This window comes from Ruegeria sp. CE9 (genome assembly GCF_056537425.1).
The window spans coordinates 846,900-892,508 of record NZ_JBQFRO010000001.1 but is presented as its reverse complement, the minus strand read 5'-3'; the positions used below and the strand labels follow the sequence as shown (position 1 = coordinate 892,508).

The window sequence follows — 45,609 nt, the reverse complement described above, 5'->3', positions numbered from 1 at the left end:
ACGCCGGTGCCGCTGCCTTGGACGCATTCAGGTTACGCAGTTTATCCGAGCCATAGGGATCGGTGATTGCCGCTACAAGCGGGTCGCGGTAAAAGCGGTAGCGCTTTTTCGTATGATCAACAGATGGCCTGTCATAACGCAGCTGAAAGCTGGTTTCTTGGTAGTTCTTTTTATCGAGCGAATAGTCGTAGTCATCAAGATCGTAAGTCACCGGCTGTATCGTCGCCCCGTCCTTGTTCCGGTAGCTCGGCTGAGGAAGATCAAGATATCCGTGGAATTCGCCTAGGGTCCCCTTAGTCAGTGACCGCCCTTTCGACGCGTCAAAGAACGCGGATTCTGCATCCTGCAGAGCGTCGCGTGTTTCGTATCTCAGATCCCTTACTTCTTCGCGCAAATCGTCACGTGCTTCTTCATAGGTTTCTGCGTCCCTGAGTTCATTCTCAAGTGCGCTGAGATCGTCATCATAATTCGGATCTGCGGGATCAAGCGCGGCGATATCGTCAGTAATGTCTTCACTACTGCGGCCATCGTAACTCTCGTTCAGCTCGCGCAGTTCACTGCGCGCCTCATAGAGGTCTCCGCGCAAATCATAATAAGCTTCTGCCGCAGCCTGATAGTTCGCTATTTTGCCGACATTACTGTTGGGTGAAGCATTGCGGAACGCCGGTGCCGCTGCCTTGGACGCATTCAGGTTACGCAGTTTATCCGAGCCATAGGGATCGGTGATTGCCGCTACAAGCGGGTCGCGGTAGCGACGCTTGCCAGGCTTCTTATCGTCATAGCGCTTCTTATTGTAATCTGTGCGAGCAACGGGTCGTGGGGAATATTCAACCGGAGCAACCGAAGCCTTGCGGTAGGTTTTCGTTACCCGGTTCGCGCTGGCCTTTGTTTTTACCCGTGAACGTTTGCCAAATAGCTGCTCGACATCGCGTTTGAATTCTCTTCCAATGCCCGCAAGTGTGGTCCTTTGGACTTTGCCTTTCCGCCCCTTGTTTTTACCCGAGGTATTGGTCGACCGGTGGGACTTTGGCTTTTGTTTCTTGTTAAACCCGAATGCTTTCTCCGCACGTCGTGCTTTGGACTTGGCCTTGCCGAAATCTTTGCTAGCGCTCTTGGCACCCTGACCTTTGCCGTATTTCCCTTTGTCGCTGCCTTTGTCGCCGTCGCTGCCTTTTCCGGACTTTCCATTGCCTTTGTTGCCGTCGTTGCCTTTTCCAGAACTACCCTTGCCTCCGCCGCGACCCTTTCCATTCCCATTACTTTTGTCGTTCTTGGCATACGCCGCATCAGGGGCGAGTACCAAAGTTGCGGTGGCGCCCGATGCCACCACCAGCGCCGTAACGATCAAAACGGATGTCAGAATACTGCGAATTTTAGAATTGGTCATCTCAGCCCCCCAGCCTCAACTCACTCGTTGTATATCATGAATTCGAGAGAGGCGGGGAAATTTGCAGGGATTGTTTCCTGTTGGGTGAATTTAAGGCGCTTGCCGCTGCATGTTTGGCTGATTGTTTCCAAATATTGGCGTGGCCAGAGTTCATTCGACCCTTACCGCGTCAGTTCCCGCATCCCTTGTTCCAGCCCGGCCAAGGTCATCGACACCATGCGATCTTCGAATATCTCGCGGATCATTCCGATCGAATGGGTATATTCCCAATACTTCTCGGGTACTGGGTTGATCCACAAATTTGACGTCCATTGCTCTCTTGCACGATCTAACCACACCTGACCGGATTCAGAGTTCCAATGCTCATTTGCGCCACCGGGATAGGCGATCTCGTACGGGCTCATCGAAGCGTCGCCGACGAAGATACATTTGTAGTCCGGCCCGTATGTGCGCAGTACCTCATGTGTGGGCGTTTGCTGATCCCAGCGGCGGCGGTTGTCGCGCCAAACGCCCTCGTACAGGCAATTGTGGAAGTAATAATATTCCAGATGTTTGAACTCGGTCCGCGCGGCAGAGAACAGTTCTTCCACTACTTTTATGTGCGGGTCCATCGAGCCGCCGACATCCAGAAACAACAGCACCTTGACAGCGTTATGCCGCTCGGGGCGGGTTTTGACGTCAAGATAGCCATGCTCGGCCGTGGCGCGGATTGTGCCATCCAGGTCCAACTCTTCCGCCGCACCTTCGCGCGCCCAGCGGCGCAGGCGTTTCAGCGCGACCTTGATATTGCGAGTGCCGAGTTCAACCGTATCGTCGAGATTCTTGAATTCGCGCTTATCCCAGACTTTGACGGCGCGCTGGTGGCGGCTTTCCTTCTGACCGATGCGCGCGCCTTCGGGATTGTAGCCATAAGCCCCGAAGGGAGAGGTCCCGGCGGTTCCGATCCATTTGTTGCCACCCTGATGACGGCCTTGCTGATCCTTGAGCCGTTCGCGCAGCGTGTCCATCAACTTGTCGAACCCGCCCAGCGCTTCGATCTCGGCCTTTTCTTCATCCGAGAGATGATTTTCAGCCATCTTTGCCAACCATTCGGCCGGGATGTCGACAGCCTCGAGCACCTGATCGAAACTGATCTCGCCCAATCCTTCGAAACTGGCGGCAAAGGCGCGATCGAACTTGTCGATGTTGCGTTCGTCTTTCACCATCGAAACGCGGGCGAGATAGTAGAACGCTTCGACATCGTAAGTGGCGAGGCCCTTCTTCATCCCCTCTAGAAAAGTCAGATATTCGCGTAAGGAAACAGGAATACCAGCTTTTCGAAGGTTCTCAAAAAAGGGCAGGAACATCGCGCTAAACCAGTCGGACCAAGACCAGTGAGATCACGAGCCCGACCAGCGCGAAAGCAATCCCGTAACCGGCCGCGTATTGCGCCATATCCGCACCGCTGCCGTTACGTTTGCGCGCCGTCCTGACGCCCAGCAGAGCGCCCAGAAGAGCCATGCCCAAAACCACTACCATAAGTCTTTATCCGCCCGTGTTTGTGGCGGTGGATTGCGCGATATCCTGAGTTACCGAGCGCGCCACCAAATCCGAGCCAAAGCCGTAACGCGCCCATCCGATACTGTCCAGACGAACGCTGCGTGCCTGATCGATTTGGCCTGACTGACGCAGGGCTTCGGATTTCAGCAACAGCAAGGTCGCGAGCAAGGCCGCATTCTCGGATCGGGTCATGACATCAATTGCATTGTTCAACTCGGGCAACGCGTCCGAGCCCTGACCCTGCGCCAACGCAAACGCGGCGGTCTGCGCTGTGATATGCGCACGCTGCACCTCGGTTCCTGGAGTGGCCCTTAGGTATTGCATGGCGATGTCATATTGTCGTTGCGCCGCTTCGGGGTCGTCGAACTGTCCCATCCGACCCATAAGGTAATGCGGATACGCGCGGCGATGGTCTGTCCAGCCTTGTTGTTGCCCGATCCGAGCAGCCTCTTTTGCAGCGTTGAGACGCTTGGCCGATCCCGCGCCTGCCCCCAGCGCCCGCTGAACTGCGTTGATCCACGCGCGTGGCGTCTCGGATACCGGTTCCGGTGCAACCCGATCGCCGCGCGGGTTCAGACGGCTGAGTACACCGGGCAGAACAGCCGCGACCTGTTCGCGGGTCATGCCGTTCTGCAACTCGGGGGCATACGCCGTGCGCAGGATCAACATGTCGAACCCGGTCAGAACCGTGTGAAAATTGTCGTCATTGAAAACTGAATCCGGCAGGCGGTAGAGGTCGTTCAGCGGCCCCAGCGCCTGTGCCAATTCTTCGTGCAGACAATCGCGGATTTCCTGCGGGCTGGCGTCGTAGGGGATGAAAATTCCGATGCGTTCGCGGCTGCGCAACTCGGTCCAGTTGCTTTTGTTTTTACGCCGGTCGCGACGATATTCTTCCAGGCTGGAAGAGTTTGGCACCACGAAACAGGCTGCTTGTGGCAGGATACGGCGGATTTGCTTTTGGCTGACGGCCTCGATGGTGATATTCGCCTGACCTTCCGGAACTTGCCGTATATCGATCCGCGCCTCGCGTTGCAGCCGGGTCAGCAATCGGCTGAGGTCGGTCTGCATCGTTGGAGGGGGCGTTCCGGTCAGACGCACCGTGATCGGTTCGTCAAACCGGGTGAAGACCGGCAGTTCCGCGCCGCTCTCCAGCGCGAAATGCAGCGACAGAAAATCTGCCGCGATGTTCTTGTTAGAGCGGGCAGGCGGGCTAGGACGGGCGGCTCCGAAGGTCTTGGAGGGGGGCAGAGAAGCTTCGATCATCTTGGTTCGGGTCGGAACCTCGACCCGGTCAACGGTGGTGCAGGCGGACAAAGCCGCCAGCGCAATGGCTGCCCCCAAACGCATCATGGGCGCTGATACTTCAGGAATGGCGACAACTTGCCGATGCGATCATAAAGTTTGCGCGCGGTATGGTTGTTTTCCTGTGTCAACCAATAGACCGAAGGGGCCTCTTGTCGGTCCGCTTCGTCATAGACTGCCTGAATCAGAGCACGGCCAACGCCGGTCCCACGTGCGTCAGGACGGGCATAGAGATCTTGCAGATAACAGACCCTCTCAACCTTCCAAGCGTGGCGGTGAAACAGATAATGCGTCAGCCCGATCAGGCGGTCTTCTGTTTCAGCCACAAAGCAAGAAAAGTCATTCGGATCATCACCTAAGAGGCGCGCAAAGGTACTCTCGAAGGTCGAATCCGGCACCTCAGTTTCATAAAATGCCAGATAATCGCACCACATTTCGGCCCATTGATCCCAGTCGTCTGGGCGCAAAGGGCGTATCGCTGGGGCGGTCGTCATGTGGTGGTTTCCTGCTCTTGTTGCCCGATTGATGCGGGGCTTTCATTGACGCAATGCTGACACCCGTTCGATGCGATGGCAAGCAGTGATCAGCGCTTACTGCGCGCCATAAAGGCCAAACGCTCAAACAGATGCACGTCCTGCTCATTTTTGAGCAGCGCGCCGTGCAATTTCGGCAAGGCATTGGCCCCATCGCGCTTGAGGTCCTCGGCGCTCAGATCCTCGGCCAAAAGCAGTTTCAACCAGTCCAGCACCTCAGAGGTCGAAGGCTTTTTCTTCAACCCCTGCGTTTCGCGGATTTCATAGAACTGGGTCAGCGCGGTGGTCAGCAAGGCGTCCTTGATGCCGGGATGATGCACTTCGACGATGCGACGCATCGTGGCCTCATCCGGAAAGCGGATATAGTGGAAGAAACAACGGCGCAAGAACGCGTCGGGCAGTTCTTTTTCGTTGTTTGACGTGATGATCACGATAGGGCGGTGTTTGGCACGGATGGTTTCGCCGGTCTCATAGACATGGAACTCCATCTTATCGAGTTCCTGCAACAGGTCGTTGGGAAACTCGATATCCGCCTTGTCGATTTCATCGATTAGCAGAACGACCTTTTCATCCGCGTCAAACGCCTGCCACAGCTTGCCCTTGCGGATATAGTTAGACACGTCGTGCACGCGCTCATCACCCAGCTGACTGTCACGCAGGCGGCTGACGGCGTCGTATTCATACAGGCCCTGCTGCGCGCGAGTAGTCGATTTCACATTCCACTCGATCATTGTCAGTCCCAACGCGCCTGCGACCTGTTTTGCAAGCTCGGTTTTGCCTGTTCCGGGCTCTCCCTTGACCAGCAGCGGGCGTTCCAGCGTGACGGCGGCGTTCACGGCAATATTCAGATCGTCAGTGGCAACATACTCTGCGGTGCCTTGAAAACGTGCGGTCATGGGACCCCTCATGTGATGTTCGGGCTGGGCTTGCATTGCTCGGGTTACAGAGCGGCAACATTTTTTACAAGCCGGACCGCAGTGTCGCAAAGCAGAGAATTCATGCCAGTGTCTGGTCCATTCGGGCGATTCGCTTAGGTCAGAATACCTTATGGGTTGAACGTGCCTGAAAATCGCCTTGAGTTAACCACAGAAAAACAAGGTTTTGTTGTTATAAGTCTCAATGTTAGAGCAGGCGGAGTGACGCGGCGGCGGGCGACACGTTTGTGTAGTGACAATCTTAGCGCCGTCAGATAAACGCTCCGCAGAAGGGGGTGCCGAATGTCAGGTAATACTACAGCGACCGACGTTTCAGGCCATACCGAGGGAGCAAATATGAAGCAGGAAGTTTTTCTGCCGGAAGATTATCGCCCGGCCGAAGATGAACCTTTCATGAATGATCGTCAGCTTGAATATTTTCGTCGCAAGCTGATGGATTGGAAGACAGAATTACTCGCAGGCAGCCGTGATACGATCGAAGGTCTGCAAGACAACACCCGTAACATTCCCGATGTCGCCGACCGCGCAAGCGAAGAGACCGACCGCGCGTTGGAACTGCGCACCCGGGATCGTCAGCGCAAGCTGGTGGCAAAGATCGACTCGGCCCTGCGCCGGATTGACGAGGGCGAATACGGGTATTGCGAGAAAACCGGTGATCCGATCTCGCTCAAGCGTCTGGATGCGCGCCCTATCGCGACGATGACGTTGGAGGCGCAAGAGCGTCACGAGCGCCGCGAAAAGGTCCACCGCGACGATTGATCGCTGGATTGATTGGAAAAACATAAACGCCGGGGCCTGTCGCCTCGGCGTTTTTGCGTTATGGCTGAGCCATGAAGATCAACGGTCTTAAATTCGGCGTCATTGGTGGGGGCATCGGCGGCATCGCGTCAGCGCTGGCATTGCGGCGGCGTGGGGCCGAAGTAACTGTTTTTGAGCAGGCAAAAGAACTTACCGAAGTCGGCGCTGGCCTGCAGATCAGCGAAAACGGAATGGTTGTGCTGCGCGCTCTGAACGTTGTGGACGAAACGCCGCAAGCGGGTTTGCGCTCCTACGGAACGCTACTACGCGATTATCGGGCAGGCAGGTCTGTCAGCGAGATACCGGCTCCGTCTGCTGGACCGACCTATTATTATCATCGTGCCGATTTACTGGGATTGCTGCACAAAGCAGCGCTACGTGAGGGTGTCGAGTTTCGATTGGGTACGCGAGTTGCACAAGTAAGAAAACACCCGCCCGAAGCCGAGATTGTCCTGAATGACGGAGTCAGAACCCGCGTCGATTGCGTAATTGCCGCAGATGGCGGGCGAAGCGAAATCCGCAGCAGTCTCAGCGGTCCCGAAACGCCAGAGTTCACGCATCAGGTTGCCTGGCGGGCTACGATCCCCTGGGCGCGCCAAGATCAAAAGCCATGTGCGGTTCTGACTATGGGGCCAGGACGGCACGTCGTAACATATCCATTGCGCGACCATACGATGATGAACGTTGTTGCGATCGAAGAGCGGTCTGATTGGCAGGAAGAAGGCTGGCAACGGCGCGGCGACCCCAATGAATTACGAGCGCGATTTTCAGATTTTGGCGGGCTGGTTGGGGACATTCTCGGGCAAGTTCAGGAAACACATGTCTGGGCATTGTTCCTGAGGCCTGTCGCGGACAGTTGGCAAAACGGGCGTGTTGCTTTGCTGGGGGATGCGGCCCATCCGACGTTGCCGTTTATGGCGCAAGGGGCATGCCTCGCGCTGGAAGACGCGTGGATGTTAGCTCGGTCCTTCGATGAGCAGTCCGGTATCCAGCAAGCGCTTGCCGCTTTTGAAACGCGCCGCAAGCCTCGTACCCGGAAGGTTGTTGCTGCCGCCGGAGCCAATGCCCGCAACTTCCACCTGCGCGGGCCTATGCGTTTGGCTGCGCAGGCTGCATTGATGGCGATCGGCCCGCGATTGGCGCGTAAGTATCAGTGGATCTATGGTTACGACGTGACGGCCTGAGGCCTCACAGATCAAGGTCAACCCAGACCGGCACATGGTCTGATGGTTTTTCATGTCCACGGATCTCGGAATCGATGCGACAATCCCGCATCAGATCAGCTGCTTGAGGGGTCAGCAGAAAGTGGTCGATGCGAATACCGTCATTCTTGTTCCAGGCCCCGGCTTGGTAATCCCAAAATGAATAATTCCCGGGTCCTTGCGTGCAGGCGCGGAACGCTTCGGTGAACCCGAGATTCAGGATTTTCCGAAATGCCGCGCGGCTCTCTGGTCGAAACAGCGCGTCCTCGCGCCACGCGTCAGGCCGCTTTGCATCCTCAGCTTGCGGAATGATATTGTAATCCCCGGCCATAAGCGCAGGTTCTTCCGAAGCCATCAGATCACGTGCCCGATCATATAGACGCTCCATCCAGGCAAGCTTGTAGTCATATTTCGGCCCCGGCACCGGATTACCGTTGGGCAGGTACAGACCGCAGATGCGCAGTGCCTTCTTCCCAATGACAGTCGCCTCGATCCAGCGCGCCTGCTCATCACTGTCGTCACCGGGTAGCCCACGAGATACATCTTCAAGCGGCAGTTTTGAGAGGATCGCGACGCCGTTGAAGCTTTTTTGCCCGTGGGTTTCTACATTATACCCGCGCTCTTCAAACATCTCGCGCGGGAAGTTTTCATCGATGGATTTGATTTCCTGAAGCATCACGACATCTGGTTGTGCCTCATCCAACCAGCGCGGCAGCGCCTCGGCCCGAGCCTTGATCCCGTTAATGTTGAACGTGGCGATTTTCATGCGCGATCCTCCGGTGCCTATGGCAACCTATCGCGCAGAATACACGCGACGGCAAGCTGCTGGACATGTTAGCGAGGCTCTGCCTCGCGCTCCGGGATATTTTTGGCCAGATGAAGAATCGGATCGTTAACCAAAAACGGTGAAATTGATTGAGCGGTACAGGCGGGGACGCCGATGACCGCGCCAGGTGAAGCTCTCTGATTTATGTGATCAGAGAGCGGATCCCTCTTCATCTGGCCAAAAAATATCCTGGGGGAGTGGGGGCAAAGCCCCCACTAGAATTACATCGAAAATGAGGTGCCGCATCCGCAAGAAGATGTGGCGTTGGGATTTTCGATCACAAAACGTGCACCGATCAGTTCCTGCGTGAAATCAATCACCGCGTTTTCCAGAAACGGCAATGAAATTGAATCGACAATGACTTTCTGGCCTTTGCCTTCCAAAACCAAATCATCGTCTTTCGGCTCATCCAGCGCGATTTCGTATTGAAATCCGGAACATCCGCCGCCTTCCACCGCAACCCTCAGGGCTTGCCCCTGATCAGCGGCGCCTATTTCGGCCAGACGATCAAAGGCGCGTTCTGTGACTGTTGGGGGCAGATTCATGCCAATCTCCAAAGGTTTATTTCCTTAGCATCGTACAATATATGAAACCTGAAGACAGGCGACAAGGACAAGACCTTTGGACAGAGCGGGTTTTGCCTCGGATCCAAGCCGCGCACGGGGGCGGCTGGTGCCAGAGGAGGAGAGCAGTTTCCGATCATGCTTTCAGCGCGACCGGGACAGGATCATTCACGCCAGCGCGTTTCGGCGGCTCAAACACAAAACCCAAGTGTTTGTGGAGCATGAGGGCGATAGTTATCGAACCCGTCTGACGCATTCGATTGAAGTGGCGCAGGTGGCACGTACGATCGCTGGTGCTTTGGGTCTGAATGCCGAGTTGACCGAGGCCGTTGCGCTGGCACATGACCTTGGTCATACACCGTTTGGACATACGGGCGAAGATGCCCTGCACGCATTGATGAAGCCCTATGGTGGGTTTGACCACAATGCTCAGGCGATCCGGATCGTGACCAAGCTCGAACGTCATTATGCCGAGTTTGATGGCTGCAACCTGACCTGGGAATGTCTCGAAGGCATCGCCAAGCACAACGGGCCGGTAAAGGGTGAACTCCCGTGGGCCTTGGCTGAATGCAACGCCGGTTTCGATCTTGAGCTTCATACCCACGCCAGCGCCGAAGCGCAGGTAGCGGCATTGTCGGATGACATCGCCTATAACAATCATGATTTGTTGGATGGACTGCGCGCGGGTCTTTTCACCGATGATGAAATACAGCGGTTGCCCATTGTGGGTGACTGCTATGCAGAAGTGGATCGTAAGTATCTGGACATTGATTTCTATCGCCGCAGGCATGAGGCGCTAAGGCGCGTGTTTGGAGTGATGGTTTCAGATGTCATCGACACATCGCGCAGTTTGATCACGCATTCTGGGGCACAGTCGGTCGAGGATATTCGCCATCTTGGATATCCGGTGGTACAGTTCTCGGCTGAACTCTGGGCGCAGCTCAGGGATATCAGGGCGTTTCTTTTCAACCAAATGTACCGCGCGCCCAGTGTGATGAAAGTGCGTACCGAGGTCAGTAAGGTGGTCGAAGACTTGTTCCCGATTTATCTGTCTGACCCAAAGCAAATGCCAAAACGGTGGCACTCGGATATTGAGGCTGCAGACAGTGAAACCGCCTTGGCACGTATCGTGTCGGACTATATTGCCGGGATGACCGATCGGTTCGCGTTACAGGATCATGCGCGGCTGACCTGAGATCATTCGATCGCGATATAGGCGATGGCCCAGACCTGTTGACCGGACTGTTCTTGAGCAAGTTCGGGGTCATCGGTGGGCGGGAAAACGATCATAGTGGGGCCATATCCACCGATCCCCATCGGGGCGCCATCTGCATGGGTTGCGATGATCGGCTGATGTGCGGTGATGCTTTGCCACGGGATTTCTGCCTGATATCCATCCATCGCCATGGGCTTGGCGGTCTTACCCTCAGCACCAGTCATCTGCATGACAGCTGACAGGCGCGGGCCCGAAAATCGAATGTCTCGCTGGTTACCCTCGGGGCCATAAGGGATCGTGATCTCGATTTGCTCCATTGCATCCAGCATTGTGGCGTCGAATCCCGCGGCGCCGCTATGTTCGATCTCAAGGTAGCCCAAAAGCCCGCCATCATTCTCGCCACGCGCAGGAAGGTTGGTCTCGGTCACTGCACCGCCGAGAGTTACCAGCACATGCCCGACAGGCGCGGGCATATCCGCCCAGAGTGAAGAAGCGGTGGTCAGACACAGGACAAAAGGCAGGGCAAGGCGCATAGGGGGACTCCGGTAGATCAGTATGGCGACAGTATCCGGATGCGCGCGTAAACCAAGTGCAAACTTTAGGCGTCCATTGACCTTGGCGCTTTGCGTGGTAAACCGCCGGGCAAGCAAAAGGACATCCGAAATGAACCTGTTTTCCGAGATCCGTGGCCTCGTACTGGACGCGCTGGCACAGATGCAGTCCGAAGGCGCTCTGCCTGAGGGGCTGAGCTTTGACAACGTCGCGGTCGAACCGCCGCGCGATGCCGCACATGGTGACATGGCGACAAACGCGGCGATGGTGCTGGCGAAACCGGCCAAGATGAAGCCGCGCGACATCGCGGATGTGCTTGCCGGAAAGTTGGCGGCGGATGACCGGATCACCAGCGCCGAGGTGGCGGGGCCGGGTTTCCTGAACCTGCGGCTGGCTTTGCCGGTTTGGCAGGGCGTAATGGCAGCGGTGTTGGAGAAGGGCACCGATTATGGCCGGTCGACCATGGGGCAGGGGCAAAAGGTGAATGTTGAGTATGTCTCGGCCAACCCGACAGGCCCGCTGCATGTGGGTCACACGCGGGGCGCAGTGTTTGGCGATGCTTTGGCAAGCCTGCTGGCCTATTCGGGCCACGACGTGACCCGTGAATACTATATCAACGATGGCGGTGCGCAGGTGGATGTGCTGGCCCGGTCGGCCTACGAACGCTATCGTGAGGCCAATGGGCTGAGCCCCGAGATTGCCGAAGGCCTCTATCCAGGTGACTATCTGATCCCGATTGGTGAGGCGATCAAAGAGAAATATGGCGACAGCCTGATCGACAAGCCCGAGGCTGAGTGGCTGGAAGAGCTGCGCGAGTTCTCAACGGACGCGATGATGGACCTGATCCGGGCCGATCTGAAGGCGCTGGGCGTCGAGATGGACGTGTTCTTCTCGGAGAAATCGCTCTACGGCACAGGCCGGATCGAGGCGGCACTTCAGTCTTTGACCGACAAGGGCCTGATCTATGAAGGGGTGTTGGAACCGCCGAAAGGCAAAAAGCCCGAGGATTGGGAGCCGCGCGAGCAGACCCTGTTCAAGTCGACCGAGCATGGGGACGATGTTGACCGTCCGGTGAAGAAATCGGATGGCAGCTGGACCTATTTCGCCCCCGATATCGCTTATCACTATGACAAGGTGACCCGCGGCTTTGATGCGCTGATCGATGTGTTCGGTGCAGACCATGGCGGTTACGTCAAACGGATGAAGGCGGCGGTGTCGGCGCTGTCCGATGGCAAAGTGCCGCTGGACATTAAACTGACCCAGTTGGTGAAGCTGTGGAAGAATGGTGAGCCGTTCAAGATGTCCAAGCGGGCAGGGAACTTTGTCACCCTGCGCGATGTGGTCGATCAGGTCGGGCCGGATGTAACCCGTTTTGTGATGCTGACCCGTAAGAACGACGCGCCGCTGGATTTCGATTTCGATAAAGTGCTGGAACAAAGCCGTGAGAACCCGGTGTTCTACGTGCAATACGCCCATGCCCGCGTCATGAGCGTCCTGCGCCGCGCTGCTGAAGCCGGGATTGCAGCGGATGATGCAACGTTGGCCGCGGCAGATCTTGGCAAGAACGACCACGCCTCGGAACTGACAGTCGCCAAGAAACTGGCAGAATGGCCACGTCTGGTTGAGATCGCTGCGCGGACGAATGAGCCTCACCGAGTCGCCTTCTATCTCTATGAATTGGCAGGAGATTTTCACGCGCTTTGGAATAAGGGCAATGACGAAACCCAGTTGCGCTTTATCCAGGATGGCGATGTTGCCACAAGCCAATCGAAAATCGCACTGGCCCGGGCTGTTTCTGTTGTGATTTCAGCGGGCTTGGGTATTCTTGGCGTTACCCCGGCGCAGGAGATGCGGTAACAAATATCGCCCGAACCGCCGGTCTGAGGCAGACAAGAAATGACCCGCGCGCCACTTTTTACGGCGCAATCGGGCGGTGAGGCGGAAATGGCACGTTACGATTACTCGGGGCAGCACAGCCCCGAGCAGATGCATTACTCGAATCAAGCGCATCCTGAGGATGCGTATGACTATCCCGACGAAAGCTATGGCTATGAAGAAGCCCCGCGTTCTGGCGCAGGGTTGGGTCGTATTGTCAACGTGTTAGGGGCGGTTGCGTCCTTGGCGTTGGTCGCCGGTGTTGGTGTCTGGGGTTACCAGTTGATCATGCGAGACGTTAGCGGCGTGCCGGTTGTCCGTGCTGCAGAAGGGCCGATGCGCGTGCAGCCTGATAATCCCGGCGGTACGCCTGCGGATCATCAGGGGCTGGCGGTGAATGCTGTTGCTGCGGTTGGGACTGCGGCACCTCCGGCAGATCGCCTGATTTTGGCTCCGCGTCCCGTTTCGCTGACTGATGAAGATACGCCGATGGCAGCGCTTGAAGCGACGAATGCCGTGCAAGTAGTTGAAGAGCCTTCCACTGACCAAGCCATCGTAAACGCTTTGGCTGAAGGTCTTGCTGCTGACCCTCAGTCCGATCAGACGTCGCAGGAGGGCGTGCAATTGGCCTCATTGGTCACGCCGGAGGAAGAGCCTGCGATTGATCCTGCTGATTATGCGGCGCAGCAACCAGATCCGAAGATCGCCGCGCTGCCCGGTGTGCGTCGGTCGCTGCGGCCGCAGGTGCGTCCGGCCCGCGCTACGCCCAGCTCCATCACGTCTAACAGCGCCACCGAAGCCGCGATAAACGCAGCCATCAAGGCTGCCGTTGGTCTGGATGTGGACCCGGACACATTGGCCAAAGGGACACGGCTGGCGCAGCTTGGGGCCTATGAAAGCGCCGATGTCGCGCAGGCAGAATGGGCGCGATTGAATGGACGTTTTGGCGAGTATATGGATGGAAAACAGCGCGTTATCCAGAAAACCTCAAGCGGTGGTCGGACCTTTTATCGCTTGCGTGTCATGGGGTTCGATGATCTGAGTGACTCGCGCCAGTTCTGCGCCGCATTGGTTGCGCAGGGTGCCGACTGTATCCCGGTCGCCGTTCGGTGAGATTTGGCGCGGTCATCACCGATGCCGAAGGGCTGCGCCTGACGCCGGATGAGAAAGCTCTGTTCAAAGACATGAACCCGTTCGGGTTCATTTTGTTTGCTCGCAACATCGAAACCGCCGATCAGACCCGCGCACTGTGCGATGATTTCCGCGAGGCCGTTGGTCGAAACTGCCTGATCACCGTGGATCAGGAGGGAGGCCGCGTGCAACGCCTGCGCGCACCCTTGGCACGGGAATGGTTGCCGCCGCTAGACCATGTCGCGTGTGCCGGGGATCAGGCTGAGCGTGCGATGTATCTGCGCTATCGCCTAATCGCGGATGAATTGCTGAATCTGGGCATCGACAGCAACTGCGCACCTATGGTCGACCTGGCTCGCGAAGATACGCACAAGTTTCTGAAAAACAGATGCTATGCCTCTGATCCAGAACAAGTTTCTGCAATCGGCCGGGCCGTTGCAAATGGCCATCTGGATGGCGGCGTGCTGCCGGTTGTGAAACACATGCCGGGCCATGGCCTTTCGACGCTCGACAGTCATCACGACCTGCCTCATGTGGACCTTTCGCTGGAAGCATTGGAAGAGGCCGATTTTGCGCCATTCCGTGCGCTCAACGACTTACCAATGGGGATGACGGCGCATCTGGTCTATGACCAGATTGACCCTCGGCCTGCGACGATTTCCGCCGGGATGATGACCCTTATTCGTGAGCGGATTGGGTTTGATGGTCTGATTATGACCGATGATATCACGATGAAGGCCTTGCAAGGCGCGCCTGACGAATTGGCCCGTCAGGCGCTGGACGCCGGATGCGATGTCGCCTTGCACTGTAATGGTGCATTTGAAGAACGCGTTCAGGTGCTTGAAGCTGCGGGCGAGATGTCGGATGCGGCACAAGCCCGCGCAGATCGGGCGTTAGCCCGACGCCAACCGCCGCGGGAACTTGACATCCAAGCCGCCGAAGCGGAACTATCTGCCCTAATGGGCGGGCAGGTATATGCAGGATAACCTTTTTAGCGAAGACCCGGTCTCGGTCGCGGATCGGCTTGCAGCCGAAGCGCTGATCGTTGACGTCGATGGGTTTGAAGGCCCGCTGGACGTGTTGCTGACCCTGTCACGCACGCAAAAGGTGGATTTGCGCAAAATCTCGGTTCTGGCGCTGGCGCAGCAATATCTGACCTTTGTCGAAAAGGCCCGCCAGTTGCGGATCGAACTGGCAGCCGACTATCTGGTGATGGCCGCTTGGCTAGCCTTTCTAAAATCCCGTCTTTTGCTTCCGCCCGACCCGGATGACGAAGGCCCCTCGGGTGAGGAACTGGCCGCACACCTCGCTTTCCAGTTGGAACGTCTGCAAGCCATGCGCGACGCCGCCGCGCGGCTGATGGCGCGCGACCAGCTAGGCAGGGATTTCTTCAAGCGCGGGCAGGGTGAGGACGTAACCCGCATCCGTACTGTGACCTATTCCGCCACGCTGCTGGACCTGATGCAAGGTTATGCGCGTATCCGCACCCGCGACGAATTCCGCCCCTTCGTCATGGACCGCGATGCCGTCTTTACGATGGAACAGGCGCTGGAACGGATGCGCCCGCTGATTGGTTTTGCCGGTGCCTGGACGGATATGGAGACCTATCTGCCCGACGGTTGGGACGCCGATCCGGTGCGCCGCAGGTCGGCCACGGCGGCGACTTTTGCGGCCTCGCTGGAACTGGTGAAAGAAGGACATATGGAGATCAAGCAAAACGAAAATTTTGCTCCAATCCAATTGCGTAAGAGGACCGAAACCCGTGACTGACGCCCCAGAAGAGACCGGCACCCTGTTCGAAGCGCCGCCCCTGGCTGAACAGGAACGGATGGTCGAGGCCGTTCTTTTTGCGAGCGCCGAACCAGTGACCATCGCTGATCTTGAAGCGCGGATGCCTCACGGCAGCAACGCAGCGCAAGCCGTTGAATTGCTGCAGAAACGATACGAAGGGCGCGGTGTGCGCGTGGTGCGTGTGGGTGAGGCCTGGGCGATCCGCACGGCCCCCGATCTTGGCTTCCTAATGCAGAAGGAAACGGTTGAGACCCGCAAGTTAAGCCGGGCCGCCATCGAAACACTGGCAATCGTGGCCTATCACCAGCCCTGCACGCGTGCGGAGATCGAGGAAATCCGGGGCGTGTCCGTTTCACGCGGAACTATCGATCAGCTGTTGGAGATGGAATGGATCCGGCTGGGCCGCCGCCGTATGACGCCGGGCCGTCCTGTAACCTTTGTGGTGACACCCGAGTTTCTGGATCACTTTGGGCTGGAAAATGCCCGAGATTTGCCCGGCCTAAAAGAGCTGCGTGCGGCGGGGTTGCTGGAAAACAGGCCGCCTCCGGGTGCGGTTCCTCTGGGTGAGGGACCGGATCATGACGAAGACGAAGATCAGACCGAGCTGTTCGAGGAAGAGTGATCGAACAGCCCTTTTGTTGCCGCAGAGCGCGCCTATTGTAGGAGCGCAGGAAACGGAGTTGAGCCAATGAATGCCAATCGGATCATAGACATGATCGTGCGACAGGTCATGCGCCGCCTGGTGAACCACGGTGTGGACAAGGGGATTGATATGGCGAGCCGGGTCGGTCGCAAGCCGGGTCAGCCTGAAACCCGAACTGGCCCCGAAGCAGACCGCCAAATGCGCGATACTGCGACGCGCCAAAAACAAAGCGCCAAGCAAATGAAGCAGGTAACCCGGCAGATGCGCCGGTTCATGAAGTTCTGAAACTCAGCTCACAGGCTTGAAATGTTTGGATAGTTTCAGGCCCTGACCCTGATAGTTCGAAGCAATACCAGCGCCATACAGTTGCGTCGGCATCTCGGCCATCTTCTCGTAAACCAAGCGCCCGACCACTTGCCCGTGTTCCAACACAAATGGCGCTTCGTGGCAGCGCACTTCCAGCACGCCGCGTGATCCTGCGCCTCCAGCTTCGGCATGACCGAAACCGGGGTCGAAGAACCCGGCATAGTGCACCCGGAACTCGCCCACCATTGCAAGATAGGGGGCCATCTCGGCGGCATACATCGGCGGGATATGCACTGCCTCACGGCTAACGAGAATATAGAACGCTCCGGGATCAAGGATGATGCGCCCATCCTTGGTGCGCACCTCTTCCCAGTATTCTTGCGGGTCGTATTCACCGATCCGATCCAGATCGATCACCCCGGTGTGGGGTTTGGCGCGATAGCCGACCAGATCAGTATCGGGCAGCTGCAGATCAACTGAAAATCCCAGTCCATCCTGAATGACGGCTGGCCCGTCGACCAAGGGGGTTTGCTCATGTAGCGTAGTCAGCTCGGCATCGCTGAGGACCGCTTGACCTTTGCGGAACCTGATCTGGTTCAGTCGCATACCGGGGCGCACCAGAACCGAGAACGATCGCGGGCAAATCTCTGCATAGAGCGGGCCAGTATAGCCTGCCGGCACCCGATCAAACTCCGTTCCGCCATCGGTTATGGTGCGGGTCAGCAGGTCCAGTCGCCCGGTCGAGCTTTTGGCATTTGCAACGGCGCTCACATCATCGGGCAGGGCGAGCGATTCCATCAGTGGCACAAGATAGACGCAACCTTTTTCCAGAACGGCCCCGTCGGTGATGTTGATTCGGTGCATCTCGAATTCAGTCAAACGTTCCGCGACAGTACGACCTTCTCCCGCCAGAAACGATGCGCGCACCCGGTAAGCAACTGTTCCTAAACGCAGATCAAGGCTGGCCGGTTGGACCTGAGCGGGGATGACATCGGGGCTGGCCGTGATCTCACCACGTGCGATCATCGCTTCCAGTTGCTGGTTCGGGCAAACACCTGTCATCTCGATCCCCTCTGCTGCCAGAGCGGGATCTGGCCTATGTGCCACAAACGTCGGTGTGATTTGGTCGGGCTAGCAGGACTCGAACCTGCGACCTTCCGTCCCCCAGACGGACGCGCTACCAGGCTGCGCCATAGCCCGACGTTGAGGTGTTCATAAAGACTTTCCCGGCGGGGGCAAGAGGAAATCATCGCCTTTTTTGCTATCCCACCGTGTGGTGTTCGACGCGATCCAGCCACCTGCGCAGGTCCTTGGCGATGGGTGCAATCTGGTGCAACAGCTCATCGTCATATTCGTCACGATTCCATGCCAGTGAGGCAATGCCGCCCATCAGCGGGGCTGCATCCAGCTCGGCCGGTATCGGCTTGGGTTCGGGGGCAGCGACAGGTTTCGGTACCTCTGGGGCAGGAGATTGGGCGGGCACGCCCAGATCCATATCGATCTGGTTTGCGGATGGTTCTGGCGTTGCGGCGAACGGCACCTCGGTGTCGTCGATACTGGGCGCAGGAGCATTTTCATCCAGACTGGGCGATAGCGACGCAACATGCGCGACGCCCTGTTCCCGAAGGATGCGCTGAACGCCTTTGATGGTTATACCATCCTCGTGCAGCAGCTTCTTGATACCGCCCAGCAGACGCATGTCATTGGGGCGATAATATCGCCGCCCACCGGCACGTTTTACGGGTTTGACCTGCGTGAACCGGCTTTCCCAAAAGCGCAGGACATGCGCCTGAACTCCGAGCCAGTCCGCAACTTCACTGATGGTGCGAAAGGCATCGGGGGACTTACTCATAACCTTGACGTCCTGAACTTACTTTCGGTTCCCGGCTGCAACGCGATCCTTCATCAGGTGCGATGGGCGGAAGGTCAGCACGCGGCGCGGCTGGATTGGAACCTCTTCACCAGTTTTGGGGTTGCGACCGATACGGGCGGTTTTGTCCCGAACGCTGAAAGTACCGAAAGACGAGATCTTAACCTGCTCGCCACGCACCAGCGCGTCGGACATATGGTTCAGAACGCTTTCGACCAGTTGCGCACTTTCGTTGCGTGACAGGCCAACCTCACGAAAGACGGCCTCGCTCAGATCCATTCGGGTCAGTGTTTTGTCGCCCATGCTTTTTCCCCTGTTGATGATAAAGCATATGGCGATGCGAAATTCGCTGTCAATATCAATGAATTGCAGGCGGCTTTGTAAGCCGGTTTGTGCCGGTCACCAGCGCAGGGCAACTGCACCCCATGCCAGGCCCCCGCCAATTGCTTCGGTCACGATCAGATCGCCCTGTTTGATCTGGCCGTTTTGTTTGCCTACGGACAGGGCCAGGGGGATGGACGCGGCAGAGGTGTTTCCATGGTCCTGTACAGTGACAACGACATTCTCCATCGGCAGGCCCATTTTCTTGGCAGTGCCCTGAATAATACGGATATTGGCCTGATGTGGCACAATCCAGTCGACATCGTCACTGGTCAAGCCCGCACGCTCCAGTGCGACTTCGGCGGTTTTGGCCAGTTTCTCGACAGCATGACGGAAGACCTGATTGCCTTGCATCCGCAGATGGCCGGTGGATTGCGTCGACACTCCGCCATCAACATAGAGCAGGTCTTTATATCGACCGTCCGAGTTCAGATCGGTGGACAGTATCCCACGATCGTCCGAGGTGCCTTGTCCCTCTTGTTCTTCCAGAACCAACGCGCCCGCGCCATCGCCAAATAGCACACAGGTCGACCGGTCGGTCCAATCCATGATTCGCGAAAAGGTCTCGGCCCCGATCACCAGCACGCGCTTAGCTTGGCCCGACAGGATCAGCGCATTGGCGTTGCTCAACGCAAAAACGAATCCGGCGCAGACGGCCTGAACGTCAAAAGCAAAGCCTTTGGTCATGCCTAAACGGGCCTGGACCATGGTGGCCGCCGACGGAAAGGTCAGATCAGCGGTCGAGGTTGCCAGCACAATCGCGTCGATGTCATCAGCGGTGAGCCCGGCATCTGCCAATGCAGCTTCGGCTGCTTTGGTGGCCAGATCGGATGTCGTTTCATCCTCGGCTGCAAAATGCCGCCGTTCGATTCCGGACCGCGTTTGAATCCATTCGTCCGTGGTATCCAGCGTTTTTTCGAACTCGGCATTCGGTACAACGCGTTCTGGCAAATAATGCCCGACACCTACAACAACTGAGCGGCCTGCCATGCTGGGGTACTGCCTTTTTTGTTATTATTCCGATTGAGACACGGAATGCGCCGCATCTTGTGCAAGTGCGGCTGTTGATGCAACCCGTGCCGCCAATTTTTCGGCGAAACCGGATTCAGCCAATGTGAAAGCCAGCTTGACCGCAGCGGAAACACCGGTTGCGTCCGCTCCGCCATGGGATTTCACTACGGTTCCATTGAGCCCGAGGAACACGCCGCCATTGACGCGGCGCGGGTCGATCCGCTTTTTCAGACGGTTTAACGAAGTGATCGCAAGGATCGAGGCCAGACGAGATAGCGGAGAGTATTTGAACGCCTCGCGTAACAAATCCCCGATCAAGTTTGCGGTACCTTCACCGGTTTTGATGGCGACATTGCCAGTAAAGCCGTCGGTTACGATCACATCGGCTTTGTCACCGGGGATATCGCTGCCTTCGACAAAGCCTACGAATTCGAAATTCGCCTGATCAGCAAAGTCCGAAATCATCGCATGGGCTTCTTTCAGCTCGGCGCGGCCCTTGTGTTCTTCGGTGCCGACATTCAGCAACCCGATCCGAGGACGGCTGAGCGCCATACCATTGCGCGCGTAGGACGCGCCCATCAAAGCGTATTGCAGCAGGTCCTTGGCGTCGGCGCGCACATCCGCGCCCACATCCAGCATCACGTTGAACCCGTGGGGGTTACGTGACGGCCACAGAATCGCGATGGCAGGGCGGTTCACGCCGGGCAGCTTACGCAGCCGCAGCATCGACATCGCCATCAGTGCACCGGTGTTGCCACAGGATACCGCGCCGTGCGCTTCGCCTGCGCGCACCGCTTCCAGCGCCGACCACATCGATGTGTTCTTGCCGCTGCGCACAACTTGGCTGGGCTTGTCTTCCATCGTGACGACGTCAGGGCAATCACGAAAAACGACGCGCCCATCAAGGACACGCCGTTTGGCAACCAGCTTGCGCAATTCCTGTTCCTGACCGTGCAGGATGAACCCGATCTTGGGGTTCTTGTCCGCAGATTTGGCAATACCCGCCACAACGACGGCAGGGCCCGAATCTCCGCCCATAGCGTCAACCGAGATGATAATCCGTCCGGTTTGCGTAGGCTGATCCGTCATGCCTTGGCCTGCGTCCAATCAGGCTTAGGCCGCGTCTTCGTCCAGGTCGATTTCGTCGGCCTGAGCGATGACTTCACGATCATCATAGTGGCCGCAGGACGGGCAAACGTGATGCGGGCGACGCAGTTCACCGCAGTTCGGGCATTCGTTCGGGTTTGCAGCAACCAGAGCGTCGTGTGCGCGGCGGTTGTTGCGACGCGACTTGGAAACTTTGTTCTGTTGGACGGCCATGGTCTCAACCTTTGTCTGATATGGGCCCGCAGATTCGCTGCCGGCCGGGTTACGTTCTTTGTTTTCTCGTGGTTTGACGCGCGTTTAAGGGGCTTGCCCCGCAATGTCCAACCCAAAATCCAATGAGCGCGCGAAAATACTGCGATTCTCGTCATGTTCAAGCGGTTTTTCTGACGGCTTGCTATGACAGGAAATCCTATGCCTGTCACTCGTCTTTTTTCATTGCATCCCGCAGCCCGGCCAGCCCTGCGAAGGGTTTCACATCCTCATCAGTCAGCGCCTGTTTTCCCGGTTCGGTATAGTCTGCCTGATCCAGTTCAGCGCCGTCCTTGCGCGGATATTGGGGCAGGGCCAATGAAAGGGCCTCGATCATGATTGGCGCGGGATCAATTTCCGGTCCAAGCGGTTCGGTCTCGTCACCTTCGGGGATCTCGAACTCTGGCTCGTCCGGATCGCTCCAATCAGCCAGATAAATGCGACTCACCGGGACATCAATGCGCGTAGTTACCGGCTCAAGCGTGACAACACAGGGTTGGATCACCGTCGCACCCAGTTTTCCGTTTAGCGCCCAGTCACGCTTGCCTTGTGCCTGCAGTTCGCCAACAAAGCTCAGTTTGCGCAACCCCAGCAAGCCCAACTCGTTTTTGATCGCGTCCAACGCCTCGCCGGTAGGGCGCAGTTCAAACGGGGTCGGAGCGTTCTGCGGCAGATCGGCGACCCGCAAAGATGTCTGGTTGCTCATTCGTGAGGTTTCCTGTGTTGAACCGGAGCCTTGGTTTCTGTAATCGGATAGGGTCCGCAAGGGGCCAAGGCAAGAGGGTGTGCATGTTGAAAGGTCTGAACAGGTTTAAGCCGGCGTCCAAAACGCTAGTATTTATGGCCTGTCTGGTGGTCGCTGGCGCATGTTCACCGATCTTCAAGAATCATGGCTACATCCCGCCGCCAGAGGATCTGGCCAAAATCCAGGTCGGTGTCGACACGCGTGACAGCGTTGAGGAAGCCATCGGCGCACCCACAGCATCGGGCGTCGTGCGGGATTCGGGGTATTACTACGTTGCCTCGCGCGTCCGTCATTATGGGCCGAAACGCCCCGAGGTCGTTTCACGCGAACTGGTCGCGATCAGCTTCGATCAACGCGGCGTTGTGCGGAATATCGAAAGGTTCGGTCTCGAAGATGGCTACGTCATCACGCTGGATCGCCGCGTGACCGATTCCAACGTTGAAGACAAAGGCTTCTTGCGTCAGCTGCTTGGCAATATCGGCAACTTCAACCCCGCGAATATTCCAGGTGCAAGCAACTAACGCGCTTAAACATCTTGCAGTGGTCACAGGACAGTCACACATTCTGTTGTAGTGACCGGTCAGCAACCGCAGGAGGATGCGACCATGGCTGTTTTGTTGAACAAGGGCCGCTATCGGGCTCGCTTGGCAGAGTCTCGGCAAGATGTGGCGGCTGCGCAAGCCTTGCGAACCCTCGCCTTTGGTACAGACGGTCTGGATAGTGATGCCTTCGATGACCGCTGCAGCCACGTATTAATCGAAGATATGAAAGTCGGCGCTGCTTTGGTCTGCTGTTTTCGTATGCTGACAATGCAAGCTGGCACGGAAATCGGGCGCAGCTACTCGGCCCAGTTCTATGATCTGTCCGCGCTGCGTGATTTTGCCGGACCGATGGTTGAGATGGGCCGGTTCTGTATCCACCCGCACTACAATGATCCAGACATCCTGCGGGTCGCCTGGGGGGCGATGACAGCATATGTCGATCAGAACGACGTTAAGATGCTGTTTGGATGTTCGTCCTTTGCTGGAACCGAAACCGCTGACTATCTGGATGCGTTCGCCATGCTCAAACACCGGCATCTTGCGCCAAAGCGCTGGCTGCCGCGGGTAAAGGCGCCCGATGTTTTTCGATTTGCCGCGCGTTTGCGTCGACGCCCCAATGTAAAACAGGCGATGCTGCGGATGCCGCCCTTGCTGCGCACCTATCTGATGATGGGCGGCTGGGTCAGTGATCACGCAGTGGTCGACCGGCATATGAACACGCTGCACGTCTTCACCGGTCTTGAGATCGAAGCGATTCCCGACGAACGCAAACGCCTCTTGCGCGCGGTTGCCGGGTAGAACGCGGCTTATGGGCGTTGACGCGTTGCCCCAGCCGGTTTAGCTGGCGGGCATGGCGAGAATTCCTTTGTTGCAGATGTCCGGTATCTCTCTGACTTTCGGAGGTGATCCGGTGTTTTCTGGTCTGGACCTAGTGGTTCAGCCCGGCGATCGTGTTGCGCTGGTTGGGCGGAACGGGTCGGGTAAGTCCACACTGATGAAAGTAATGGCCGGGTTGGTTGAGGTCGATCAGGGCGATATCGTGATCCCTCCAGGTAAATCAGTGGGTTACATGGAGCAGGATCCTGATATGCAGGGTTTCGCGACGCTGGGAGACTATGCGTCAAGCGGGCTGGAGCCGGGGGAGCTCTACAAGGTCGAACGTGCTGGCGAAGGCCTGAAATTCGATCCCGCGCGCGCGGTTGAAATTGCGTCCGGGGGCGAGCGGCGGCGGGCGGCATTGGCGAAACTGATGGCCGAGGCTCCGGACCTGATGCTTTTGGACGAGCCGACCAACCATCTTGATATCGAGGCGATTGCTTGGCTCGAACGTGAGCTGGGCTCGACGCGTGCAGCCTATGTGCTCATTTCGCATGACCGTGCTTTCCTGCGGGCGCTGACCCGCGCGACGCTGTGGATCGATCGCGGCGTTGTAAGGCGGCAGGAACAGGGGTTTGAGGCCTTTGAAAGCTGGCGCGACAAGGTCTGGGAAGAAGAGGACCAGCAGCGCCACAAGCTGAATCGCCTGATCAAATCCGAGGCTCGTTGGGCGGTCGAAGGCATCAGCGCGCGCCGCAAACGTAACCAGGGCCGGGTGCGGGCATTACAGGCGCTGCGCGCCGAGCGGGCAGCACAGATCAAGCGCCAAGGTTCTGCAGCTATGGCTTTGGAATCAGGTCCAAAATCGGGTCGGAAGGTGATTGAGGCCAAAGGCGTATCCAAGGCGTTTGGATCGCAGCAGATTGTGCGTAATTTTGACCTTTTGGTACAACGCGGAGACCGAGTGGCCTTTGTCGGACCGAACGGTGTGGGCAAGACCACACTACTGAAAATGCTGCTGGGCCAGGTCGAACCCGACGAGGGTACGGTGGTGCTGGGCACTAATCTTGAGATTGCTGTGTTCGATCAGGCGCGTGCACAGCTAGACCCGGAGATGAGCCTGTGGGACAGCCTGACGGGTGATCCCGAGATGCGGGTTTCAGGAAAGGCCGATCAGGTGATGGTGGGAGGGCAGCCCAAGCATGTCGTGGGCTATCTCAAGGAGTTTCTGTTTGACGACGCGCAGGCAAGAGCGGCTGTTAAGTCCTTGTCTGGTGGGGAAAAAGCGCGGCTTCTGTTGGCGAAGCTGATGGCGAAATCCTCGAATCTGTTGGTGCTGGACGAACCGACGAACGATCTGGATGTCGAGACGTTGGACCTCTTGCAGGAATTGCTGGACGACTATGACGGAACTGTTCTGCTGGTCAGTCACGACCGGGATTTTCTGGATCGCATCGCCACAACGACGATCGCGATGGAGGGCATTGGGCGCGCAACCGTTTACGCCGGTGGCTGGTCCGATTACATCGTGCAGCGCGGTGAGGTGGGTCAAAAAAAAGAAGAAAAAGCAAAGCCTTCGAAGCCGAAGATAAAGCAAGAGGCGAAGGCGAAAGCGGGGCTTTCATTCTCGGAAAAACACCGGCTTGAAAAGCTGCCTGCCGAGATCGAACGTCTGGAAGCCGAGATCGCAAAGCTGGAAGAACTGATGTCCGACCCCGACCTGTTCACTCGTGAGCCTGTCAAATTCCAAAAGGCGACGGATGCACTGGTTGAGCGGCAGGAAAAGTTGTCGGCAGCCGAGGAAGAGTGGCTGATGCTGGAAGAGAAGGCCGAAGCGGGTTCTGTCTGAGTTGTACATTCTGAAAAGACTGGTTTGTATGAGTTGTACAAACCAAAACGCCTGATCAGTTCGCAGTCGGGTCCTTCATCCCAATCCTTATGTTCAACGAGGACCGCGCCCAGGGGGATTGCACACCGTCCGTTTCGCTGATCACGTCTGAACGTACCTGGTCAAACATCTGTTCGAGGGTTAGACCGGAGGTCCCGATCGCGCGCGCAATTGCTGCCGTGTAGGGGCTGTTGGACCCGGTCCCATCCAGTGCAACTTCTCCAGGCCCGGTGGCATAAGCGATCAGGTTGTTGGTGCGTGCGGTCATACGCGCAAGCCCATCACCCACATCAACAGTGACGTTCGACTGATTGCCAAATGGATTGTCGCGGCAGGCGTCCAGGATCATCACGCTGACAGCCTGTGGGGTGTGAATACGATCCAGAACCCATTCTGCCGGGACGGCTTCGCCTGCAATGTCAGCTTCGGATTCAATATTTACGCTCAGTGGGAGAAGATAGTTAAAGTCATCACTGCGCACACCATGACCTGCGAAATAAAACACAGACAGCGCTTCTGACCCTGCCGCGCGCACTTTGCTTGCAAAGGTCTCAACCTCCTGCATCATCTCAGCGCGATTCACATCTCTCAGCGTTGTGACAGAAAAGCCTGCGCTGCGCAGTTCATCGCTCATCAAAAGCGCGTCGTTCACAGGGTTGTCGAGCGCCGGGACATTTTCGTAGCTGGCATTTCCGATCACCAAAGCAAATCGTTCATGCGCCGCTGCTGGTCCGACGAACAGGGCGGTGATGATGTAAAGTGCTGCAAAAATGCGGGTCAATTGTTTCTCCAAATTTTCTTGAGCCAGAAGTGCCACCTGGCCAATCCAGTTTACCCCATAGCCACGACCTGTTTCGTGGGCGTTCATCACGCCGGGCAGCAAACCAACGCAAGACATTCAAAGTCAATACGAAATTGGTAGCGTTGCCCGGCGAAGGCGGCATTCCTAAAGAATGCGAAGCAGACTCTATGTGAGCGAGAATTGTCTGATGCCGTTCAGTTTTTCCTGTGATTTCGGCCCGTGAAAAAGATAGTGAATTCGAGTGGTTACACACGTTACAGTGGATCTGTATCGGTTGACATAGCGCGTGCCGGGTTGCCGACAACGGTTTCTCCAGCAGGCACGTCTTTGGTGACCATGCTTCCGGCGCCGACGATGGCGCGGTCTCCGATGGTGACGCCGGGCATGATGATTGCCCCACCGCCGATCCAGACGTTCTCGCCAATCGTCACTGGATGATCGATTTCAAGTCCTTGGGCGCGCAGGACTGGGTCTTTGGCGTGTTGGGCGCAATAAATTTGCACCGTAGGTCCAAGCATCGAGTCGCTACCGATGTGGACAGGCGCGGTGTCGAGGATGACACAGCCCGCATTCAGATACACTCGATCGCCCAGCGTTAGGTTCATCCCGTAGGCGCAGTGGAAGGGAGCCTCGACATAACAATTCTGCCCGATACCCGAGAAAAGCGACGCCAGTTCGGGCGCAATTGCCCCTCGGTCATCGGGTGAACAGGTGTTATGGGCATGAACCGCGCGGCGCGCCTTCATGCGCAGCATTTCCAGTTCAGGATCGATGCAGCAATACCATTCGCCCGCCGCCATTTTCTGCAACTCGGTCATAAAGTCCGTCTTAGCGCATGCGCAGGGCACCGTCGATACGGATGACCTCTCCGTTCAGGTAACCCATTTCGACGATGAACCCGGCCAGACGCCCGTATTCTTTTGGATCGCCCAATCGGGCAGGGTTGGGGACGTCGGCGGCAAGCTGTTGCTGCACCTCTTCGGGCAGTCCGGCCAGCATCGGGGTCATAAAGATGCCCGGTGCGATGGCCATGACGCGGATACCGGTCGAGGCCAGATCGCGCGCCATGGGCAGCGTCATGCCCACCACACCGCCCTTGGAAGCAGCATAAGCGGCTTGACCCTTTTGCCCATCAAAAGCGGCGATCGAGGCGGTGTTGATGATCACACCGCGCGCGCCATCCGGTTCGGGATCGTTCTTGGCCATCTCTGCGGCAGCGAGACGTGAGACGTTGAAGGTGCCGACCAGATTGATGTCGATGGTGCGCTGAAACGCGTCCAGAGGGTGGGGGCCGTCTTTGCCAACGGTTTTGGCCCCGATTGCGATCCCGGCGCAGTTTACGGCAGCGTTGATGCGGCCCATCTTATTCATCGCCTGTGCGATGGCTGCGGCGACCGAGGCCTCATCTGTTACGTCGGTCTGTGCGAAATGTCCGCCGATTTCAGCGGCGACCTTTGGGCCACGCTCGGCATCACGGTCAAGGATGGTGACCTGCGCGCCGTGTTCGGCAAAGTGGCGGGCGGTGGCTTCACCCAGGCCAGAAGCTCCGCCGGTGATCGCCGCAGCTGTGGTTGAGAGTTGCATGGCGGGCTCCTTCTTGATCTGAACACTTGTTCAGATAATCGCAACCGTAGCCTCCTGTCCAGTCAGAGCTTTGGTCAATCAAGCCTGTTACGCTGTTGCTCAGGATGCGCGCGAGCAGTGGCTGGCGCATTTGATTTTACACCCCGATCGACTTTTACGTGCACTCAAATCGCTGCCACTGCTTAGTATCTGACGCAGGTTTCTTCATAAGGCACTCCGGCTGCTCTAATTTTCTCGGCCAACCATGACAGGCTAACCCCCGAATATGATCGGAGCTGTACGGGGTCGCGCGAATGGAAGTGTATCCAGTACTCTCGTTCATCAATGCCTTCGGTTTTTTCGATAGTTCTGATCTCGATCTGGCTCAATTCCTCAAGCGGCACTTCAAAACCCTCTTCAGTCCCATGCGCATGTTTAGGGACGTGCCACAGCAAAGAATGATCTGTGAGGCGAAAGTGCCATTCACCTTTCGTAGAAATGGCGCGAATGGCAAAAATTAGTTCTTTAAATAGTCGGTAGAATCCACTGCCAATGCATACCAATCCTAAAAAAGACCAAGCCGACCAAGTTTCGATGGATTCAATGCGCAGCTGCAGAACCGTTTCTTCTGGGATGAGGAGAAACCCAATCCAGATCAGAACAACAGAAAGCAGAGGCGCTATGACGAGACGGAGGATGTTCCGCATTCGGACGGATTGTCGAACGTCAAAATACAAATCGCCTTGGTCGATCTCTGTCAACTTTTTCTCCCAGGCGACGATTGTAACTGTCGTCAATTAAGTATCCGAACAGGATGTTTTCCGAATGACCGATGTTTCACCTAACGTTGTATGATCATTCTAAAAATTGACTTCCGACTCAACTTAGCCTCTCGGGCTATTTAAGGAGGCTTGTCGCAGGTCACGATGGCCGGAATGTGGCAATTGCCAAACGCGCGCCAAATACCGCATATCGAGTTTTTTAATCGGTAAAATATGCGAATAAGGTGGCAACCCGAGAGGCTGCCACCTGTCTGGATCAGCTCAGTTGCACCAGCGCGTGGCGTTTCTTGCCTGCGCTCAGCTTGATCGGTGAGGACAATGCGCCTGCGTCGATCATCAGGCCCGCATCGGTCAGCGGGGCGTCGTCCAGCTTGGCGCCGTTTTCGGCGATCAGGCGTTTGGCCTCTTTGCCGGATTTGGCGAGGCCGGATTTGACGATCAGCTGGACGATGGACATGCCTTCACCCAGTTCCGAGGCGCTCAGCGTGAGGGTCGGGAGGTCGCCGCCTACGCCGCCCTTCTCGAATACCTCGCGCGCGGTGGCTTCGGCAGTTGCAGCGGAATCGGCCCCGTGCAGCAGAGTGGTGACTTCATTGGCGAGGCGGATTTTTGCCTCGTTGATTTCGGAGCCCTGCAGCGCGGCCATGCGGTCGCATTCGTCTACTGAAAGCTCAGTGAAGATTTTCAGGAACCGGCCCACATCGGCGTCGGTGGTGTTCCGCCAGAACTGCCAGAATTCGTAGGCGCTCAGCATGTCGTCGTTCAGCCAGACCGCGCCGCCCTGTGACTTGCCCATTTTGCGGCCATCGCTGGTGGTCAGCAGGGGGGTCGTGAGGCCATAGATCTCGTGATCCAGCACCCGGCGGGTCAGGTCGATGCCGTTGACGATGTTGCCCCACTGGTCCGAGCCGCCCATCTGCAGAACGCAGTTATACCGGCGGTTCAGTTCGAGGAAGTCATAGGCCTGCAGGATCATGTAGTTGAATTCGAGGAAGCTCAGCGACTGTTCACGATCCAGCCGCGATTTCACCGATTCAAAGCTCAGCATCCGGTTGACCGAGAAATGTCGCCCGATATCGCGCAGGAAATCGAGGTAGTTCAGGCTGTCGAGCCATTCGGCATTGTTCAGCATCAGCGCGCCGGTGTCGCTGTCATCGTAAGACAGGTATTTCGAGAACACCTGCTTCATGCCCGCGATATTGGCATCGATCTGTTCAGGGCCCAGCAGGGGCCGTTCGTCTGACCGGAACGAGGGGTCGCCCACCTTGGTGGTGCCGCCACCCATCAGGGTGATCGGTTTATGCCCAGTCTTTTGCAGCCAGCGCAGCACCATGATGTTCATCAGGTGACCCACGTGCAAAGACTGCGCCGTGGCGTCATAGCCGACATAAGCCGTCTGCACCCCAGAGATCAGCGCGTCGTCAAGGCCCTGATAATCGGTGCAGTCGGCGAGAAAGCCGCGCTCGATCATCGTGGCGATGAAATCCGATTTGGGGTGGTAGGTCATGACGCTCAATAGGCCCTGTATTCTGGCCCTCTCTGCAAGGGCTGGTGTAAGTCATAGGTCAGTAATTTCAAAACCAGACCCGCTTGGTTGCACGACGGTAGTTACATTCATGCGACTGGCCTTCTAATTCCCTAAGTCTCGCAGAATGTCCAGTCATTGCAGAGCAAGTGCAGTCCGCACCTAAACCAACGGGCGGGTAAGCTTTGGAAAGGAAACATAAGGAGACAACGCATAACGTAGCGCAGGATGTCGATTCGATCTTTGAAGCGCAGAAAATCCTGCCGGAGAACCTCTGCTTCTAGCGTTCAGTGTGTCCGGACAGAAGCGGTTTTTCATTCTTGATGTGGCGTTCAATCAATTGCTTTTGCAGCTTCGCGGACGGGATCGGGCAGGCGGGTCTGGGGGTAAACTCCAGTTCTGCGATCTCGGGAAAGATGCTCAGGATTTCTGTTCGCGCTTCTGCACTGATGGCCTTGAGCACTTCTGGTCCGGTAAACAGGCTTTCCGATGGTGCGCCTTCGGCATAGATCACCTCGTGCTGCCCGAAAAGGAGATGAAAATACTCGACACTCCGGGCATCGTGATCGATGAAAATACCGGGCAGTGAAGTCAGATTGACGGCGGGTACCAGAACTTCGGAAGTCCTGAACATACGCTCGACGATCTTTGAAGACACCAGCATCCGGTGCTGCCGGGACACCACAAGATCACGCTGAGGCAAGCCCAGACCCAACGCTCCGGCACTGATGCGAACCGGGCGAAGCTTGGGGTTCGAGGCCAGTTCAGAGGCAGATATCGTGCGACGAAACACCCGCAGCAGGGTGGCAAATCCGGGTTCCTTACCTGCGGGATCAAACACTTCGACCTCATCGCCGGCTTGCAGATCCTCGACCGCCTTCTGACCGCCCCTTACCCGAATATTCGAGCCACTGGTGAAACAGGGAACAAAGTCGTCAACGGGCAGATTTACGACTGGACTGGTGAAGGCACCGTCACCCAGCGCCGTGATCGTAAGTGTTGTGTTGAGCGGAGGGACATCCCCCAAAAAGCCGATGAAGAACCCTTGCTCGGCTCCGCCGCCAAACGCGTCGTCGCCGCTGGAATCATAATCGAAAACGCCAATCGTATAGGTATTGGTGCCATCCGTGACTATGTAATTGTAGTCCCAGGCAATTGCATTCCCCAGATAGGTTTGCGTGGGGTCGTCGGGGAATTCGTTGGTTACGCCGTCTCCCTCGATGGTGTTGGGATCAACACCATCAGTAATTTCGATCGTATTGTATGCGGAGATCTCAAATGTCGTTCCAACGCCGCCGAATTGGGCCTGGTTCGTGGTCAGAGTCGTGTCCGTCCGAAATGCACCGTATATGTTTGGCATAAACCCTGTTCAGGCCAATTCACTGACGCTTTTTACTAAGCGGTATGAATCTACTCACCTGTCCTCAATTTGTTGTCTGTGCTTTGCTGCATGTTAGTATCTCATCTATAAGCATTGGTGCAACATCTGCGAATGTCCGGGGTTTTGAGCCTGCGCTTTTATTGCAATCAACATCCCAAAGTACCCGCCGTTATTTAGTCGCTATGTTTCAATGCAAATCTGTCGAAGCTGAATTATATGGAATGATCGAAGGTGCGTCAGATCAAGCGGAACATTGAAATCGGCGACGGACATTCTTGGGAGAGCTTGGCACCCGCTGTAAGGATCTGTGAACATATGGTAATGGACTTTGTACAGCTCTTTCATCAGCACACGGAACTGCGCTGCTTTTGAGAACGCCCAGTTGCCGTCATTCGCGGTCTAATGCCTTTCGGAACGCTGTAGCGAGGCACGGTACAGGCGCGAGCAGGGGCAAGGAAAAGGCACCATTTCCAAGAAAAGTGCCGCTCGCGCGTGATGTGTCTTGCCTTGGCTTTGTATTACCGTGCAGGTTGTGCCCAGAGCCCGGCAGAACGGGTGGAGAGACGCAATACGAGGTCAGCGTGGGCAGGGTCATCAGCAAATCGGGGGCGATCAGGTCGTTGGGGGCCATGTCAGGCACATCTTTGGACGGTGTGGATGCAGCGGTCGTTGAAACCGATGGGCAGCAGATATTCGGATTTGGTCCCAGTGCTTACCGTGCCTATTCCGATGGTGAGCGCGCCACATTGCGCGCGGCATTGGGGCAATGGCATGGACCGGATGTCGATATCTCGGCTGAGTTGGTGACGCATGCGCATGCCGAGTTGCTTTCAGAGTTCGAAGAGGTCGACCTGATCGGCTTTCACGGCCAAACATTGGCGCATGAGCCGCGCGGGCGTGGCACATTGCAGGTAGGTGACGGTCTGGGTCTGTCTCAGGCATTGGGGCTGCCGGTGGTTTGGGATTTCCGCAGCGATGATGTGGCGCTGGGGGGAGAGGGTGCGCCTCTGGCCCCGTTTTTTCATTTCGCCTGCGCCAAATGGATTGGCGCGGAAGAGCCGCTGTGTTTCCTCAATCTCGGGGGCGTGGGGAATCTGACCTATGTTGATCCGTCTTTTGACGGGCCTGAAGCGCCGGGGGCGTTGCTGGCCTTTGATACCGGGCCGGCCAACGCGCCTGTCGATGACCTGATGCAGGCGCGGCTGGGGCTGCTGATGGATCGGGAGGGCGCGCTTGCCCGGGAAGGTACGGTCGAGACCGGCGCGCTGGAGCTGTTTCTGGCTGAGCCTTATTTCAATCGGATGCCGCCGAAATCGCTGGATCGGAATGATTTCTCGGAAATGATCGGTTTGGTGACGGAACTGAGCGATGCGGATGCGGTTGCCACACTGACCGGAATGAGCGCAGCTGGCGTGCTGCAGGGGATGGAGCATTGTCCCAAGCCACCCGCCCGCATGCTGGTGACCGGGGGTGGACGGCACAATCCGGTGCTGATGGAAATGCTGCGTGTGTCGCTAGATTGTCCAGTGGAGCCGGTTGAGGCGGTTGGGCTGGATGGCGATATGCTGGAGGCGCAGGCCTTTGCCTATCTCGCCGTGCGTGTGGCGCGGGGATTGCCGACTTCAGGCCCCGGAACAACTGGTGTGAGCGCCTTGGTTGGGGGCGGTGTTGTCTCGTCACCGGCGCGGGGTGCTGTGGTGACCGGGTAGGGGGCTCTGCCCCCGTCGCTTTGCGACTCCCCCGGGATATTTTTGGCCAGATGAAGTAGCGGATCTAGTGCCGGAGGGTATGCGTGTAATCCTGCGTGAATTCAGTGTAGCCGTCAGAGGTGGATCTCAGGTGCGCTTGTGTCCAGCGGTGGAACGCTGGGAGGTGGTGGAATGGCACGTTCGGGAAGGCGTGGTGTTCTGCGTGGTAAGGCATGTTCCACGCCAGAAATCGGACGATCCGATTGGTGAAAGTGGTGCGCGAGTTTTCCAGCATATTGGCGACGGGTGGGCAGAGGCCGTGTTCGGCAAGCAGGTAGAGTCGTAGGAACGGTTGGCCGACAATCACGGGCAAGAGCCAGAGCCAGAATATTGCGGGTGTGAAGAACAGGCTGAACCCAGCGAGGGCATATAGGGCGAGCAGAAGTCGCGCCTCGGTCCGGATGGCGCGATGCTGTCGGGCGGGCAAATAGTCGGCATCGATCTTTCCCCGCGCGTTTCTGACCAGAGTGCTTGCCATAGCGGACCAGTAGAGCCAGCCGGTCAGGTAGACGGCAAGGCTGCGCCAAGTGTCGGGGCGGGGTTTGCCATCAAGCTCGGGGTCTTTTGTCGGGTGGTTGGTCCATTTGTGATGCGCCAGGTGGAAATAGCGAAACCAAGTGAACGGCAGGCAGATGGGGATTGAGACCAGATGCCCGATCACATCGTTCAGCCAGCCCGTTTTGAACGGCGTCTTATGAGTGCATTCGTGGCTGAGCGTGAACAGGAAGACCAGCAGCAGGCCTTGGGGTAGGATCAGCAGGGGCCAGAAGGGAACTTGCAGGGCGAGGCCGGTTGAGGTCGCGGCCAAGGCTCCGAAATAGATCGCGAGATGTTTTAGGCCCGCGAAGTCTGATCGCTGTTGCAGCTTGTCCTTGGCCTCGGGCGGGATTTCCGCGATCAGAGAGCGGTGGTCCATTTGACTACTTTCCCGGAATGTCAAAGCCGGGTTCGGCCAGTTCAAACCCGTCAAATTCAAAGCCGGGCGACACTGTGCAACTGACCAGCGTGTAGTCGCCGCTGCAGCGGGCGGCTTGCCAGTGGCCTTTCGGCACAATGAGCTGTGGCGCGCCTTGCGTCAGGTCGGGTGTCAGCACGTGGTCCTTGGCAGGGCCGGTATCGCTGGCGCTGAGCGAGAGGATCAGCGGAGCACCGGAGTGGTAGAGCCAGATCTCGGTCGCGTCGACCTTGTGCCAATGGCTGCGCTCGCCTTCGGCCAGCAGGAAATAGATACATGTGCCCGTGGCGCGACCGGGATTGTCGGCGCGCCAGGTTTCCTTGAACCAGCCACCTTCGGGGTGCTGTTGCAGGTTTAGCTGCTTGATGATGTCTTGCGCAGTCATTGTGCCCTCGGGTTGATTGCCGGGATTATGCACGGGCGGGCGCGATCTGCTATGGCAATTATGCGGGCAACACATATGTTTGCCGCATGACCTTGATGATCCCCTTTGACAATAGCTATGCGCGGCTGCCTGATAGCTTCTTTGCGCGGCAGGACCCTGTGCCTGTGCGCGCGCCAAATCTGATCGCCTTCAACAGTGACCTTGCGCAATTGCTGGGGATATCTCCCGGTGATGTGGAAGAGATGGCACATGCCTTTGCGGGCAATGCCGTGCCCGAAGGTGCGCAGCCCTTGGCGCAGCTTTATTCTGGGCATCAATTTGGCACCTATAACCCCCAGCTTGGCGATGGTCGCGCGGTGCTGCTGGGTGAGACGGTTGGCACCGATGGGAAACGCCGGGATATCCAACTGAAGGGCTCAGGTCAGACGCCGTTTTCGCGGCAAGGCGATGGGCGGGCCTGGTTGGGGCCGGTGCTGCGTGAATATGTGATGTCCGAGGCGATGCATGCGCTGGGCATTCCCACGACGCGCGCTTTGGCGGCGGTCGAGACCGGAGAGATTGTGTTGCGCGAAGGCCCGATGCCCGGTGCGGTGCTGACCCGCGTGGCGCAGAGCCATCTGCGGGTGGGCACGTTTCAGGTGTTTGCAGCACGGGGGCAGGTGGAGAACCTGCGGCAGCTGACCGAGTATGCCATTCAGCGCCATTACCCCGAGGTTGAAGGGCCGATGGGCTTATTGCGCGCAGTTCGGGATGCGCAGGCGCGGTTGATCGCACAATGGATGAGCGTGGGTTTCATTCACGGGGTGATGAATACCGACAATAGTTCGATCGCGGGGGAGACCATCGATTACGGGCCTTGTGCGTTTATGGACAGCTATCACCCCAATACGGTCTACAGCTCGATCGATCGGATGGGGCGCTATGCCTATTCCAACCAGCCCGATATAGCGGTCTGGAATCTGGCGCAGTTGGCGACGGCCCTGATTCAGCAGTACGAAGATAAAGAGGCGGCTGTCGAAGAGGCCACCGAGATTGTCCACACCATGCCGGAGTTGATGCAGGAGCATTGGCTGCAGCGGTTCCGGGCCAAGATTGGATTGGTACGGGCGGAGGAAGGGGACCTTGAATTGATCTCGGACCTACTCACCCGGATGGCGCAGAATCAGGCGGATTTCACCAACACGTTCCGTACACTGGGCGAAGAGCGTGCGCGGGATCAGTTTACCGATCCGGCCGCTTTTGACGAGTGGGCCACGGGCTGGCGGGTGCGACTGGCGCGTGAGGATGCGCCGTCAGATGTGATGGCTGAAGCCAATCCGGCTTTCATTCCGCGCAACCACCGGGTTGAGCAGATGATTCAGGACGCTGTGCAGGGGGATTATGCACCGTTCCATCGGCTCAACGAGGTGTTGGCGCGGCCCTATGAGGATCAGCCGGAGGCAGCTGATCTGAAGCGACCTCCGGCAAAGGATGAGGTTGTGCATGCGACGTTTTGCGGGACTTAGGATGCCGGGATGAGTCGTTTTCTTGAAAAGAAACCGGGCCTGAAACTTTGAAAGTTTCAGGTTCCTTAAGTTAATTGAGTCACAAAGTGGTATTTGCTCTAGATTTGAAAGCACAAGAGGCCCAAGGCCCGTCTGCGTTTGCTTCGGCTTGCACTTGCCCTGTCAGTTGGCGATCTTGGGGCAAACCAGTATTAGTGTGCCGATGACCAATCACCCGACGTTGCGACTTGCCAGTTACAACATTCAGAAATGCCTTGGCCTTGATTTCCGGCGCCAGCCGCAGCGGATTCTGCAGGTCATTGAAAACATGCAGGCCGATATTGTTGTGCTGCAGGAGGCGGACAAGCGTCTGCCACCGCGTCCCGCTGCCTTGCCGCACTTTATGCTGGATGAAGCTGGTTGGCAGATCGTTGATCTGGGTGGTGCAGGCAGTCTTGGGTGGCACGGTAACGCAGTGATCTGGCGCGGGGATTCCATTCAGGTGCGCCAGACCGGGCATCATGATTTGCCGGGGTTGGAGCCGCGGGGGGCCGTGCGGGTGGAATTCGATACCCCTATCGGGCCATTGCGCGTGATGGGGATGCATTTGGGGTTGTTCCCCGCATCGCGTCGCCAGCAGATCACCCATATCCGCCGCTGTGATTCTGATCTGGACGAGATGCCCACCGTCTGGGCCGGGGATTTCAACGAGTGGTCGCGCCAGCCGGTGTTGGATCATCTCGCACCCAATATGCAGTTCTTGCCACCTGTCCCAAGTTTTCCAGCAGCGCAGCCCCTTGGTGCGCTGGACAGAATCGCGCTGGGTCAGGGGCTTGAGGCGATATTGCATGGGGTGCATGATGCGCGGCCTGCGCATATCGCGTCAGACCATTTGCCGGTCTGGGCGGACCTTCGCCGCGCGGCCTGAAGTAAAATCGTCTGTGGCGCCGCGCGCATGGACATATTAAGACAGAGGTCCGAACAGATCCGGGGGTCACCATGTCCGATACGATTATCGCCCGTTGCGAAGCCAAGGGCTTGCGCATGACCGGCCAGCGCCGGACCATTGCTCAGGTCTTACAGCAAAGCGCGGATCACCCGGATGTGGAAGAGCTGTATGCGCGCGCCTCGGCCGAGGATGCGGGCATCTCCATCGCTACCGTATATCGCACTGTGAAGCTGTTCGAAGAGGCAGGCATTCTGGAGCGGCTGGAGTTCGGTGACGGCCGTGCGCGGTACGAGGATGCTGAGCGTGATCACCATGACCATCTGATCGATATGCAGTCCGGCGCGGTGATCGAGTTTGTTGATCCCGAGATCGAAGCACTGCAGGAAAAGATCGCGGCCAAGCTGGGATACAAGCTGAAAGGCCACCGGCTGGAGCTTTATGGCGTGCCGCTGGAGAAAGACTGACCTATCACGAAACGCGATAGATCAGCACACATGAATTCATCAATCTTGTCGCAATAGCGCTTGCGACGTCGGCTGCGTTACGATTTTGCTGCAGGAATGCCTGAGGGCGGAATATTCCAACGGAAACGCGCATGAACAACGTACACGGCATTTTGCTGATCATCGGCTCGATGGCGGCCTTCGCGATCGAGGATATGTTTATCAAATACCTCTCGGTCAGCGTACCGACCGGTCAAATTCTGATTGCTCTGGGCGTCGTTTGCGGCCTGAGTTTTGCCGTGTTGTCGGTAGCGACGCGCAAACGGATATTTGATCCGGCGGCGTGGTCGCTTTTGCCGCTTGCCCGTGCGGCAGCTGAAGGTGTGGGTGCGGTTCTGTTTGTGACCGCGCTGTCCCTGATCGATCTGTCCACCGTTGCCGCGGTGTTTCAGGCCTTGCCGCTGGCGGTGACAATGGGGGCCGCGCTGTTTCTGGGCGAGATGGTAGGGTGGCGCCGCTGGAGCGCGATTGGCGTCGGCTTCATAGGCGTCCTGATGATCATTCGCCCGGGTTTGGAAGGGTTTCAGCCTGAAACGCTGCTGGTTGTTGCGACCGTTTTTCTGATCGCCGCGCGCGATCTGATCACACGCAAACTGGATGTGCGGGTGGCATCCACAGTTGTTGCGATGCAGGCCTATATCGCTGCGATCGTGGCAGGGGTTGTTTTGATGATCACCACCGGCCAGTCTGTCGTGCCCGTGCAATCATCGCAGGTTCTGCCTTACCTGGCTGCGTTTGTCTTCAGCATGTTGGGCTATTACGGAATTGTCGCCGGAATGCGGTTGGGCGAGGCCTCGGCCATGATGCCGTTTCGCTATACGCGCCTGGTGTTTTCGATGATCGCAGGTGTGCTGATGTTCAATGAACGCCCGGATGCGATGACGCTGGCAGGGGCCACGCTGATCATTGGGTCTGGTCTTTACACCTTCGTCCGTGAACGTCGTCTTGCGCGTGAGATGGTTCCGGCCTGACCCGTGTTGGCGCAAACAGTAAGCTGTTAGCCCTAAAGGTCGGCCAATACGCGTGTTAGCGATAACGGTAGCGGTTTACTTTTCGTCGCGTGCTGCTATGAGGCATGCAATCGTTGCCATATTGGGACCCGTATCATGAGCACCATCATCGACATCCACGCACGCGAAATTCTGGACAGCCGGGGCAACCCGACTGTCGAAGTGGACGTGATCCTGGAAGACGGCACCATGGGCCGCGCCGCAGTACCTTCGGGGGCGTCTACGGGTGCTTATGAGGCGGTTGAAAAGCGGGACGGCGACAAATCCCGTTACATGGGCAAAGGCGTGCTGGAAGCGGTCGCTGCGGTGAACGGAGAAATCGCTGAAGAGCTGGTCGGCTTTGACGCGACCGAGCAGGTGGCCATTGATCAAGCGATGATTGAACTCGACGGGACCGAGAACAAGGGCCGTCTGGGCGCCAACGCCATTCTAGGCGTCTCGCTGGCCACCGCAAAGGCGGCGGCGGATTTCACCACGCAGCCTCTGTATCGCTATGTTGGCGGCACATCGGCCCGTGTTCTGCCAGTTCCGATGATGAACATCATCAACGGCGGTGAGCACGCGGATAACCCGATCGACATCCAGGAATTCATGATCATGCCCGTTTCGGCCGCGAACATCCGCGAAGCCGTGCGCATGGGGTCCGAGGTGTTCCACACGCTGAAGAAAGAGCTGTCGGCGGCGGGTCTAAGCACAGGGATCGGGGACGAGGGCGGCTTTGCGCCAAACATCGCCAGCACGCGCGAGGCACTGGATTTCATTCTGAAGTCCATCGAAAAGGCGGGCTACAAGCCGGGTGAAGAAATCCATCTGGCATTGGATTGCGCTGCAACCGAATACTACAAGGATGGCAAATACGTTCTGTCTGGTGAGGGCAAAACACTGTCATCCGAAGAGAACGCGGACTATCTGGCGGCGCTGGTCAATGATTACCCGATCATCTCGATCGAAGACGGTATGTCCGAAGACGACTGGGACGGCTGGAAGGCCCTGACCGACGCGATCGGCGACAAGGTGCAGCTAGTGGGCGACGATCTGTTCGTGACCAACCCCGCGCGTCTGGCCGAAGGGATCGAGCGCGGCTGCGCCAACTCGATGCTGGTCAAGGTGAACCAGATCGGTTCGTTGACCGAAACCCTGCGCGCCGTCGATATGGCGCATCGCGCGCGGTACACCAACGTGATGTCGCACCGCTCGGGCGAGACCGAGGACGCCACGATTGCCGATCTGGCGGTTGCGACGAACTGTGGTCAGATTAAAACCGGCTCGCTGGCGCGGTCAGACCGGTTGGCAAAGTACAACCAGCTGATCCGCATCGAGGAATCGCTGGGTGAAGTCGCAGAATACGCGGGTGCTTCGATCCTAAAGCGCTGATCTGCGCCAATAACGAATCCAACCCGGTCCCTGCGCAGGGGCCGGGTTTTTTCATTGTGCCCGGCAATTCACCTGTTTCGCTTAGGCGTGAATCCATCTTAGGTTGCGTTGACACATTCAACCACGGACAAACGCTTTGCTTTCAAGACATTTTGTTGCCGCCGGTATTTTACAGATTTTGACCGTGCCCGCATGGGCGGACTACAGATTGACTGATGGCAACGAGGTCTCGGACCTGCAGGTGTTTCAGGAATGCGACGTCTGCCCCGAGATGATCGTGTTGCCTTTGGGGGAGTTCATCATGGGTGGACCGCCGGGAGAATCGCACCTGAACATTCACTTTGAGGCAGGCAATATTCGCCCCGTTACACCTGACGATCCGTATATCGCGCATCATGAAGGGCCATTGCACCGGGTTGAGATTGATATGCCAGTCGCCATGGCGCGGAATGAAATCACCTATGATCAATGGATGGCCTGTGTCGAGGATGGTGGGTGTGGCGGCTATACTCCGCAAAACTATATTCTGCAGAAAAATGCACCTCGTGCCACGGTGGAAGGAAACCATCCGGTCATAACGGTCTCGTATCTGGATGCGGTGTCTTTTGCTGAGTGGCTGAACATTAAGGTGGGCGCAGATGTCTACCGCCTGCCAACTGAGGCAGAGTGGGAATATGCGGCAAGAGCGGGGACTCAAACTCCATTTGCGCAAGGCGAAGAAGTAAACACTGATCAGGTGAATTTCTTGGGCGCACCAACCGAAGAGATGCTGGGCAAGAAACGCCCCGACCTTCTTTCTCGAGGCAAACCCGTTCCTGTCGATGAGCTTGACGCTGCAAATGCTTGGGGCCTGCGACACATGTCGGGGAATATATCCGAAGTTACCGCGTCTTGTTGGTCGGAGAGGCATGCAGGCTGGGAAACTTCCAGCATACATCTCGAGAAAACTGTACAGCCCACATGCCCGCGGAGGGTGGTGAAAGGCGGTGCATTTTGGACCGCCATGGATTTCTCACGCGTTGCCGTACGTGGGCGCACTAGAGAAGCTGCGCGCACTACAACAGGTGGGTTTCGGGTATTACGAGATTTAGTGGGCAATTCACGCTAGTCTGCACCGAGAGAATGAGAATCTGAGTATCTTAACAGGCGGTTTGATACTTGTAGTTAGACAGTGAGGAGATTCTAATGACCACATTCAAACCCATCGCAGGCGCGGTTGCGCTGATGATCTTGCCTCATCTCGCCTGGGCCGACCGCCCACCTGAGGCTGTGTGCCAGAAGATGGTCGAAGGCGATCCCAGTGGGCAGATCACGATGGAGGAATGCCTGTGCACCTATAACGTCGCCGATACGGTGCTGGACGATGACATCAAGACGCTCTTGTTCGACTCCTGGTACACGGGCGAGAATATCACCGAGAAGTTGAACGCGCTGCCGCAGCCCAAGCGGGTGCCGAGGCAGTTTAAGACCATGGAGAGGACCTTCAACAAAAACTGCCTCTAATTTCGAAAGCCACCGACATAAAAATCGTTATGTGTGAACTTGTTCCTTTAACGGAACCGTGATCCCCGATAGTCTGCATGTATTGCAGAAAGGGGGACGATATGTCTGCTTCAAAGGTCTTTCTTGTAATTTCAATGCTTTCCGCAGGGCTGTTGGCCGCTTGCTCAGAGCCGGGGACCTATCCGATCACGGGAATGCAGGTCTCACAGGATGATCCGGTGCAGGAAATGGCCAATCCGGCTGTTATTTTCCGGGGAGAGTCTCGTTAAAGCGATTTGCTCATCAGCATGTAGCGATCGCGCGGTTTGAAACCTGAGCGCAGATAAAGCTTTTGCGCGGTTTCATTGGTGCGGTCGACCTCAAGATGCAGGGCGGCCAGACCAGCCTCGGCCAGCGCTTTGGGGAGATCATGCAGGACTTCGGTGGCGATGCCACGGCCGCGAACGGCGGGGCGGATGTAGATTTCATCGACAAAGGCATCCATGCCGCCGAACTCGATAGACCAGCCGAAGGTGAGGATGACATAGCCCAGCGGCGCACGTCCCGGCCCGATCAGATATACGCACCCATGCGGTATGCCGTCCAAAAGCGGAGCCAGCGCGTTGCGGCGTTTCTCGTCATCCTGCGCAATCCCGGATTCCGAATGAAACGCTGCAACCAGCGTCATCAGGCGGTCCAGATCGTCGGGGCGGGCAAGGCGGAGTGCGGCGGTCATAGGCGGGCAAGTCTTTCTGTGAGCAGGTCGAAGAAACCCTGAGCGTCCACATCGCCCATGAACATGGCATTTGGCGCGCGATCCGTGACCCGCCACCAGTCGGCCACTGTCATGCCCAAGGTCAGTTCTGACTGAATTTCGATCTCAACATTGATGTGGCGGCCCGAGAACAGATCCGGCCGGATCAGATAGGCGGTGACGCAGGGATCATGCAGCGGTGCGCCTTCTGATCCGTATTTTTCCTTGTCGAAGCGTTCGAAAAAATCGGTCATCTCGGCGACGGCATGACCAACCTTGCTGTCCAATGCCCGGAACGCATCGTTGCGATGGGGCGTGACCAGTGCGTCATGGGTCACATCCAGAGGCATAACCACGATATGCGCGCCGGATTTAAACACGATATCAGCCGCTTCGGGGTCTACGTAGATGTTAAACTCGGCGGCAGGCGTGATGTTTCCAACCTCGAAATACGCACCACCCATCAGCACGATTTCCTGCACGCGCTCGATGATGTCGGGCGCTTTTTGGAAGGCGGAGGCGATGTTGGTCAGCGGCCCCAGCGGGCAGAGAGTTACTGTGCCGGGCTCATGTGCGCGCAGGGTATCGATGATGAAATCAACCGCGTGGCCTTCGGACAGCGACATTTCGGGGTCGGGTAGAACGGGGCCGTCGAGCCCGGTTTTGCCATGCACATGTTCGGCCGTGACCAAAGGCCGATTCAACGGGCGATCGCACCCGGCGTAGACTGGAATTTCGGTATGGCCCGCCAATTCGCACACGATGCGCGCATTCTTGGCGGTCAGTTCTAGCGGCACGTTTCCGGCGACAGCAGTGATGCCCAAAACCTCGATCTCTTCAGGGCTGGCAAGGGCCAGTAGAATAGCGACGGCGTCGTCCTGGCCGGGATCGGTGTCGATGATGATCTTGCGGGGCATGGGGGTCTCCGGGGGCGGTGAAGGTCGGACACTCGCAAGTGTCGAGCGGCTTGTCTACCAGTTTTACACGTCCGCCGGGACATCCACCGGCGGGAGTTTGCCATTGGCGCGGTGTTCTTCGATTTTCACCTCATCCCACAGCGCATCCATTTCGGCCAGATCGCTTTGGGTGGGGGTTTTGCCGCGCTCCGCGAGCCGTTCTTCGACTTTTTCAAAGCGGCGAGTGAACTTGGCATTGGTGCGGCGCAGAGCGGCCTCGGGCTCGATGCCCAGGTGGCGGCCAAGGTTGACGATGACGAACAGCAGATCGCCGAATTCATCTTCGAGCGCGTCGGCATCCATGCTGTCGCGGGCCTCTTCCAGTTCGGCGGCTTCTTCGGTGATCTTAGCAAGCACATGGCTGGCGTCAGGCCAGTCAAAGCCAACGCGTGCGGCACGTTTCTGCAGTTTATGCGCACGAAGCAGGGCGGGCAGGTTGGCGGCCACGCTATCCAATGCGCCTTTCTGTTCCTTACCCGCGCGTTCTGCGGCTTTGATTGTTTCCCAGTCTTTCGTCTGCTGATCTGCGGACTTGTCGCGGGATTCGTCACCGAAGACATGCGGATGACGGGCGACCATCTTGTCGGACATGGTGCGCACTATGTCCTGAAAGGTAAAATGCCCAGCCTCTTCAGCCATTTGCGCGTGGAAGACGGATTGGAACAGCAGGTCGCCCAGCTCTCCCTTCAACTCGTCATAAGCCTCGCGTTCGATGGCATCGGCAACCTCATAGGCTTCTTCGATCGTGTAGGGGGCGATGGTCGAAAAATCCTGTTCGATATCCCACGGGCAACCGGTTTGCGGGTCGCGCAGGCGGCGCATGATTTCCAGCAAACGCTCGATACCTGCGTCCGTGTCGTGGATCAGAGGATTTTCGGCCATTGCGAACCCTTTCGTTCCGGTGTCAGATGCATCCATCCCGCAGTCAGGATCAGGAGTCCAGCCCAGATGCCCGTCGTCAACCGAATTGCCGATTACGCCGCCGATATGGCCAAGTGGCGCCAGCACCTGCATACGATCCCCGAATTGGAGTTCGAATGCTATGAGACCGCCGCTTTTGTGGCCGAGCGACTGCGCGAGTTTGGGGTGGATGAGCTACATGAGGGGATCGCCAAAACAGGCATGGTCGCGATCATCAACGGTCAGGGCGAGGGGCCGACCATTGGCCTGCGTGCCGATATGGATGCGCTGCCGATCACCGAGGAGACGGGCGTAGAATACGCCTCAAAAAACCCCGGCAAGATGCACGCATGCGGCCATGACGGGCACACCACCATGCTGCTGGGTGCTGCGCGCTATCTGGCCGAGACGCGGAATTTCGCAGGCCGCGTTGCGCTGATCTTTCAGCCCGCCGAAGAAGAGGGCGGCGGCGCAGGCGTGATGGTCGACGAAGGTATCATGGATCGGTTCGATATCGCGCAGGTCTATGGAATCCATAACACGCCGGGCCGACCTGAGGGCTTGTTCGAGACCACTCCGGGGCCGCTGATGGCGGCTGTCGATACGTTCGAGATCCATATTCAGGGCGTGGGCGGCCACGGGGCCATGCCGCATGAGACGCGCGACCCGGTGATGGCGGCTTGCGGGATGGCGCAGGCGATCCAAACTATCGTCAGCCGCAACCACTATGCGCTGGACGATCTGGTGGTGTCGGTGACGCAGATACACACCGGAACAGTGAATAACGTGATACCTGATACCGCTTATCTGAACGGCACCGTTCGCACCTTTGATCCGGCCGTGCAAAGGATGGTCAAAGAGAGAATGGCGCAGATCGTGGCGGGGCAGGCGGCCTCGTACGGTGTTGAAGCCAAACTGGACTATCAGGAGGGTTATCCCGCCACTATCAACGACGCCGACAAGGCGGCATTCGCGGCTGAAGTGGCGCGGGATGTATCCGGCGCGGAACGCGTGAAAGATGATGCTGGGCGTGAGATGGGGGCAGAGGATTTTTCCTACATGCTGCAGGCCCGACCCGGTGCTTACCTGTTTATGGGGCAAGGAGATGGCGCGGGGCTGCACCATCCGAAATACAACTTCAATGACGACGTCGCGCCGATCGGAGCGTCCTTCTTCGCACGGATCGTCGAAAAGGCACAGCCGTTGGGCTGACAGGGAAAAGACATGGCACTGGAAGATGCAAAGAACCAGGTGGATGAGGCATTCACCAACCCCGATCTTAAGGGGCTGTCCTATGAAAACACCTTTGGCGGCGCGACTTCATTCCTGCGGCGGATTTATACCAAAGACCTGACTGGTGCGGATATTGCTGTAACCGGCGTGCCTTTCGATCAGGCGGTGACAAACCGCCCCGGAACCCGGCTTGGCCCTCGCGCGATCCGTGAGGCGAGCGCGCTGCAATCGCCGGATGCGCCTTATGGCTGGCCTTTTGATGCTCTGAGTGAGCTGGCCATCGTGGATTATGGCGACATGGCCTATGACTACGCCAATATCCCGGCCTTTCCCGACACGCTGACCGACCACATTCGGACCATTCTGAAGGCCGATGTCGCTTCGGTCACGCTGGGCGGGGATCATTATATCAGCTTCCCGATCCTCAAAGCTTATGCCGAGAAATATGGGCCGATGTCGCTGCTACAATTTGATGCGCATACGGACACCTGGGCCGATGACGACATGTCCCGCGTGGATCACGGGACGATGTTCTACAAGGCAGTGAAATCGGGGTTGGTTGATCCGAAACGCTCGGTTCAGGTGGGCATTCGCACTACAAACGAAGACACGTTG

Annotated in this window: 51 protein-coding genes and 1 tRNA gene (1 of these 52 cut by a window edge); 23 read left to right on the top strand and 29 right to left on the bottom strand. The window is 57.4% G+C overall.

The genetic code is table 11. The features are described 5' to 3' along the window. The 6 genes from ACR0B3_RS04460 to ACR0B3_RS04435 form a co-directional block, all read right to left on the bottom strand. A partial coding sequence (locus ACR0B3_RS04460) for a hypothetical protein (protein ID WP_480807997.1) occupies positions 1 to 1,348 on the bottom strand: 1,348 nt, incomplete at its 3' end. A gap of 200 nt (positions 1,349 to 1,548) precedes the next feature. Further along, entirely contained in the window at positions 1,549 to 2,733 is a 1,185-nt protein-coding gene (locus ACR0B3_RS04455; RefSeq protein WP_480807996.1) for a vWA domain-containing protein, read from the bottom strand. A gap of 4 nt (positions 2,734 to 2,737) precedes the next feature. Continuing rightward, on the bottom strand, positions 2,738 to 2,905 hold the full coding sequence (locus ACR0B3_RS04450; RefSeq protein ID WP_170746954.1) for a hypothetical protein: 168 nt from the start codon (positions 2,903 to 2,905) through the stop codon (positions 2,738 to 2,740). 6 nt (positions 2,906 to 2,911) lie between these two features. Next, entirely contained in the window at positions 2,912 to 4,276 is a 1,365-nt protein-coding gene (locus tag ACR0B3_RS04445; protein WP_480807995.1) for a DUF2927 domain-containing protein, read from the bottom strand. Beyond that, the gene (locus ACR0B3_RS04440) at positions 4,273 to 4,722 is read right to left on the bottom strand and encodes a GNAT family N-acetyltransferase (RefSeq protein ID WP_170718541.1); all 450 of its coding nucleotides are present in this window, start codon (positions 4,720 to 4,722) and stop codon (positions 4,273 to 4,275) included. Before ACR0B3_RS04440 ends, ACR0B3_RS04445 begins: the two co-directional genes overlap by 4 nt. 89 nt (positions 4,723 to 4,811) lie before the next feature. Continuing rightward, the gene (locus tag ACR0B3_RS04435; RefSeq protein ID WP_170718544.1) at positions 4,812 to 5,657 is read right to left on the bottom strand and encodes an AAA family ATPase; all 846 of its coding nucleotides are present in this window, start codon (positions 5,655 to 5,657) and stop codon (positions 4,812 to 4,814) included. 375 nt (positions 5,658 to 6,032) lie between these two features. Between ACR0B3_RS04435 and dksA the strand changes: the two genes are divergently transcribed. Next, a complete protein-coding gene (gene dksA / locus ACR0B3_RS04430) occupies positions 6,033 to 6,455 on the top strand; it encodes an RNA polymerase-binding protein DksA (protein WP_039537084.1) in 423 nt (140 codons plus the stop codon). A gap of 71 nt (positions 6,456 to 6,526) precedes the next feature. Then, positions 6,527 to 7,678, top strand: a complete 1,152-nt coding sequence (locus ACR0B3_RS04425) for an FAD-dependent monooxygenase (protein ID WP_480807994.1) — start codon at positions 6,527 to 6,529, stop codon at positions 7,676 to 7,678. Between the two features lie 4 nt (positions 7,679 to 7,682). On the opposite strand, the gene xth is transcribed toward ACR0B3_RS04425, so the two are convergent. Together xth and ACR0B3_RS04415 are read right to left on the bottom strand one after the other, a co-directional pair. Continuing rightward, positions 7,683 to 8,462 (bottom strand): exodeoxyribonuclease III, encoded by a 780-nt coding sequence (xth, locus tag ACR0B3_RS04420; protein WP_480807993.1) that lies wholly within the window; start codon positions 8,460 to 8,462, stop codon positions 7,683 to 7,685. Positions 8,463 to 8,743: 281 nt separating this feature from the next. After that, a complete protein-coding gene (locus tag ACR0B3_RS04415; RefSeq protein WP_170348987.1) occupies positions 8,744 to 9,067 on the bottom strand; it encodes a HesB/IscA family protein in 324 nt (107 codons plus the stop codon). A 76-nt stretch (positions 9,068 to 9,143) separates the two neighbouring features. Between ACR0B3_RS04415 and ACR0B3_RS04410 the strand changes: the two genes are divergently transcribed. Further along, positions 9,144 to 10,280, top strand: a complete 1,137-nt coding sequence (locus ACR0B3_RS04410; RefSeq protein WP_480807992.1) for a deoxyguanosinetriphosphate triphosphohydrolase — start codon at positions 9,144 to 9,146, stop codon at positions 10,278 to 10,280. Between the two features lie 2 nt (positions 10,281 to 10,282). Here ACR0B3_RS04410 and ACR0B3_RS04405 read toward each other — a convergent pair whose 3' ends face one another. After that, on the bottom strand, positions 10,283 to 10,834 hold the full coding sequence (locus ACR0B3_RS04405; protein ID WP_480807991.1) for a putative pterin-binding protein: 552 nt from the start codon (positions 10,832 to 10,834) through the stop codon (positions 10,283 to 10,285). Positions 10,835 to 10,964: 130 nt separating this feature from the next. On the opposite strand from ACR0B3_RS04405, the gene argS reads away from it, so the two are divergent. From argS to ACR0B3_RS04375, 6 genes are all read left to right on the top strand, one after another. Then, positions 10,965 to 12,710 carry an arginine--tRNA ligase gene (argS, locus tag ACR0B3_RS04400; RefSeq protein ID WP_480807990.1) on the top strand — a complete coding sequence of 582 codons (1,746 nt, stop codon included), beginning with the start codon at positions 10,965 to 10,967 and terminating at the stop codon, positions 12,708 to 12,710. A 39-nt stretch (positions 12,711 to 12,749) separates the two neighbouring features. Next, positions 12,750 to 13,841: an SPOR domain-containing protein gene (locus ACR0B3_RS04395; RefSeq protein ID WP_480807989.1), complete on the top strand. Its 1,092-nt coding sequence runs from the start codon at positions 12,750 to 12,752 to the stop codon at positions 13,839 to 13,841. Beyond that, a complete protein-coding gene (gene nagZ / locus ACR0B3_RS04390) occupies positions 13,838 to 14,845 on the top strand; it encodes a beta-N-acetylhexosaminidase (protein WP_480807988.1) in 1,008 nt (335 codons plus the stop codon). The genes ACR0B3_RS04395 and nagZ overlap by 4 nt, the downstream gene beginning before the upstream one ends. Then, complete coding sequence (locus tag ACR0B3_RS04385; protein ID WP_480807987.1) at positions 14,835 to 15,629, top strand: segregation and condensation protein A; 795 nt, start codon at positions 14,835 to 14,837, stop codon at positions 15,627 to 15,629. Before nagZ ends, ACR0B3_RS04385 begins: the two co-directional genes overlap by 11 nt. Beyond that, complete coding sequence (scpB, locus tag ACR0B3_RS04380) at positions 15,622 to 16,272, top strand: SMC-Scp complex subunit ScpB (protein ID WP_480807986.1); 651 nt, start codon at positions 15,622 to 15,624, stop codon at positions 16,270 to 16,272. The genes ACR0B3_RS04385 and scpB overlap by 8 nt, the downstream gene beginning before the upstream one ends. A 66-nt stretch (positions 16,273 to 16,338) precedes the next feature. Next, a complete protein-coding gene (locus tag ACR0B3_RS04375) occupies positions 16,339 to 16,578 on the top strand; it encodes a hypothetical protein (protein WP_170683559.1) in 240 nt (79 codons plus the stop codon). A gap of 3 nt (positions 16,579 to 16,581) precedes the next feature. Here the strand turns inward: ACR0B3_RS04375 and ACR0B3_RS04370 are convergent, their stop codons facing one another. From ACR0B3_RS04370 to ACR0B3_RS04335, 8 genes are all read right to left on the bottom strand, one after another. Further along, positions 16,582 to 17,661, bottom strand: a complete 1,080-nt coding sequence (locus tag ACR0B3_RS04370) for a 2'-deoxycytidine 5'-triphosphate deaminase (RefSeq protein ID WP_480807985.1) — start codon at positions 17,659 to 17,661, stop codon at positions 16,582 to 16,584. 61 nt (positions 17,662 to 17,722) lie between these two features. Continuing rightward, positions 17,723 to 17,799 (bottom strand) — tRNA-Pro (locus tag ACR0B3_RS04365). Positions 17,800 to 17,860: 61 nt separating this feature from the next. Then, the gene (locus tag ACR0B3_RS04360) at positions 17,861 to 18,451 is read right to left on the bottom strand and encodes a MerR family transcriptional regulator (protein ID WP_480807984.1); all 591 of its coding nucleotides are present in this window, start codon (positions 18,449 to 18,451) and stop codon (positions 17,861 to 17,863) included. Between the two features lie 18 nt (positions 18,452 to 18,469). After that, positions 18,470 to 18,772: an integration host factor subunit alpha gene (gene ihfA / locus ACR0B3_RS04355; protein ID WP_008755922.1), complete on the bottom strand. Its 303-nt coding sequence runs from the start codon at positions 18,770 to 18,772 to the stop codon at positions 18,470 to 18,472. 96 nt (positions 18,773 to 18,868) lie between these two features. Further along, the gene (locus ACR0B3_RS04350; RefSeq protein WP_480807983.1) at positions 18,869 to 19,840 is read right to left on the bottom strand and encodes a beta-ketoacyl-ACP synthase III; all 972 of its coding nucleotides are present in this window, start codon (positions 19,838 to 19,840) and stop codon (positions 18,869 to 18,871) included. A 24-nt stretch (positions 19,841 to 19,864) separates the two neighbouring features. Continuing rightward, positions 19,865 to 20,950 carry a phosphate acyltransferase PlsX gene (gene plsX / locus ACR0B3_RS04345; protein ID WP_010440567.1) on the bottom strand — a complete coding sequence of 362 codons (1,086 nt, stop codon included), beginning with the start codon at positions 20,948 to 20,950 and terminating at the stop codon, positions 19,865 to 19,867. Positions 20,951 to 20,974: 24 nt separating this feature from the next. Beyond that, positions 20,975 to 21,181 (bottom strand): 50S ribosomal protein L32, encoded by a 207-nt coding sequence (gene rpmF / locus ACR0B3_RS04340; protein ID WP_170683564.1) that lies wholly within the window; start codon positions 21,179 to 21,181, stop codon positions 20,975 to 20,977. 205 nt (positions 21,182 to 21,386) lie between these two features. Then, positions 21,387 to 21,923 (bottom strand): YceD family protein, encoded by a 537-nt coding sequence (locus ACR0B3_RS04335; RefSeq protein WP_480807982.1) that lies wholly within the window; start codon positions 21,921 to 21,923, stop codon positions 21,387 to 21,389. Positions 21,924 to 22,006: 83 nt separating this feature from the next. Here ACR0B3_RS04335 and ACR0B3_RS04330 point away from each other — a divergent pair, with 83 nt between their 5' ends. The 3 genes from ACR0B3_RS04330 to ACR0B3_RS04320 all read left to right on the top strand — a co-directional run bounded on the left by ACR0B3_RS04330 (position 22,007) and on the right by ACR0B3_RS04320 (position 25,169). After that, positions 22,007 to 22,483, top strand: a complete 477-nt coding sequence (locus tag ACR0B3_RS04330; RefSeq protein WP_170683566.1) for an outer membrane protein assembly factor BamE — start codon at positions 22,007 to 22,009, stop codon at positions 22,481 to 22,483. 84 nt (positions 22,484 to 22,567) lie between these two features. Further along, positions 22,568 to 23,302, top strand: a complete 735-nt coding sequence (locus ACR0B3_RS04325; protein WP_480807981.1) for a GNAT family N-acetyltransferase — start codon at positions 22,568 to 22,570, stop codon at positions 23,300 to 23,302. Positions 23,303 to 23,354: 52 nt separating this feature from the next. Then, positions 23,355 to 25,169 carry an ABC-F family ATP-binding cassette domain-containing protein gene (locus ACR0B3_RS04320; protein WP_480807980.1) on the top strand — a complete coding sequence of 605 codons (1,815 nt, stop codon included), beginning with the start codon at positions 23,355 to 23,357 and terminating at the stop codon, positions 25,167 to 25,169. 55 nt (positions 25,170 to 25,224) lie between these two features. Here ACR0B3_RS04320 and ACR0B3_RS04315 read toward each other — a convergent pair whose 3' ends face one another. The 7 genes from ACR0B3_RS04315 to ACR0B3_RS04285 form a co-directional block, all read right to left on the bottom strand. Continuing rightward, entirely contained in the window at positions 25,225 to 25,989 is a 765-nt protein-coding gene (locus tag ACR0B3_RS04315; protein WP_480807979.1) for a caspase family protein, read from the bottom strand. A 275-nt stretch (positions 25,990 to 26,264) separates the two neighbouring features. Next, on the bottom strand, positions 26,265 to 26,828 hold the full coding sequence (locus ACR0B3_RS04310; RefSeq protein WP_480807978.1) for a sugar O-acetyltransferase: 564 nt from the start codon (positions 26,826 to 26,828) through the stop codon (positions 26,265 to 26,267). 10 nt (positions 26,829 to 26,838) lie between these two features. Continuing rightward, positions 26,839 to 27,594, bottom strand: coding sequence for an SDR family NAD(P)-dependent oxidoreductase (locus tag ACR0B3_RS04305; protein WP_480807977.1), 756 nt, complete (start codon positions 27,592 to 27,594; stop codon positions 26,839 to 26,841). A 182-nt stretch (positions 27,595 to 27,776) separates the two neighbouring features. Further along, positions 27,777 to 28,334 (bottom strand): hypothetical protein, encoded by a 558-nt coding sequence (locus ACR0B3_RS04300; RefSeq protein WP_480807976.1) that lies wholly within the window; start codon positions 28,332 to 28,334, stop codon positions 27,777 to 27,779. A 277-nt stretch (positions 28,335 to 28,611) separates the two neighbouring features. After that, positions 28,612 to 29,862, bottom strand: a complete 1,251-nt coding sequence (gene tyrS / locus ACR0B3_RS04295) for a tyrosine--tRNA ligase (RefSeq protein WP_480807975.1) — start codon at positions 29,860 to 29,862, stop codon at positions 28,612 to 28,614. 298 nt (positions 29,863 to 30,160) lie between these two features. Then, the gene (locus tag ACR0B3_RS04290; protein ID WP_480807974.1) at positions 30,161 to 31,240 is read right to left on the bottom strand and encodes a Hint domain-containing protein; all 1,080 of its coding nucleotides are present in this window, start codon (positions 31,238 to 31,240) and stop codon (positions 30,161 to 30,163) included. Positions 31,241 to 31,649: 409 nt separating this feature from the next. Further along, complete coding sequence (locus ACR0B3_RS04285; RefSeq protein WP_480807973.1) at positions 31,650 to 31,892, bottom strand: hypothetical protein; 243 nt, start codon at positions 31,890 to 31,892, stop codon at positions 31,650 to 31,652. Here ACR0B3_RS04285 and ACR0B3_RS04280 point away from each other — a divergent pair. Continuing rightward, a complete protein-coding gene (locus ACR0B3_RS04280; protein WP_480807972.1) occupies positions 31,891 to 32,970 on the top strand; it encodes an anhydro-N-acetylmuramic acid kinase in 1,080 nt (359 codons plus the stop codon). The genes ACR0B3_RS04285 and ACR0B3_RS04280 overlap by 2 nt on opposite strands. 64 nt (positions 32,971 to 33,034) lie before the next feature. On the opposite strand, the gene ACR0B3_RS04275 is transcribed toward ACR0B3_RS04280, so the two are convergent. Further along, positions 33,035 to 33,925: a fatty acid desaturase gene (locus tag ACR0B3_RS04275; protein ID WP_480807971.1), complete on the bottom strand. Its 891-nt coding sequence runs from the start codon at positions 33,923 to 33,925 to the stop codon at positions 33,035 to 33,037. Between the two features lie 4 nt (positions 33,926 to 33,929). Continuing rightward, positions 33,930 to 34,349, bottom strand: a complete 420-nt coding sequence (locus ACR0B3_RS04270) for a cupin domain-containing protein (RefSeq protein ID WP_480807970.1) — start codon at positions 34,347 to 34,349, stop codon at positions 33,930 to 33,932. Positions 34,350 to 34,435: 86 nt separating this feature from the next. On the opposite strand from ACR0B3_RS04270, the gene ACR0B3_RS04265 reads away from it, so the two are divergent. The 8 genes from ACR0B3_RS04265 to ACR0B3_RS04230 all read left to right on the top strand — a co-directional run bounded on the left by ACR0B3_RS04265 (position 34,436) and on the right by ACR0B3_RS04230 (position 41,441). Further along, entirely contained in the window at positions 34,436 to 35,854 is a 1,419-nt protein-coding gene (locus tag ACR0B3_RS04265) for a protein adenylyltransferase SelO (RefSeq protein WP_480807969.1), read from the top strand. A gap of 202 nt (positions 35,855 to 36,056) precedes the next feature. Beyond that, entirely contained in the window at positions 36,057 to 36,761 is a 705-nt protein-coding gene (locus tag ACR0B3_RS04260) for an endonuclease/exonuclease/phosphatase family protein (protein ID WP_480807968.1), read from the top strand. A 71-nt stretch (positions 36,762 to 36,832) separates the two neighbouring features. Continuing rightward, on the top strand, positions 36,833 to 37,246 hold the full coding sequence (locus tag ACR0B3_RS04255; RefSeq protein ID WP_170683579.1) for a Fur family transcriptional regulator: 414 nt from the start codon (positions 36,833 to 36,835) through the stop codon (positions 37,244 to 37,246). Between the two features lie 131 nt (positions 37,247 to 37,377). Continuing rightward, on the top strand, positions 37,378 to 38,256 hold the full coding sequence (locus tag ACR0B3_RS04250) for a DMT family transporter (protein ID WP_480807967.1): 879 nt from the start codon (positions 37,378 to 37,380) through the stop codon (positions 38,254 to 38,256). A 135-nt stretch (positions 38,257 to 38,391) separates the two neighbouring features. Beyond that, positions 38,392 to 39,669, top strand: coding sequence for a phosphopyruvate hydratase (gene eno, locus ACR0B3_RS04245; RefSeq protein ID WP_480807966.1), 1,278 nt, complete (start codon positions 38,392 to 38,394; stop codon positions 39,667 to 39,669). Positions 39,670 to 39,877: 208 nt separating this feature from the next. After that, positions 39,878 to 40,777, top strand: a complete 900-nt coding sequence (locus tag ACR0B3_RS04240) for a formylglycine-generating enzyme family protein (RefSeq protein ID WP_480807965.1) — start codon at positions 39,878 to 39,880, stop codon at positions 40,775 to 40,777. 77 nt (positions 40,778 to 40,854) lie between these two features. Beyond that, positions 40,855 to 41,172 carry a hypothetical protein gene (locus tag ACR0B3_RS04235; protein ID WP_480807964.1) on the top strand — a complete coding sequence of 106 codons (318 nt, stop codon included), beginning with the start codon at positions 40,855 to 40,857 and terminating at the stop codon, positions 41,170 to 41,172. Between the two features lie 101 nt (positions 41,173 to 41,273). Continuing rightward, positions 41,274 to 41,441, top strand: coding sequence for a hypothetical protein (locus ACR0B3_RS04230; RefSeq protein WP_480807963.1), 168 nt, complete (start codon positions 41,274 to 41,276; stop codon positions 41,439 to 41,441). Here the strand turns inward: ACR0B3_RS04230 and ACR0B3_RS04225 are convergent. The 3 genes from ACR0B3_RS04225 to mazG form a co-directional block, all read right to left on the bottom strand. Beyond that, complete coding sequence (locus ACR0B3_RS04225) at positions 41,438 to 41,887, bottom strand: GNAT family N-acetyltransferase (RefSeq protein WP_170758304.1); 450 nt, start codon at positions 41,885 to 41,887, stop codon at positions 41,438 to 41,440. The genes ACR0B3_RS04230 and ACR0B3_RS04225 overlap by 4 nt on opposite strands. Beyond that, positions 41,884 to 42,822, bottom strand: a complete 939-nt coding sequence (locus tag ACR0B3_RS04220) for a nucleoside hydrolase (RefSeq protein ID WP_480807962.1) — start codon at positions 42,820 to 42,822, stop codon at positions 41,884 to 41,886. The genes ACR0B3_RS04225 and ACR0B3_RS04220 overlap by 4 nt, the downstream gene beginning before the upstream one ends. 63 nt (positions 42,823 to 42,885) lie before the next feature. Continuing rightward, positions 42,886 to 43,743, bottom strand: coding sequence for a nucleoside triphosphate pyrophosphohydrolase (gene mazG, locus ACR0B3_RS04215; protein ID WP_480808026.1), 858 nt, complete (start codon positions 43,741 to 43,743; stop codon positions 42,886 to 42,888). Positions 43,744 to 43,809: 66 nt separating this feature from the next. Between mazG and ACR0B3_RS04210 the strand changes: the two genes are divergently transcribed. Together ACR0B3_RS04210 and speB are read left to right on the top strand one after the other, a co-directional pair. Further along, positions 43,810 to 44,973 carry a M20 aminoacylase family protein gene (locus ACR0B3_RS04210; protein WP_480807961.1) on the top strand — a complete coding sequence of 388 codons (1,164 nt, stop codon included), beginning with the start codon at positions 43,810 to 43,812 and terminating at the stop codon, positions 44,971 to 44,973. Positions 44,974 to 44,985: 12 nt separating this feature from the next. Further along, positions 44,986 to 45,609, top strand: the 5' portion of a protein-coding gene (gene speB, locus ACR0B3_RS04205; RefSeq protein ID WP_480807960.1) for an agmatinase. It continues 345 nt past the right edge of the window; only the first 624 of its 969 coding nucleotides appear in the window; its start codon is at positions 44,986 to 44,988; its stop codon lies off the right edge, out of view.

Coding starts and splice junctions, on each gene's coding strand:
- ACR0B3_RS04455 (WP_480807996.1), bottom strand. CDS start 2,733: ATGTTCCTGCCCTTTTTTGAGAACCTTCGAAAAGCTGGTATTCCTGTT.
- ACR0B3_RS04450 (WP_170746954.1), bottom strand. CDS start 2,905: ATGGTAGTGGTTTTGGGCATGGCTCTTCTGGGCGCTCTGCTGGGCGTC.
- ACR0B3_RS04445 (WP_480807995.1), bottom strand. CDS start 4,276: ATGATGCGTTTGGGGGCAGCCATTGCGCTGGCGGCTTTGTCCGCCTGC.
- ACR0B3_RS04440 (WP_170718541.1), bottom strand. CDS start 4,722: ATGACGACCGCCCCAGCGATACGCCCTTTGCGCCCAGACGACTGGGAT.
- ACR0B3_RS04435 (WP_170718544.1), bottom strand. CDS start 5,657: ATGACCGCACGTTTTCAAGGCACCGCAGAGTATGTTGCCACTGACGAT.
- dksA (WP_039537084.1), top strand. CDS start 6,033: ATGAAGCAGGAAGTTTTTCTGCCGGAAGATTATCGCCCGGCCGAAGAT.
- ACR0B3_RS04425 (WP_480807994.1), top strand. CDS start 6,527: ATGAAGATCAACGGTCTTAAATTCGGCGTCATTGGTGGGGGCATCGGC.
- xth (WP_480807993.1), bottom strand. CDS start 8,462: ATGAAAATCGCCACGTTCAACATTAACGGGATCAAGGCTCGGGCCGAG.
- ACR0B3_RS04415 (WP_170348987.1), bottom strand. CDS start 9,067: ATGAATCTGCCCCCAACAGTCACAGAACGCGCCTTTGATCGTCTGGCC.
- ACR0B3_RS04405 (WP_480807991.1), bottom strand. CDS start 10,834: ATGCGCCTTGCCCTGCCTTTTGTCCTGTGTCTGACCACCGCTTCTTCA.
- argS (WP_480807990.1), top strand. CDS start 10,965: ATGAACCTGTTTTCCGAGATCCGTGGCCTCGTACTGGACGCGCTGGCA.
- ACR0B3_RS04395 (WP_480807989.1), top strand. CDS start 12,750: ATGACCCGCGCGCCACTTTTTACGGCGCAATCGGGCGGTGAGGCGGAA.
- ACR0B3_RS04385 (WP_480807987.1), top strand. CDS start 14,835: ATGCAGGATAACCTTTTTAGCGAAGACCCGGTCTCGGTCGCGGATCGG.
- ACR0B3_RS04375 (WP_170683559.1), top strand. CDS start 16,339: ATGAATGCCAATCGGATCATAGACATGATCGTGCGACAGGTCATGCGC.
- ACR0B3_RS04370 (WP_480807985.1), bottom strand. CDS start 17,661: ATGACAGGTGTTTGCCCGAACCAGCAACTGGAAGCGATGATCGCACGT.
- ACR0B3_RS04360 (WP_480807984.1), bottom strand. CDS start 18,451: ATGAGTAAGTCCCCCGATGCCTTTCGCACCATCAGTGAAGTTGCGGAC.
- ihfA (WP_008755922.1), bottom strand. CDS start 18,772: ATGGGCGACAAAACACTGACCCGAATGGATCTGAGCGAGGCCGTCTTT.
- ACR0B3_RS04350 (WP_480807983.1), bottom strand. CDS start 19,840: ATGGCAGGCCGCTCAGTTGTTGTAGGTGTCGGGCATTATTTGCCAGAA.
- plsX (WP_010440567.1), bottom strand. CDS start 20,950: ATGACGGATCAGCCTACGCAAACCGGACGGATTATCATCTCGGTTGAC.
- rpmF (WP_170683564.1), bottom strand. CDS start 21,181: ATGGCCGTCCAACAGAACAAAGTTTCCAAGTCGCGTCGCAACAACCGC.
- ACR0B3_RS04335 (WP_480807982.1), bottom strand. CDS start 21,923: ATGAGCAACCAGACATCTTTGCGGGTCGCCGATCTGCCGCAGAACGCT.
- ACR0B3_RS04330 (WP_170683566.1), top strand. CDS start 22,007: ATGTTGAAAGGTCTGAACAGGTTTAAGCCGGCGTCCAAAACGCTAGTA.
- ACR0B3_RS04325 (WP_480807981.1), top strand. CDS start 22,568: ATGGCTGTTTTGTTGAACAAGGGCCGCTATCGGGCTCGCTTGGCAGAG.
- ACR0B3_RS04320 (WP_480807980.1), top strand. CDS start 23,355: ATGGCGAGAATTCCTTTGTTGCAGATGTCCGGTATCTCTCTGACTTTC.
- ACR0B3_RS04310 (WP_480807978.1), bottom strand. CDS start 26,828: ATGACCGAGTTGCAGAAAATGGCGGCGGGCGAATGGTATTGCTGCATC.
- ACR0B3_RS04305 (WP_480807977.1), bottom strand. CDS start 27,594: ATGCAACTCTCAACCACAGCTGCGGCGATCACCGGCGGAGCTTCTGGC.
- tyrS (WP_480807975.1), bottom strand. CDS start 29,862: ATGACCTACCACCCCAAATCGGATTTCATCGCCACGATGATCGAGCGC.
- ACR0B3_RS04290 (WP_480807974.1), bottom strand. CDS start 31,240: ATGCCAAACATATACGGTGCATTTCGGACGGACACGACTCTGACCACG.
- ACR0B3_RS04280 (WP_480807972.1), top strand. CDS start 31,891: ATGTCAGGCACATCTTTGGACGGTGTGGATGCAGCGGTCGTTGAAACC.
- ACR0B3_RS04285 (WP_480807973.1), bottom strand. CDS start 31,892: ATGGCCCCCAACGACCTGATCGCCCCCGATTTGCTGATGACCCTGCCC.
- ACR0B3_RS04275 (WP_480807971.1), bottom strand. CDS start 33,925: ATGGACCACCGCTCTCTGATCGCGGAAATCCCGCCCGAGGCCAAGGAC.
- ACR0B3_RS04270 (WP_480807970.1), bottom strand. CDS start 34,349: ATGACTGCGCAAGACATCATCAAGCAGCTAAACCTGCAACAGCACCCC.
- ACR0B3_RS04265 (WP_480807969.1), top strand. CDS start 34,436: ATGACCTTGATGATCCCCTTTGACAATAGCTATGCGCGGCTGCCTGAT.
- ACR0B3_RS04260 (WP_480807968.1), top strand. CDS start 36,057: ATGACCAATCACCCGACGTTGCGACTTGCCAGTTACAACATTCAGAAA.
- ACR0B3_RS04255 (WP_170683579.1), top strand. CDS start 36,833: ATGTCCGATACGATTATCGCCCGTTGCGAAGCCAAGGGCTTGCGCATG.
- ACR0B3_RS04250 (WP_480807967.1), top strand. CDS start 37,378: ATGAACAACGTACACGGCATTTTGCTGATCATCGGCTCGATGGCGGCC.
- eno (WP_480807966.1), top strand. CDS start 38,392: ATGAGCACCATCATCGACATCCACGCACGCGAAATTCTGGACAGCCGG.
- ACR0B3_RS04235 (WP_480807964.1), top strand. CDS start 40,855: ATGACCACATTCAAACCCATCGCAGGCGCGGTTGCGCTGATGATCTTG.
- ACR0B3_RS04230 (WP_480807963.1), top strand. CDS start 41,274: ATGTCTGCTTCAAAGGTCTTTCTTGTAATTTCAATGCTTTCCGCAGGG.
- ACR0B3_RS04225 (WP_170758304.1), bottom strand. CDS start 41,887: ATGACCGCCGCACTCCGCCTTGCCCGCCCCGACGATCTGGACCGCCTG.
- ACR0B3_RS04220 (WP_480807962.1), bottom strand. CDS start 42,822: ATGCCCCGCAAGATCATCATCGACACCGATCCCGGCCAGGACGACGCC.
- mazG (WP_480808026.1), bottom strand. CDS start 43,743: ATGGCCGAAAATCCTCTGATCCACGACACGGACGCAGGTATCGAGCGT.
- ACR0B3_RS04210 (WP_480807961.1), top strand. CDS start 43,810: ATGCCCGTCGTCAACCGAATTGCCGATTACGCCGCCGATATGGCCAAG.